Annotated in this window: 53 protein-coding genes (2 of these 53 cut by a window edge); 25 read left to right on the forward strand and 28 right to left on the reverse strand. The window is 71.6% G+C overall.

What is annotated here, in order from left to right:
* The 9 genes from ACFY8O_RS14490 to ACFY8O_RS14530 all read right to left on the reverse strand — a co-directional run.
* On the reverse strand, positions 1 to 759 hold the 5' portion of the coding sequence (locus ACFY8O_RS14490) for a non-ribosomal peptide synthetase (protein ID WP_387901905.1). Its footprint begins 3,075 nt before the window's first position; only the first 759 of its 3,834 coding nucleotides appear in the window; its start codon is at positions 757 to 759; the stop codon falls past the left edge of the window.
* Entirely contained in the window at positions 752 to 1,984 is a 1,233-nt protein-coding gene (locus tag ACFY8O_RS14495) for an alanine racemase (protein ID WP_387901908.1), read from the reverse strand. Before ACFY8O_RS14495 ends, ACFY8O_RS14490 begins: the two co-directional genes overlap by 8 nt.
* The gene (locus ACFY8O_RS14500; RefSeq protein ID WP_387901910.1) at positions 1,974 to 5,054 is read right to left on the reverse strand and encodes an AMP-binding protein; all 3,081 of its coding nucleotides are present in this window, start codon (positions 5,052 to 5,054) and stop codon (positions 1,974 to 1,976) included. The genes ACFY8O_RS14495 and ACFY8O_RS14500 overlap by 11 nt, the downstream gene beginning before the upstream one ends.
* Positions 5,051 to 5,692 (reverse strand): FMN-binding negative transcriptional regulator, encoded by a 642-nt coding sequence (locus ACFY8O_RS14505; protein WP_387901913.1) that lies wholly within the window; start codon positions 5,690 to 5,692, stop codon positions 5,051 to 5,053. The genes ACFY8O_RS14500 and ACFY8O_RS14505 overlap by 4 nt, the downstream gene beginning before the upstream one ends.
* Positions 5,692 to 6,837, reverse strand: coding sequence for a hypothetical protein (locus tag ACFY8O_RS14510; protein WP_387901916.1), 1,146 nt, complete (start codon positions 6,835 to 6,837; stop codon positions 5,692 to 5,694). The genes ACFY8O_RS14505 and ACFY8O_RS14510 overlap by 1 nt, the downstream gene beginning before the upstream one ends.
* A complete protein-coding gene (locus tag ACFY8O_RS14515) occupies positions 6,822 to 8,342 on the reverse strand; it encodes a class I adenylate-forming enzyme family protein (protein ID WP_387901919.1) in 1,521 nt (506 codons plus the stop codon). The genes ACFY8O_RS14510 and ACFY8O_RS14515 overlap by 16 nt, the downstream gene beginning before the upstream one ends.
* An 850-nt stretch (positions 8,343 to 9,192) precedes the next feature.
* Entirely contained in the window at positions 9,193 to 10,821 is a 1,629-nt protein-coding gene (locus tag ACFY8O_RS14520; protein WP_387901922.1) for a LuxR C-terminal-related transcriptional regulator, read from the reverse strand.
* Positions 10,822 to 11,067: 246 nt separating this feature from the next.
* Positions 11,068 to 12,222 (reverse strand): bifunctional glutamate N-acetyltransferase/amino-acid acetyltransferase ArgJ, encoded by a 1,155-nt coding sequence (argJ, locus tag ACFY8O_RS14525; RefSeq protein ID WP_387901924.1) that lies wholly within the window; start codon positions 12,220 to 12,222, stop codon positions 11,068 to 11,070.
* Positions 12,223 to 12,951: 729 nt separating this feature from the next.
* Entirely contained in the window at positions 12,952 to 13,956 is a 1,005-nt protein-coding gene (locus ACFY8O_RS14530) for a DUF6215 domain-containing protein (RefSeq protein WP_387901927.1), read from the reverse strand.
* Positions 13,957 to 14,724: 768 nt separating this feature from the next.
* On the opposite strand from ACFY8O_RS14530, the gene ACFY8O_RS14535 reads away from it, so the two are divergent.
* The 4 genes from ACFY8O_RS14535 (at position 14,725) to ACFY8O_RS14550 (ending at position 18,314) form a co-directional block, all read left to right on the forward strand.
* Positions 14,725 to 16,404: an MFS transporter gene (locus ACFY8O_RS14535; protein ID WP_387901930.1), complete on the forward strand. Its 1,680-nt coding sequence runs from the start codon at positions 14,725 to 14,727 to the stop codon at positions 16,402 to 16,404.
* Positions 16,367 to 16,891 carry an O-acetyl-ADP-ribose deacetylase gene (locus tag ACFY8O_RS14540; protein ID WP_387901933.1) on the forward strand — a complete coding sequence of 175 codons (525 nt, stop codon included), beginning with the start codon at positions 16,367 to 16,369 and terminating at the stop codon, positions 16,889 to 16,891. The genes ACFY8O_RS14535 and ACFY8O_RS14540 overlap by 38 nt, the downstream gene beginning before the upstream one ends.
* A 456-nt stretch (positions 16,892 to 17,347) precedes the next feature.
* Positions 17,348 to 17,617, forward strand: a complete 270-nt coding sequence (locus ACFY8O_RS14545; protein ID WP_145805523.1) for a GlsB/YeaQ/YmgE family stress response membrane protein — start codon at positions 17,348 to 17,350, stop codon at positions 17,615 to 17,617.
* Between the two features lie 358 nt (positions 17,618 to 17,975).
* Entirely contained in the window at positions 17,976 to 18,314 is a 339-nt protein-coding gene (locus tag ACFY8O_RS14550; protein ID WP_145805525.1) for an SCO0607 family lipoprotein, read from the forward strand.
* Positions 18,315 to 18,507: 193 nt separating this feature from the next.
* Here the strand turns inward: ACFY8O_RS14550 and ACFY8O_RS14555 are convergent, their stop codons facing one another.
* The gene (locus ACFY8O_RS14555; protein WP_387901937.1) at positions 18,508 to 19,134 is read right to left on the reverse strand and encodes a class I SAM-dependent methyltransferase; all 627 of its coding nucleotides are present in this window, start codon (positions 19,132 to 19,134) and stop codon (positions 18,508 to 18,510) included.
* A gap of 63 nt (positions 19,135 to 19,197) precedes the next feature.
* Here ACFY8O_RS14555 and ACFY8O_RS14560 point away from each other — a divergent pair, with 63 nt between their 5' ends.
* A complete protein-coding gene (locus ACFY8O_RS14560) occupies positions 19,198 to 19,860 on the forward strand; it encodes a TetR/AcrR family transcriptional regulator (RefSeq protein ID WP_387901940.1) in 663 nt (220 codons plus the stop codon).
* A gap of 190 nt (positions 19,861 to 20,050) precedes the next feature.
* Here ACFY8O_RS14560 and ACFY8O_RS14565 read toward each other — a convergent pair whose 3' ends face one another.
* The 4 genes from ACFY8O_RS14565 to ACFY8O_RS14580 form a co-directional block, all read right to left on the reverse strand.
* Complete coding sequence (locus ACFY8O_RS14565) at positions 20,051 to 20,812, reverse strand: DUF6193 family natural product biosynthesis protein (RefSeq protein WP_387901943.1); 762 nt, start codon at positions 20,810 to 20,812, stop codon at positions 20,051 to 20,053.
* Positions 20,805 to 20,930, reverse strand: coding sequence for a hypothetical protein (locus ACFY8O_RS14570; protein ID WP_387901946.1), 126 nt, complete (start codon positions 20,928 to 20,930; stop codon positions 20,805 to 20,807). Before ACFY8O_RS14570 ends, ACFY8O_RS14565 begins: the two co-directional genes overlap by 8 nt.
* Before the next feature lie 345 nt (positions 20,931 to 21,275).
* Positions 21,276 to 21,668: a DUF6281 family protein gene (locus ACFY8O_RS14575; protein ID WP_387901949.1), complete on the reverse strand. Its 393-nt coding sequence runs from the start codon at positions 21,666 to 21,668 to the stop codon at positions 21,276 to 21,278.
* Between the two features lie 411 nt (positions 21,669 to 22,079).
* Positions 22,080 to 23,003, reverse strand: coding sequence for an SMP-30/gluconolactonase/LRE family protein (locus tag ACFY8O_RS14580; protein ID WP_387901951.1), 924 nt, complete (start codon positions 23,001 to 23,003; stop codon positions 22,080 to 22,082).
* Between the two features lie 122 nt (positions 23,004 to 23,125).
* Here ACFY8O_RS14580 and ACFY8O_RS14585 point away from each other — a divergent pair, with 122 nt between their 5' ends.
* Positions 23,126 to 23,566: an Lrp/AsnC family transcriptional regulator gene (locus tag ACFY8O_RS14585; protein WP_145805534.1), complete on the forward strand. Its 441-nt coding sequence runs from the start codon at positions 23,126 to 23,128 to the stop codon at positions 23,564 to 23,566.
* A gap of 41 nt (positions 23,567 to 23,607) precedes the next feature.
* On the opposite strand, the gene ACFY8O_RS14590 is transcribed toward ACFY8O_RS14585, so the two are convergent.
* Positions 23,608 to 24,357: a MerR family transcriptional regulator gene (locus ACFY8O_RS14590; RefSeq protein ID WP_387901954.1), complete on the reverse strand. Its 750-nt coding sequence runs from the start codon at positions 24,355 to 24,357 to the stop codon at positions 23,608 to 23,610.
* 41 nt (positions 24,358 to 24,398) lie between these two features.
* Between ACFY8O_RS14590 and ACFY8O_RS14595 the strand changes: the two genes are divergently transcribed.
* Entirely contained in the window at positions 24,399 to 24,881 is a 483-nt protein-coding gene (locus ACFY8O_RS14595; RefSeq protein ID WP_387901957.1) for a DUF6194 family protein, read from the forward strand.
* A 109-nt stretch (positions 24,882 to 24,990) separates the two neighbouring features.
* Here ACFY8O_RS14595 and ACFY8O_RS14600 read toward each other — a convergent pair whose 3' ends face one another.
* Complete coding sequence (locus ACFY8O_RS14600) at positions 24,991 to 25,788, reverse strand: SMI1/KNR4 family protein (RefSeq protein WP_387901959.1); 798 nt, start codon at positions 25,786 to 25,788, stop codon at positions 24,991 to 24,993.
* Between the two features lie 150 nt (positions 25,789 to 25,938).
* The gene (gene aztA, locus ACFY8O_RS14605) at positions 25,939 to 26,640 is read right to left on the reverse strand and encodes a zinc ABC transporter ATP-binding protein AztA (protein WP_387901961.1); all 702 of its coding nucleotides are present in this window, start codon (positions 26,638 to 26,640) and stop codon (positions 25,939 to 25,941) included.
* 65 nt (positions 26,641 to 26,705) lie between these two features.
* On the opposite strand from aztA, the gene aztB reads away from it, so the two are divergent.
* Genes aztB through aztD form a run of 4 tightly spaced genes read left to right on the forward strand, consistent with a single transcriptional unit; the run spans position 26,706 to position 30,995 of the window.
* Positions 26,706 to 27,587, forward strand: coding sequence for a zinc ABC transporter permease AztB (aztB, locus tag ACFY8O_RS14610; RefSeq protein ID WP_387901964.1), 882 nt, complete (start codon positions 26,706 to 26,708; stop codon positions 27,585 to 27,587).
* Positions 27,584 to 28,801, forward strand: a complete 1,218-nt coding sequence (locus tag ACFY8O_RS14615; RefSeq protein ID WP_387901966.1) for a hypothetical protein — start codon at positions 27,584 to 27,586, stop codon at positions 28,799 to 28,801. Before aztB ends, ACFY8O_RS14615 begins: the two co-directional genes overlap by 4 nt.
* Positions 28,798 to 29,751 carry a zinc ABC transporter substrate-binding protein AztC gene (aztC, locus tag ACFY8O_RS14620; protein ID WP_387901968.1) on the forward strand — a complete coding sequence of 318 codons (954 nt, stop codon included), beginning with the start codon at positions 28,798 to 28,800 and terminating at the stop codon, positions 29,749 to 29,751. The genes ACFY8O_RS14615 and aztC overlap by 4 nt, the downstream gene beginning before the upstream one ends.
* Positions 29,752 to 29,801: 50 nt before the next feature.
* Positions 29,802 to 30,995, forward strand: a complete 1,194-nt coding sequence (gene aztD, locus ACFY8O_RS14625) for a zinc metallochaperone AztD (RefSeq protein WP_387901971.1) — start codon at positions 29,802 to 29,804, stop codon at positions 30,993 to 30,995.
* 153 nt (positions 30,996 to 31,148) lie between these two features.
* Here aztD and rpsN read toward each other — a convergent pair whose 3' ends face one another.
* Entirely contained in the window at positions 31,149 to 31,454 is a 306-nt protein-coding gene (gene rpsN, locus ACFY8O_RS14630; RefSeq protein ID WP_387901973.1) for a 30S ribosomal protein S14, read from the reverse strand.
* On the reverse strand, positions 31,454 to 31,690 hold the full coding sequence (rpmB, locus tag ACFY8O_RS14635) for a 50S ribosomal protein L28 (RefSeq protein ID WP_387901975.1): 237 nt from the start codon (positions 31,688 to 31,690) through the stop codon (positions 31,454 to 31,456). The genes rpsN and rpmB overlap by 1 nt, the downstream gene beginning before the upstream one ends.
* 68 nt (positions 31,691 to 31,758) lie before the next feature.
* Between rpmB and rpmG the strand changes: the two genes are divergently transcribed.
* From rpmG to ACFY8O_RS14665, 6 genes are all read left to right on the forward strand, one after another.
* Complete coding sequence (gene rpmG / locus ACFY8O_RS14640) at positions 31,759 to 31,923, forward strand: 50S ribosomal protein L33 (RefSeq protein WP_033303001.1); 165 nt, start codon at positions 31,759 to 31,761, stop codon at positions 31,921 to 31,923.
* A gap of 38 nt (positions 31,924 to 31,961) precedes the next feature.
* Complete coding sequence (locus tag ACFY8O_RS14645; RefSeq protein WP_387901978.1) at positions 31,962 to 32,216, forward strand: type B 50S ribosomal protein L31; 255 nt, start codon at positions 31,962 to 31,964, stop codon at positions 32,214 to 32,216.
* Complete coding sequence (locus ACFY8O_RS14650; protein ID WP_387901981.1) at positions 32,216 to 33,370, forward strand: CobW family GTP-binding protein; 1,155 nt, start codon at positions 32,216 to 32,218, stop codon at positions 33,368 to 33,370. Before ACFY8O_RS14645 ends, ACFY8O_RS14650 begins: the two co-directional genes overlap by 1 nt.
* 41 nt (positions 33,371 to 33,411) lie before the next feature.
* Positions 33,412 to 33,654 (forward strand): 30S ribosomal protein S18, encoded by a 243-nt coding sequence (rpsR, locus tag ACFY8O_RS14655; protein ID WP_387901984.1) that lies wholly within the window; start codon positions 33,412 to 33,414, stop codon positions 33,652 to 33,654.
* Positions 33,655 to 33,859: 205 nt separating this feature from the next.
* Positions 33,860 to 34,162, forward strand: a complete 303-nt coding sequence (locus ACFY8O_RS14660) for a hypothetical protein (RefSeq protein ID WP_145805558.1) — start codon at positions 33,860 to 33,862, stop codon at positions 34,160 to 34,162.
* Positions 34,163 to 35,495: 1,333 nt separating this feature from the next.
* A complete protein-coding gene (locus tag ACFY8O_RS14665) occupies positions 35,496 to 36,980 on the forward strand; it encodes a SulP family inorganic anion transporter (protein ID WP_387901987.1) in 1,485 nt (494 codons plus the stop codon).
* Between the two features lie 83 nt (positions 36,981 to 37,063).
* On the opposite strand, the gene ACFY8O_RS14670 is transcribed toward ACFY8O_RS14665, so the two are convergent.
* The 5 genes from ACFY8O_RS14670 to ACFY8O_RS14690 form a co-directional block, all read right to left on the reverse strand.
* A complete protein-coding gene (locus tag ACFY8O_RS14670) occupies positions 37,064 to 38,104 on the reverse strand; it encodes an NAD(P)-dependent alcohol dehydrogenase (RefSeq protein ID WP_387901990.1) in 1,041 nt (346 codons plus the stop codon).
* 64 nt (positions 38,105 to 38,168) lie between these two features.
* Positions 38,169 to 38,945: an SDR family NAD(P)-dependent oxidoreductase gene (locus ACFY8O_RS14675; protein ID WP_387901992.1), complete on the reverse strand. Its 777-nt coding sequence runs from the start codon at positions 38,943 to 38,945 to the stop codon at positions 38,169 to 38,171.
* A complete protein-coding gene (locus tag ACFY8O_RS14680; RefSeq protein WP_387901994.1) occupies positions 38,942 to 39,610 on the reverse strand; it encodes a TetR family transcriptional regulator in 669 nt (222 codons plus the stop codon). The genes ACFY8O_RS14675 and ACFY8O_RS14680 overlap by 4 nt, the downstream gene beginning before the upstream one ends.
* Positions 39,611 to 40,314: 704 nt before the next feature.
* The gene (locus tag ACFY8O_RS14685; RefSeq protein ID WP_387901997.1) at positions 40,315 to 42,444 is read right to left on the reverse strand and encodes an MMPL family transporter; all 2,130 of its coding nucleotides are present in this window, start codon (positions 42,442 to 42,444) and stop codon (positions 40,315 to 40,317) included.
* A 96-nt stretch (positions 42,445 to 42,540) separates the two neighbouring features.
* Positions 42,541 to 43,035: a MarR family winged helix-turn-helix transcriptional regulator gene (locus ACFY8O_RS14690; RefSeq protein ID WP_387902000.1), complete on the reverse strand. Its 495-nt coding sequence runs from the start codon at positions 43,033 to 43,035 to the stop codon at positions 42,541 to 42,543.
* A 155-nt stretch (positions 43,036 to 43,190) separates the two neighbouring features.
* Between ACFY8O_RS14690 and ACFY8O_RS14695 the strand changes: the two genes are divergently transcribed.
* The 4 genes from ACFY8O_RS14695 (at position 43,191) to ACFY8O_RS14710 (ending at position 47,927) form a co-directional block, all read left to right on the forward strand.
* Positions 43,191 to 44,165, forward strand: coding sequence for a sporulation protein (locus ACFY8O_RS14695; RefSeq protein WP_387902001.1), 975 nt, complete (start codon positions 43,191 to 43,193; stop codon positions 44,163 to 44,165).
* Positions 44,166 to 44,288: 123 nt separating this feature from the next.
* Entirely contained in the window at positions 44,289 to 44,657 is a 369-nt protein-coding gene (locus ACFY8O_RS14700; RefSeq protein WP_387902004.1) for a twin-arginine translocase TatA/TatE family subunit, read from the forward strand.
* A gap of 382 nt (positions 44,658 to 45,039) precedes the next feature.
* On the forward strand, positions 45,040 to 46,551 hold the full coding sequence (locus tag ACFY8O_RS14705) for an SDR family oxidoreductase (RefSeq protein WP_387902006.1): 1,512 nt from the start codon (positions 45,040 to 45,042) through the stop codon (positions 46,549 to 46,551).
* The gene (locus ACFY8O_RS14710; protein ID WP_387902009.1) at positions 46,548 to 47,927 is read left to right on the forward strand and encodes a cryptochrome/photolyase family protein; all 1,380 of its coding nucleotides are present in this window, start codon (positions 46,548 to 46,550) and stop codon (positions 47,925 to 47,927) included. The genes ACFY8O_RS14705 and ACFY8O_RS14710 overlap by 4 nt, the downstream gene beginning before the upstream one ends.
* A 37-nt stretch (positions 47,928 to 47,964) precedes the next feature.
* On the opposite strand, the gene ACFY8O_RS14715 is transcribed toward ACFY8O_RS14710, so the two are convergent.
* Both ACFY8O_RS14715 and ACFY8O_RS14720 read right to left on the reverse strand, forming a co-directional pair.
* Complete coding sequence (locus ACFY8O_RS14715) at positions 47,965 to 48,807, reverse strand: DUF1206 domain-containing protein (protein WP_145805580.1); 843 nt, start codon at positions 48,805 to 48,807, stop codon at positions 47,965 to 47,967.
* A gap of 42 nt (positions 48,808 to 48,849) precedes the next feature.
* Positions 48,850 to 49,398 (reverse strand): DoxX family protein, encoded by a 549-nt coding sequence (locus ACFY8O_RS14720; RefSeq protein ID WP_387902012.1) that lies wholly within the window; start codon positions 49,396 to 49,398, stop codon positions 48,850 to 48,852.
* A gap of 510 nt (positions 49,399 to 49,908) precedes the next feature.
* Here ACFY8O_RS14720 and ACFY8O_RS14725 point away from each other — a divergent pair.
* Together ACFY8O_RS14725 and ACFY8O_RS14730 are read left to right on the forward strand one after the other, a co-directional pair.
* Positions 49,909 to 51,924, forward strand: a complete 2,016-nt coding sequence (locus ACFY8O_RS14725) for an oxidoreductase (protein WP_387902015.1) — start codon at positions 49,909 to 49,911, stop codon at positions 51,922 to 51,924.
* Positions 51,925 to 51,957: 33 nt separating this feature from the next.
* Entirely contained in the window at positions 51,958 to 52,533 is a 576-nt protein-coding gene (locus ACFY8O_RS14730; RefSeq protein ID WP_145805586.1) for a PadR family transcriptional regulator, read from the forward strand.
* A gap of 145 nt (positions 52,534 to 52,678) precedes the next feature.
* Here the strand turns inward: ACFY8O_RS14730 and ACFY8O_RS14735 are convergent, their stop codons facing one another.
* Together ACFY8O_RS14735 and ACFY8O_RS14740 are read right to left on the reverse strand one after the other, a co-directional pair.
* Positions 52,679 to 53,779 (reverse strand): hypothetical protein, encoded by a 1,101-nt coding sequence (locus ACFY8O_RS14735; RefSeq protein ID WP_387902017.1) that lies wholly within the window; start codon positions 53,777 to 53,779, stop codon positions 52,679 to 52,681.
* Entirely contained in the window at positions 53,776 to 54,588 is an 813-nt protein-coding gene (locus ACFY8O_RS14740; RefSeq protein WP_387902020.1) for a phosphatase PAP2 family protein, read from the reverse strand. Before ACFY8O_RS14740 ends, ACFY8O_RS14735 begins: the two co-directional genes overlap by 4 nt.
* A gap of 150 nt (positions 54,589 to 54,738) precedes the next feature.
* Here ACFY8O_RS14740 and ACFY8O_RS14745 point away from each other — a divergent pair, with 150 nt between their 5' ends.
* Together ACFY8O_RS14745 and ACFY8O_RS14750 are read left to right on the forward strand one after the other, a co-directional pair.
* Complete coding sequence (locus ACFY8O_RS14745; RefSeq protein WP_387902023.1) at positions 54,739 to 55,389, forward strand: TetR/AcrR family transcriptional regulator; 651 nt, start codon at positions 54,739 to 54,741, stop codon at positions 55,387 to 55,389.
* A 226-nt stretch (positions 55,390 to 55,615) separates the two neighbouring features.
* Positions 55,616 to 55,623, forward strand: partial view of an SPFH domain-containing protein gene (locus ACFY8O_RS14750; RefSeq protein WP_387902026.1) — the beginning only. It continues 1,012 nt past the right edge of the window; the window shows 8 of its 1,020 coding nt (coding positions 1-8); its start codon is at positions 55,616 to 55,618; its stop codon lies off the right edge, out of view.

Consider the following 55,623-nt stretch of genomic DNA (forward strand, 5'->3'; position numbering starts at 1 on the left):
GACGGTGAGGTGGACCATGGCGGGGGTGAGCCCGCGGGCGGTGGCCCGCTCCTCGATCCGCCGTGCGGTGGCAGGGTCCAAGGTGACCATGCGGTGCGACACGCGGGGGCCGGTGTGGCGCCATCCGGGGCGCAGGGGCAGTTCGGCCGGACCGGCGAGGGAGGCCGCCCGCTCCCGCCAGAACCGCTCGTCGCGTGCGGTCCGGCTGCGCCGGGGCGCGGGTGCGGCGCGGAGCGCCGCGGCGTCCGGTACCGGGAGGGGCAAGGCGGCGTCGGTCACCAGGCCGGTGAGGAACACGGCGAGGGACGCGGCGTCCATGAGCCACAGCGCGTACACCAGGTGCAGCCGTGCCCGGTGGGCGGACCGGACGACCGTCACCTCCAGCTGCGGCCATTCGCCGAAGGCGAACCGGTCGTCGGTACAGGAGCGGCGGACCTCCGCGTCGGCGGTCTCGAAGGCCTCGTCCTCCACCCGGCGTACGTCCACGTCCACGGACCCGGCCGCGTCGGGCGGCAGGACGGTGAGCGACAGACCGGCGGAGGCGCGCACGCGCAGGATGTCGTTGGAGCGCACGAGCTCCCTGAGCCGGGCGCCGAGGCCGGCGACCCGGTCCGGGTCCAGGTCGCAGCTCAGGTAGTAGCGTGCGGGGCCGCTGAGTTCGAGGCCGTCCTGCGTGCCGACGAGGTAGGCGCGCTGGATGGGGCCGAGGCCGGGGAGCACCTCCGGCGCGGTTCTCGGCAGGGTCGAGGTGTCAGACATCGCCGTGGACGACCTCTCGTGCGGGGTCGCGGCTGAGGAAGCCGCCGGGACTGAAGGTCGGTCCGTAGGCGCCGACTCCCGCGAACAGGAGCAGGTCGCCCGGCTCCACCTCGGGCAGCAGCACCCCGTCGGCGAGCACGTCGAGCTGGGAGCAGAGGGGGCCCGTCACCCGCACCGGCCCGGTCGGCGCGTCCGGCCGGGCCCCGACGGCGCGGACCCGCACCTCGCCGCGTCCGTTTCCGGCGACGAGGCGGCTGGCGATCATCACGTGGTTCATCCCGGCGTCGACGAGGACGTGGCGCAGGCCGCCGACGGTCTTGGTGTCGAGGACGGTGGTCAGCAGGCTGCCGGCCGGGCCGACGAGGGAACGCCCGTACTCGCACACGAGTGGCAGGGCCGCCGCGCCGTCCGGGAGGGCGGACAGGGGGGTGCCCATGGCCGCCCAGTCGACGTCCGGGTCCGCGTCGCACCAGGGCATCGCTATGCCGCCGCCGACGGACACGAAGTCGACCTCCAGCGCGAACCGGTCCACGCACGCCAGGGCGCGGGCGGTCATGGCCGCGCGGGCGGCGTGCACGACGGCGGGGTCGGCGTACTGCGAGCCCCAGAACATCTGGAGGCCGGAGACGGACAGGCCCCCTGCGCGCAGCGTCTCCACCACACGTGCCTCGTCGTCCGCGTCGACGCCGAACTGGTTCGGGGAGGGCTCGCCGCCGGGGACGCGCGCCGGGTAGGGGGTGTTGAGCCTGATCACAGCGCGCCCCCCGATGCCGAGTTCGGCGGCCGTCCGGGCGAGCAGCGCGGCCTGGCGCAGTGACTCGACGGTCACGGCGACCTCCGCGGCCAGTGCCGCCGCGGCCTCGTCCCGGGACTTGGCGGGGCCGGTGAACAGCACCCGGCCGGGGGGCGTCCCGGAGTCGAGGGCGGTCTCCATCTCGGCGCGCGAGCACACGTCGAACCCGTCGACCAGGGGGGCCAGCGCGTTGACGACACCGGGGTGTGGATTGGCCTTCAGCGAGTAGTACAGGCCGGCGCCCTCGACGGAGGCCGCGCGTACCCGCGCGACGGCGGCCCGCAGCTCACCGCGGTCGTACAGGTACGCGGGCGTGGCGCCCGCCCGCCGGGCCAGCAGCAGGGCCTGGCGGTCGGTGGGGGTGGGCGGGGTGACGGGGGTGTGGGTACCGGTGCCGGTCGTGCCGGTCTCGGTGACGGTGTCAGTGCTCACCAGGGGTCCTTCCTGCTTCGCGCAGTGCGGCGAGTACGTGGGCGTGGACGCGGTCGACGACGTCGGTCCGGTCCGCGGTGATGCCCCGCCGGTAGTAGTAGGTCAGCGCCATCTCGCCGCCGGACATCTGGAGTTCGCCCTGCAGCTGGTAGCGCAGGGCCCGTCCGAGGGGGCGCGGTGCCCAGTCCCCCAGGTCACCGGCGCGGAGCCCGCGCCGGTGGGGGTGCTGGTTGAACAGCACGGTGGAGAGGGGAAAGCAGTCGGTGCCCGCGAGGCCGAGGGCCTCGGCGCGCTGGTCGAACTCCCGTGAACTGTGGGCGAGTCCCGCCTCGACCTGTGCGGCGAACTGCGCCGCGCGCTCGGCGACTGTGGCCGCGCCCTCGCCGCGGACGACGAGCTGGCTGGTGAACATGCCGGCGGTACCCGCTGCGGCGCCGTGGCGGATCTGCACGGGCACGACGACGGTCAGCGGCCCGAGCCCGAAGGTGCGGGCGACGGCGAGTTCGAATGCCGCGAGCACGACGGAGAACACCGAGACCCCGGTCGCGGTGGCGAGCCGGTTGGCCGCCCGTGTCGCGGCGACACCGAAGGGCCTCGACAGCAGCTCCCCCGCGGTGGCCCCCTCCCCGGTGGACTCGGGGAGGACGACCTGCCGGGCGCCCGCCAGGAGTCCGTCCCAGTACGCGGCGTCCGCCGGATCGCCCACGGCGCGGCGCTCGGTCGCGGCGCAGTAGTCCCGGTACCCGCTCGCGGACGGGGCGCCGGGGAGGTCACGGCCGTGCAGCAGGTCTCCGAGTTCCCGGGCGAGCAGGTCGAGACTGAGGCCGTCGACGAAGAGGTGGTGGGCGACGAGGAGCACCGAGGTGGTGTCCTCCCCGGTGACGGTGACCACCCGCAGGGGCGGCGCCGCGCCGGTGTCGATCAGCTCGGAGACGGCGCGTACACGGGCCTCCTGGACGCGTGCCCGGTGTTCCGCGCCGCGGGAGGCGGCCCCGGGGGCCTGACGCACGAGGCACCGGGCGGCGGAGGCCTCCGTGTGCCGCTGGCGTGTCCCGTCGGGGGTCAGCGCGAGCCTGAGCACGTCGTGGCGGGCCACCAGGGTGTCGACGGCGGCCTGTACGGCGGCCGGACGCAGGACGCGGTCGACGGGGATCTCGCGGGAGATGTTGCACCAGTCGGCGTTGCCGTCGGCCATGCACAGTGCCCGGTAGGCCAGTTGGCGCTCCGACAGGGGGTACGTGCCCTCGGGCACCCTTCCGGGCAGGGGCGTGGGGACGGCGGAGGCGTCCTGGGCTGCGGGGGCGTCCTCGGCAGAGGCGCGCGCGGCGCCGACCGCCTCGGCGAGGGCGGCGACGTCGCGGAGGCCGAAGAGGTCCTTCACCGACAGACCGGTCGTGAAGCGCCGGTTGAGCTCGGGGACGAACTCCATCATGTCGAGCGAGGTCAGGCCCGTGTCGACGAACGGGGTCGTGGACGGGGTACCGGTCCCGTACCCCAGCAGAGCCCGCAGCTGTTCCTCGACGCTGCCGCCGGTGTGCGGGGCGGGGCCGGCCGCTTCAGCCGCCGCGTCCTGGCCGGCCGAGGCGGCCAGCGCGGTCCGGTCGACCTTCCCGCTGCGCAGCAGCGGCAGGTCGCCCCGGACGTGGACGGCGGGCCGGGGCAGCCCGAGGCTCCGGGCGGTGTGCGTGACGGTGGCGGCCAGCGTCCGTACCGCCGGTGCGGCGGAGTCGGCGACGGCGACGAACGCGTGCGGCCCGTCCCGGTCGACGACGGCACACTGGCGGACGCCGGGGAGCCCTTCCACCTCGTCGACGAAGCGGTGGTAGGAGACGCGGCGGCCGGAGACCTTCAGGTCGTTGCCGCGTCTGCCCTCGACGACCAGTTCGCCGGCGTCGTCGAGGCGTCCGGTGTCACCGGTGCGCAGCTCGGCGGGGAACGCGGTGACGCGGAACGTCCCCGGCACGGGTCCCGGTTCGCCGGACAGCAGCCCCAGCGCGGGCGCCGAGGACGTGACGACCACCTCGCCGGAGCCGTCGGGGCCGGGTTCGTCGATCCGGACGGACGTACCGGGTCTCGGGCGGCCGACCGGAACACCGTCGGCGGCGAGGCCCGACGTGCCGCGGATGCCCCGACGGTACAGCTGGGCCAGGGTCCCCTCGGTCATGCCGTACAGGTTCACGAACTCGGCTCCCGGCGCCAGGCGGGTCCACTGGTCGACGACCCGGCGGGGCAGGACCTCCCCGGCGAAGAACCCCAGCCGCAGGTGGCCGAGACCGTCCGGTGAGGTGCCGTCGAGCACGTCGCCGATCCGGCGGGCGAGCGAGGGAACCAGGAAGGCGGTGGTGGCCCCGTGGGCCGTCAGGTGACGGGCCAGGGCCTCCGGGTCGAGCTGCGCGTCGACGTCGGGCAGGCTCAGCGTGCCGCCCGCCGTGAGCACCGCGAGGAGTTCACGCAGCGAGGGGTCGAAATTGGTGCGGGTGACGGCCGCGCACACATCGGCCGGTGTGAGCGCGAACTCCTCCGTGAACCAGCGGAGGAACGCGTGCAGACCACGGCGGCTGCCGACGACTGCCTTCGGCTCCCCTGTCGACCCGGACGTCGGGATGAGGTACCCGGCGTCGGGGTCGGTGTGGCGCACCGGGCCGGGGCGCCCGGAGGGACCGGCGGCGTCCGCGACCGCCAGGCCGGTCGCGGCGTCCAGCACCACCTCGTCCGGGTCGCCGACTCCCCGGTAGTGACCGGCCGGGGAGACGTCGCTGGACAGGACGGCCGACGGCCGCGCGACGCGCTCGGTCCACGCGTACCGGCCGGCGGTCAGGCCCGCGTCCACGGGCACCGGTACCGCGCCGCTGCGCAGGGCGGCGAGCAGCCCGACCACGTACGCCGGGCACAACGGGCCCAGCAGCATGACGTGGGTGCCACGCGCACCGGCAGCGAGCAGACGGTCCGTCAGCGTGTCGGCGGCATGCACGAGTGCGGCGTAGCTCGTCCGGCGACCGCGCCACAGGAGGGCGGTGCGGTCGTCGCCGGCGAGGTGAAGCATCCGGGCCAGGTCGTCCTGTGTGCTCATGAGGCCGGACACCCACGCCTCGTGGTCGGCGGGTCGAGGACCATGCCGGCCAGGTCCCGCAGGGCCCCGGCGCCGTCCTCGCCCAGGGCGCGGGCCAGGCTCTCCGTCCCGCCCTTGCGCTGGTTGAGGCGGAAGCACGAGGTGAGTTCGAGGTCGCGCAGGCGGAATCCGACGATGTCCTTCAGGTACACCTCGGACAGATGCGACGGGATCTCCTCGAGCGTCCACGGCGGTCCCTCGACCGTGGCCCGCTGGAGGCGGTCGATGAGCACTTCGATGTCGGCCCGGGTCCGCGCGGGGTCGCTGAGCTCCAGCCGGCCGGACACCTCGACGGCGCAGTAGAGCCAGGTGGGTATGCGGTCGCGGGTGCCGAACCACTCGGCGGGCACGTAGGTGTCGGGGCCGAGGACCGTCACGGTGGCGTGGCCTCCGGCGCCGAAGGTCGCGGACATGGCGTTGGCCCTGGCCACGTGCCCGGCGACGAACAGTTCGCCGTCCTCGGTCTCGCGCAGGTCGATGGGGAGGGGCGAGGTGTGGATCCGGCCCTCGTGGCTCGTGGCGAGCACCCCGAAGGACTTGGCACGGACGAAGTCGCACATGGCGGGCAGAGGCAGGCTGAAATGGTCTCTGGTGTACATCAGTCGCGGTCCTTCACGTCGGCGTCCAGTTCCTCCAGGCCCACACCCTCGCGCGCGCCGCGCTGCGGCGGGTGGAAGGCGATCGCGTTGACGGCGCCGGCGAGGGCCGTCCACAGACCGTCGCGGGCGAACGCGCCGCCGCCCGCGGCGCGCATCAGCGCGGCACCGACTGCCCCGATCTCGTCCTCGACCCGGTCACGGGCGCGCACGGCGAGATTGAGCTGGTCCCGGGCGGGAGCGCCCTCGTCGACGGCGTCGGCGGCCCGCACCAGGACACCCTCCAGTTCCCGCAGGTGCGCCACGGCCTCGCGTCGGCCCCTGGACGAGGCCCGCCGCTCCGGGGGCATCGCGTCGGCCAGGCAGGAGGCGACCCCGAGGTAGGAGGCGCTGATGAGCAGCTGGAACCAGAGGTAGCAGTCGGTCGCGAACCGGCGTCCCGCGTCGCCGACGAGCGGGAAGACCTGGTCGGCGCCGATCCGTACGTCCGTCAGCCGCACGGCGTGGCTCTCGGCGGCGAGGAAGACGGGGCTCTGCCAGAACGGGCTCCGGGTCAGCCCTTGCGCCCGGGCGTCGACGAATGCCTGCGCGTACCCCTCGGGTGACCCGTCGGGCGCACGCAGCTCCACCATCAGGGACATCATGTCCATGCTGGTCGACAGCGAGCAGGGCCGCTTCAGTCCGGTGAGGCGGTATCCCCCGCCGTCGCGGACGGCCTGGCTGCCGAGGCTGCGCAGATCGCGGCCCGGGGTGGACTCGGCGCCGCCGGAGGCGATCAGCAGGGCGTCGCGGGAGATGCCGGACAGGATCGCGCCGGCCCGCTCGTCGCCGGAAGCGGCGACCCGGCCGAGGGCGGCGATCTTGTAGTGGTGCATGGTCGTCGCGATGGCGGCGGACGGTGCGAGCGATCCGAGGGCGACCTGGAAGCGCACCGCCTGCGCGGCGGTCGCCCCGCCTCCGCCGAGGGTGGCGGGAATGAGCATGGCCGTCGCGCGGGAGCGTTTGAGGAGGGCGAACGCGCCCGACGCGTCCTTCTCGTGGTCGGCCGGCGTCGTGGCCGAGAGAGCCTCCCACAGCCCCTCCCCCACGGCGTCGAGCCGGGCCCCGGCATCCGTGACGGCCGTCTCCCCCCTCACTGCGCTGGGCATGCGGTCTCCCCTTCCTGGTCGAGCACCAGCCGCTTCACGGCGGCGTAGTCGGTCTTGCCGAGCGGTGTGCGCGGCAGCGCCGCGGTCACCCGGTACTGCCGCGGCAGCTGGTGCGGATGCAGCCGGCCCCCGAGGTCACGGCGGACGGCCGCGAGGTCGAAGCCGTCCCCGGTCACCACGACGGCGGCGATCCGCTCGGTGGTACGGGCGTCGGGGACACCCACCACGGCGGCGTCGAGCACCCCCGGGCAGTCACGGAGCGCCGCCTCCACCTCCAACGGCCCGACCTTGCTCCCTGCCACGTTGACGAAGGTGGAACGGCGCCCGAGGACGTACCAGCCGTCGGGATCGGCGCTCACCAGGTCGTGGGTGCGCAGCCAGCCGTCCTCGAACATCTCGGCGGTGGCCTCGGGGTCGCTGTAGTACCCGCGGGCGAGCCCCGGCCCGCGGACGTACAGCTCGTACGCCGGGCCCTCCTGACCGTCCTGGGCGGGCACCGGTTCGAGGCGGTGTTCCACGCCCGCGACGGGCAGCCCGATGGAGCCGTGGCCGGTGTACCGGCGGTCGAAGCAGATGACGGCGATCTCCGAGAGGCCGTAGACCTGGCGGAGCGGCAGCCCGAACCGTTCGTGGAACAGGGCCTGGACAGCGGGGTCGAGCGGCGCGCTGCCGGAGATCGCGAGCCGCAGCGACGCCAGGTCCCCCGGGCGGGCACCGCTCACGCCGGTGAGCATGCCGTACATGACGGGCAGTCCGCTCATGACCGTGACGCCGTGCCGTCCGACGATCCGTGCGAGGCCCCTGCCGGTGAGCCGGTCCCCTCGGGCGAAAACAACGGTGGCGCCGCTCAGCAGGGCGGGCAGGGTGAGGACGTCGATGCCGTGGCAGTGCCACAGGGGCAGGGCGCACAGCACGGTGTCCGCGGCGGTCAGTTCCATCTCGCCCGCCCACAGGCGCACCCGGGCCGACACCGCGCTCCCGGTCATCACGATGCCCTTGGGCTCACCGGTCGATCCGGAGGTGCAGTGCACGACGAAGTCGTCCGGCAGATACGCCGGGGCCGGGACGCCGCCGGATGGTGCGCGCCCGGCAAGAGGGCTCAGTGCGAACGACCCCGCGCCGTCGGCGACCGCGAGCACGGTCACGTCGAAGCGCGAGGCTCCCTGTGGCGTCCCGTGCGGCTCGATCCGGCCGTCGAGCAGCACGGTGACCTGGTCCAGTTTCGACGCGGCGAGGTAGACCGTGACGAAGGCGAGCGGGTCGTCCACGGCGAGACCGAGGACGTCGCCGGGGCCGAGGGTGTCGGCCAGCCGACGCGCCGCCGACTCCACCGCGTCGAGGAGACCGCCGTAGGACGTGGTGGCACCGTCGGGAGAGATCACCGCCGGGGTCCGGGGGGCGGCGAGGGCGGTAACGCGGAAGTCCGCGTACACCTCTCCTCCGTCTCCCGGCGCCGGGCCGGCGGCCCGCGTCCCGGCATGCTGCGTCACGGCGTGCTGCGTCACGGCGGGAATTCCTCCAGGGTATTTCTGCCGAACTCTCGGAAAACCGTGGACGACGGCGTCCACGACTCTTGGAACACGCAGGGCAATTCCTCCGCCATTTCCCTCGTTAAGCCCAGGAAGGAAGGCGGGCACAGCGGAATGATTTATTTCGGAAGACCTGTACGGATTGTTCGACGGCTCGCCAGGGACCGGTCACCGGCACGTCACCGGGCCGCACGCACCCAGGGAAGAAGGACACCTGTGGTGACAACGAGAGCCGCGTTCGCATCCTCGACCCGCCTGTACAGCAGTCGAGTTGCACAGAATCAGCTGTTTCGTGAACAGCGTGGCCGTGTCATCCCCCGCAGCGGCCGAAGCCGCCCCATCCCCCGAATACGTGAACAACCGACGCCACAAAGGCGCTTCCCCCACTCACTGCCTTTGAACACACGACCACCGGACCGAACCGGCGACCGAGCAAGTCGAAGAAATCATACGGTCATTCCCCGCGCAAGACGGTTCCATATGACGAGACATTCCCGCACGGTACCTAGGTAGAAATACCGATGCGCTTCCCGCGTCCGGGTGCCGCGCATTCGGCACCCCCTGTTCGGATGCGTGGGAGTCTGAGCGAACGGGCCGACGTCCCTGCGCGATGCCGTGGACGTGCCAGGCCGGGCCGGGGCACGGGAAGGCCTACGAAGGCGCACGGAGGGGCCGGGGAACACCCAGGAGCCCTGTCGGCGTGCGAGAGGGACCGCGACACCGAACGCGCTCCCGCAGGGCAGCATGCTCCCGCCGGGCAGCGACACCCTCTGCGGGGAGCGCAGCGGAAGGAAGCCCGAGGGCGTCGCCCCCGCGGCGCTCCCCCTTACCGGGCCGTGCCCGACCGGTGATACCAGGCGGCGACCTCAGCGCGGTTGCGGACGCCGAGCCGGCCCAGGATCTGCACGACGTGCGCGTTGACGGTGCGGACGCTGAGGCCGAGATCGCCGGCGATCTCCCGGTCGGTGCACCCCCGGGCGAGGAGGGAGACGACCTGCTGCTGCCGGCCTGTCAGCGCCACGGCCGGAGCGGCGTGCGCCGCGGGGGCCGCCCCGGCCCCGCGCAGGGCAGCGATCCGTTCGAGGTGCGGCGCCGCCCGCATGTCGCGGGCGATCTGCTCCGCCTCGTCGAGGAGCAGCCGGGCCCGGGGGGCGGACCCGTACAGCGCGGCCCTGCCCAGCAGGGCGGTGACCAGCCGGGCGCGGGCGTGCGTCCTGCGGAAGACGACGATCGCCTCGTCCCAGTGCCGCGCGGCGTCCTGCGGTCCCGGGGCGCACCGGGCGCGCGCCTGCGCCACGACGCCGTCGGTGAGTTCGTAGGTGGCGGCCACATGGCCGCGGACCTTGAGGTGAACGCGTTCGATGACCTCGAGCAACCGGGGAGGTGAACTGTCGGGGTGCATGAGGGTGTGCCGCCCTTCGCACTGCGACTCGATCGCCGAGGCGAGGGCGTCGACGACGTGCAGACCGCAACCGGGCGGGGTGAGCCTCCCGTCGGCCAGGGTCAGCGCCCTGCCGATCAGCTCCTCCACGCTCGCGTAGTCCTCCAGCCGCACGGCGGCGGCCAGCGCGATGTTCAGCAGGTACGCATGGCGGGGCGGACTGCTCGACTCGACCAGTTCGACGAACGGCGGCACCGTGCGCGGTCGCGGACCCTGACGGCTCATCAGCCAGCAGCGAACCAGGGTCTCCTCCACGGCGTTGATCGAGCCGTGGCGCTCATCGGCGTCCGCGGGCCCGAGCAGCGCGTGGGCCTCCGGCCAGTGGCCCGCCTCGATCAGGTCCTTCACCAGCGCCAGGCGGAGCGTGTCGCCCTCCTCGGTGGCGAGTTCACCGAAGTCCCTGGCGTACCGGAGTCCGACCCTCTTGATCCGCAGGCTGTCCCCGATGCTCCCGGTCCTGAGATAGGTGGCCCTCGCCTCGTTGAGGTAGGAGCGGACCACGATGTGGTGCTGGGCGGACTCCATGCCGAGGCGCCGGGCGCGGCGGGTGCGCTCGATCGACTCCTCCAGCGTGCCGAGGGTGAGCAGGGCCTCGGCCGCCACGGTGTGGACGGTCATCTCCAGCTGGGCGTCCACGACGTCCCGCGCCAGGTCGATCGCTTCGCGTAAAAGGCCCATCCCCTCCTCGGTGCGCCCTCTCTGCACATAGGCGAAACCGACCGAGCACAGCACCTCGACCTTGCTGTGGAACGGTTCGTCGGGGCGCAGTTCGGCGAGCGCCTGCTCGAAGTAGTCGTGCGTCCAGCTGCAACTGGACGCGTCCAGGTAGCGCCCGAGGCGTTCCAGCAGCTCCGCCTTCGAGTGGCCGGCCCCGTCGCCCGCGGCGGCGAGCGCCCGGATGAGGACGGCCTGCGCCTCGTCCGCGTGCCCGAGCCTGAACAGGTGCTCCGCCCTGCGGCGGAGAGCCGCAGCGGTGTCCGGCCGCTCCCCGTCACCGTCCCCCGGCGCCGTCATGGATCTCCCCCCGATCACTGGCGTGCCGCGGCACCGCCCCTGCGGCGTCTGCCCGGCGCTCTTCCCGTTCATCCGTCTTGTGCCCGCCGGGCGGAGCCCTTCCCCCCGGGACCCCGCTGCTTCGCGCGCCCTGGAGCGCCGCGCATTCCCGCACCGGAGCCGGTGCGGCGGACTTCCGGACGCGCGGAGCTGCCCGGTGCACGGGGCACCGGGCAGCGTGGTAGCTCCGCGACGTCGGCGCGGACGTCAGGTGGTGTAGTCGGCGTTGATCTTCACGTAGCCCTCGGTCAGGTCGCATCCGTAGACGGTGAAAGCCCCGTCCCCGATGCCGAGGTCGACCCGGATGACGACCTCGTCCCCGGTCAGGTAGCGGGAGGCCTCGGCCAGGAGGTCGTCGCTCGGCTCCTCGGGGTGCATGACGAGGTCACCGAAGCGGATCGCCACCTTCGGAGGATCGATGTCGGTCTCGTCCTCCAGCTTGCCGACGGCCATCGCGACCCTGCCCCAGTTGGGGTCGGCGCCGTGTACCGCGGCCTTGACCAGCGGGGAGTTGACGACGCTCTTGCCCACCCGCTTGGCCTGGGCGTCGTCACGCGCGCCGGTCACGCGGACCTCGATCAGCTTGGACGCCCCCTCGCCGTCCGATGCGATGTCCCGCACGAGGTGCAGGGCGCACTCGTACAGCGCCTGCTCGAACGCCTCGAGATCGACAGGCCCCGCGAGGCCGTTGGCGAAGATCGCGGCGGTGTCGCTCGTCGAGGTGTCGGTGTCGATGCTCAGCGCATTGAACGTCTTGTCCATGACACGGCGGAACAGTGCGTCGAGCCGGTCGGCGGGGATGTCGGCGTCGGTGAAGAAGAAGGTGAGCAGGGTCGCCATGTTCGGCTCGATCATGCCGACGCCCTTGGCGATGCCGGTCAGCACCGCGTCACCGCAGGGCACGGTGAAGTACTTCGGCCGGGTGTCGGTGGTCATGATGGCCTTCGCAGCGGCGGCGTAGTCCGCCTCGGGGAACGGCCAGGCGAGCGAGGCCAGTCCGGCCCGGATGCCCTCCATCGGATACGGCCGGCCGATCACTCCGGTGGAACCGATGACCAGGTCCTCGGGCTCGACCCCGGCGGCCTCGGCCACCTTCGCCCGCACCTCGGCGGCGTGCGCCGCACCCGCCTTGCCGGTCGCCACGTTGGCGTTGCGCGAGAGCACCACCATGCCTCGGGCGCTCTGGCGGGAGGCGGCCTCACGGCTGATGACGACACTCGGGCCGGCGAAACGCGAACGGGTGAAGACCGCCGCGGAACGGGCCGGCACTTCGGACACGACGGCGGCGAAGTCGTCGTCGACGTCCTTGAGCCCCATGTTCATGGTGACACTGCGAAAACCGCGCGGCGCCATGGATCCCATACCGGCAGACCTCCCGAGTGGTCCGGACCCCTCCGTGCGAGGCGGTCCGGCAATGCATGAAGATTCCGCCCACCGTACACTTTCACGGGCGGATAGAGCAAGCGATCATGACATACAACCGGTTAAATCACCCTGTTTGCCTCGCCGTTCAGCCAGGTATCCGTATCCTGGACAGCTACTGGACACCTGACGACCACATACTTTTGCATTCACGTTGCTGAAACATTCGCTCCGGCGACCCTGCCGCGCACACACCACCACCGGCCGTCGGCCACCCGGCCGGGGTGCGCCGGGCACATGCGGCCGGGGGACGCAGACGGGCCTCGCGCGGCGGTGGCGAGGGGTGGGCCAGGCGGCGGCGTGGCTCGCGGCGGCCCTCACGCCTGCGCGAATGGGCGGGGTTGCACGGACGATCGACCGCGCCCGGGAGGCCCGGCCGCCCAGGGCTCGGTACGGGGTTTCCGGCCGGGGCGGGAGGAGTTCGCCGAGGTCGAGGGCGGGTGCCGGGCCGCACCTCCAGGGGCCCGGACCTGGGGAGCGGACCTCACCGCGGCGCACCCTGTGACGTACGCGAGGATGCGGCTTCGACTCCGCGCCCATGGGACCTTGTCAGCCTGCCGTGGGCACGAGTGATCCTGGTCGACGACTCGCTCACCACGAGCTTCGCCCGAGCATGCGCCCCTCGGCGTCGCCGTCAGGTCGACGATGAGTCAGTGCTTCCCGACCTCGTCACACGGTCCGTTCGGGGATCGCCGGAAGGACGGCCTCGGCGATGCCGAGGAGCACACTGTCGTCGGGAAATCCTCCGGACGTGCTCCACACGGTGATGTCGCAGTAGCCACCCCGGTCCTTCCCGTCGAGGGCCACGGACAGCGTTCTGGCCAGGGGGCCTTGCTCGACCGGTCCGCCGGACGCACTGCTCCCCAGATCGATCTCGAACGCCATCGTGTGGTCCGAGGAGAGGACGGCGGGCCTGCCGAGGACCGAGAGCGTCCTGACGTCCGTCTCCTCCCCGAACTCCATCAGCTTCACGTACTGGGCGATCGACAGCTTGTTGTACGTGACGGAGGCGTGCACGGTGTAGGTCTCGAACTGGACCTCGGCCTCCGGCTGGGCGATCTTCCCGTCGGTCAGCGGAGCGGTGTTGTTGGTGCCGGACGCCACGGTCACGGTCTCCGTGGGCGTCCCGAGGAGCTGCGCCAGGTCCGACCTGTTGAGCGCCTTGCACAACTCGTCGCCGGTGACAGCCTGGGACGTCTCCCCGTAGGCGCTGGGCAGCTCCTCGTCCTCCCCGCTCGAACACGAGGCGGCCTGCGGCACGCCCCCGTCGTCGGACGGCAACAGCTGCGGGCCCAGCCACAAGGCGGCACCGAGCGCCACGAACACGGCCACGGCGGCAGCAGCCTGGCCCCACGCGTTGGGTTCCTTCCTCGGAGCGGCCGGGGCGGGACGCCGCACCGTCGGAGCCTGCGGTTGCGACCGGACGGCAGCACCGGACATCGCCCCTTCCGCAGGGGCCGTCGGGCCCGGGTCCCGGCGCACGCGCAGGGCCCGGACGACCGTGTGGACGCGCGCCGCGGTGGCCAGCAGGAACACCACCCCGATCCCGGCTGCCACCCATACCTCGTCGCGGAGGGCGAGATACATGATGCGTACGCCGAAGACCGACCCGACCACGATGAGCAGGGGCTCACGGACCCAGAAGGGCAGGAGGCGGAAGAGGAAACCGAGCATCCGGCGATCCCACCAGGACAAGATCCCGTTGGCTGTGACGGAAGCCATAGTTCCGGCCCAGGACCGAAACCGTGATCAAACAGGGCCCGCGGCGTCGCCGTCCCGACAGCTCTCGCTGCCCGAACCACCCCTGCCTCGCCCGTGCCACCTCCGCCTTCCCGCCGAACTCGCGGGGCCCTCACGGCGGATGACTCCGTGCACATCCACATCCCCCTTCCCGTACGCGGTCGTCACTCAGCACATGGAATTCCCAGCGACCGAGGGGTTCATTTCCACACCCGATACCGCCCCACAGGGTTGACCGAACACCGAACTCCCCGAATCCGATGAGCGCTCCGAGAGACAATGGGCTGACCACCCACAGCCCCATTCAGAATATGCCGGGAAGGGGAATGCGACTCACTGATTCACCAGCCCGAAAGGGCGGAAAGGGCCGACCGCACGCATGGCCCTGAGGGGGATCCGCCGCTCCCCGCGTCTCCCTGCCCGCGAGGGTCGAGGGCAGGGGCATAAGGCGAGGTGGGGCACGGAAACTGCGAGGGGTCAACCCTCATGTGCGGACATTGACAAAGGAGTGGAGGCATGCCCCCAGAGGCGCGGCACATCATCGCCCGGACACACCTTCGAGAATTGACAGAGCGCGGCCCACATGCCCTCGGGTAGGCCCAAAAATTGTCAGCGATATTCGGCGGCAAGGGAATTGACACCGCCTGATGTTTTGCTTACGGTCTCGTCGTCAGATTTTCCGGACCGCACCCGAAGGTATTCATGACTGCATCCTCGTTACCGAAGTCCAAGCAGCAGTTGATTCTTGCCGTTCTCATGGTGTGTTCCCTGCTGATCTGGCTGGACAACACCGTCCTGAGTACGACGCTGGAGACTCTCGCCGACCCGGACCGCGGGCTCGACGCCGGCCCGGACGAGCTGCAGTGGGCCACCGGCTCGTACACGCTGACCTTCGCCACCTTGATGTTCACCGCGGGCGCGCTGGGCGACCGCTTCGGTCACCGGACCGTGCTCCTGACCGGACTGGTGGTCTTCGCCGCGTCCTCGGTGTGGGCGGCGTTCGCGGGCGACGGGGGGCAGTTGATCGCCGCCCGGGCCGCGATGGGCGTCGGCAGCGCGCTGATCATGCCCGCCAACATGGCCATCCTCATGTGGACGTTCACCGGCCCGGCGCGGTCGACCGCCATCGCGGTCTCCTCGACCTCCGCCGGTGTCGGCATGGCCGTGGGCCCGGTGCTCGCCGGCGTGCTGCTCGACCACTTCTGGTGGGGCTCGGTCTTCCTGGTCAACGTCCCGGTCGTGGTCCTCGCGCTGATCGGCATCACCGTGCTGGTCCCGAACTTCCGCAGCCCCGTCGTGCGACCGCTGGACCCGGCCGGAATGCTGCTGTCGGTCAGCGGCCTCGCGGCGCTCGCGTACGGCCTGATCCGTACGGGGCAGGTGGCCACCTGGAGCCGTACCGACGTCTCGGCGCCGATCGTGGCCGGGCTGGTCCTGCTGGCCCTGTTCGTCCGCGTCGAACTGCGCAGCAGAATGCCGAGTTTCGACCCCCGGCTTCTCGCCCGGCGCGCTTTCGGCGGCGGCAACGTGGCGCTCGGACTGCTGCTGTTCGCCGTATCCGCCGTCACCTTCTACCACGCGTTCTACATGCAGGGCGCCCGCGGCTACTCGCCTGTCGCGGCGGGCCTGGCCGGCCTCCCGACCGCGCTGGGCGCGATCCTGGGGGCGCCCGTGGGCGCGCGCCTGGTGCATCGGTGGTCGCTGCGGCTCGTCGCCGTACCGGCCCTCGCCTTCGCGGCGCTGACCATGGGTGCGTACGGGCTCGTCGGACTGAGTACCCCCCTCGTGTGGATCGAGGCCCTGCTGCTGGTCCAGGGCCTGTCCATCGGCATGGTGCTCGGGCCGGTGACCGCGGCACTGATCAGCACCCTGCCGCTGGACCGCGCCGGTGCCGGGTCCGCCGTCACCAACACCGTGCGCCAGACCGGCAGCGTGCTCGGGATCGCCGTCGGCGGCACGATCATGTCGATCGTGTACCGGCGCGCGATCGAACCCTCGTTGCACGGTGTCCCCGGGCCTGTCGGGGACCAGGCGCGGGTCTCCGCAGAGCAGGCCAGGCACGTCGCCACCACCGCCCGCCTGCCCGAGCTCGGGCGCGCCGCCGATGAGGCCTTCGTCCACGCCATGCACGTCGGCGCGATCTGGATCATGATCGTCACGTTCTTCGGTGCGGCGGTTCTCCTGCTGGCCCTCCGGGAGGACCACGGGCGCGGGTCAGGCATCGCGGTCCGGGACGAGCAGCTCCCGTCGCGGCGAGAGCCTGGCCCAGGATGCGGATCGGCTCGGACATCCCCGGGTCTGGCGGACGGCGGAGAAGCCCCAGGACTGACGGCAGGATGTCCGCATGACGACACATCCGGAGATCACTCTCGTACGCGGTGACATCACCGAGCAGCACGCTGACGTCCTGGTCAACGCCGCCAACTCCTCACTGCTCGGCGGTGGTGGGGTGGACGGTGCGATCCATCGGCGCGGCGGACCCGAGATCCTCGCGGCATGCCGCGATCTGAGGGCATCGCACTACGGCAAGGGCCTCCCGACCGGGCAGGCGGTGGCGACCACGGCCGGCCGGCTGCACGCGAAGCATGTCGTGCACACGGTGGGGCCGGTCTGGTCGCGCACGCAAGACCGCTCCGCGTTGCTGGCCTCCTGCTACCGGGAGTCCTTGCGGCTGGCCTCGGAACTGGGAGCCCGGACGGTCGCCTTCCCGGCGATCTCTACGGGCGTCTACGGATGGCCGCTCGACGACGGGGCCCGGATCGCCGTACGTACGGTCCGCGAGGCCGCGTTCTTGCCGGTCACCGAAGTCCGGTTCGTCCTCTTCGACGAGGAGGCGTACGCCCGCTTCGACGAAGCCCTGACAACCTGAGGGACGTCCGCACGCACCACGTGCCTCAGGCCGGTCGTCCTGAGGTGGCTCCCGGCGGGGCCCGCGCCAACGGTCCCCGCCGCGCGCTCCACAGAACCGGACCGCCGGGCTGCGATGAACGAATGTCCTCAAGGTTTCAGCATCCAGTGACGTGCGCCGCGAATGCGCTCGGACGCCATGAGCCCGGGCGTGCCCACCATGAGGCCGGTGGAGGTCAACCCGCCGAGCCCGGGATCGTCCGGTGCACGCACGATGCCGAACCCGCGACCGGAAGCTACCCCTCCCCCACAGCTGTCTCCGCGGGCAGTGACCCGCCTCTGACGCGGGGCCGTCCACAGCCGGGCGGCGGGCGCACACATCCTGCGCACAAGAAATCCCTGAACGGGGTTTGAAAGCACCGGAACAGTAAACACGGCTGTTGACACCGTCTTTATCTCACCAGGTAGGAGAGGCATCATGGGCATCATTGCTTGGATCATCATCGGGTTGCTCGCAGGCCTCATCGCCAAGGCGATCATGCCGGGCAAGGACCCGGGCGGCATCATCATCACGATGCTCATCGGCATCGCGGGCGGTCTGCTCGGCGGATGGCTCGGCAAGGTCATCTTCGGCGTCGACTCCATCGACGGCTTCTTCGACCTGTCCACCTGGATCGCCGCCGTCATCGGCTCGCTCATCCTTCTGGTGCTGTACCGCGTCATCGCGGGCAACCGCCGCCGCGCCTGACCTTACGCATACCCCACGAAGCGGCTCCGCCCCACCCGGGCGGAGCCGCTTCGCGCTCGTTCACCCTCAGACCGGCCGGTCCGCCGGCACGGCGGGAGCCGCACCCGGACCGCCGTCGACGGCTGAACCGGGCCGGCGGATCACCGTGCGCCGGGCCGGATGCGCCCTGCACACGGTTCGGCCGGAGCTGATCCGCCGGACCCGGCGGACGGCCGGAGGCATCGGCGTCACCCCCACGCACCTCTGCGCACGGGGGATTGGGTACCTGCGCACAGCCACGTGAGTACGCGCACTCAGTGCACGGCAGCCGGCGGCGGCGAGGGTGGTGGCAGACCACATCGCTGAGAGGAACACACTCATGCCCCGCAGAACGAACCGCCCCGCTCCCGCCGTCCGTTCCGGAGGAAGGCGCCTCGTCGCTGCCGCACTCGTCAGCGCGGCAGCGGCCCTCGCACTCACCGGATGTGCGGGAGTCGAGTACCGGGAGAACATCTGTGGTGGCGACGAGTATCCCGTCCTGTCCGTGGGTGGCACGGGCTCCGCCTGTGTCCCGGACGGGGAGGAGCCGCCGGCAGGGTACGTGCGGTACCCGGAGGGCAAGGTGCCGCAGCGTGTCGATGACAAGTGGGACGTGTACTGGGACACGCACACGCTCGACGAGGACGGCGACATCATCAAGGCACCTGACGCCGGCTGATCCTCAGGCCCCGCGCGGACAGCGCCCTCGCCCCCGGGGCAGGTCGACTCCCCCGGCCCGTACCGACCGCCACAGGGCCCCGGTCACCCTGACTGCCCGGGAACCTGGACCGAGCGATTGCGTGCGATGCCGTCACTCCGGGGCTCGCAGGACGGACTCGGCAGGATCCGGCGGTGGCGCGCTCCCTGGCACCTCACTCCGCACCGGAGGAACGGCGCAGTGTGAACCAGAAGGTGGGGACCGGATTCGTGCCCGGGGTCACGTCGATCAGGTCCCACCCGGCGAACCGGTCGCGGAGTTCGTCGGCGGTGACACCGGAGATCGGATCGTCCCACGCCCCGGGTCCGTATCCGAACATCAGCAACAGCGCGCCGGGGGCGGCCCGTTCGGTGAGACCGGCGGCGTAGGCGTCGCGGCGGTGCGGGGGGATCCCGCAGAAACAGCTCAGGTCGAAGAACAGGTCGTACGGTCCGGGCAGGCCCACCTCGTCGAGCCGGGTGGCGTCCGCGCACAGCACGGTGACCTCCGCGTCCGCCGCGAGGACCTTCTCCCGGGCCTGCAGGACCGCGCGTTCGACCAGGTCCACGGCTGCCACGCGCCAGCCGTGCCGGGCGAGGTAGACGGCGTTCGTCCCGGTGCCGCAGCCGAGTTCGAGGGCGCGGCCGGGCGTCAGCGGCTCGGGCCCCTCCACGAGGGCCACGAGTTCGGGCGGGGTGACGCCGCAGTCCCACGGCGGCTTGCCATCACGGTAGAAGTCCTCCAGTTCACGGCGCACGGCCGCCTCCTGGTCGAGTTGCACGGCTGTCCGGGTCTCGTTCATCACTACCCCTCCAGGTGACTAGAGTCGAACTCTAGTGATTGACTCTAGAGATACGCTGTCGCCATGGACGAGGTCAAGGGTTGTGACGAGAAGAGCACCAAACGCCCCGACAAGCGGGCCGAGCGCTCACGGCGCACCCGGGAGAAGATCGTCACGGCGGCGCGGGACCTGTTCGTGTCTCAGGGATACGGGGCGACGAGCCTCCAGGAGGTGGCGGACCGCGCGGGCGTGGCCGTCCAGACCGTGTACTTCGTCTTCGGAAACAAGCGCGCCCTGTTCAAGGACATCGTCGACACGTCCATCGCGGGCGACACCGAGCCGGTCGCCACGATGCAACGCGAGTGGTTCCGCGCCGCGTGCGCCGAGCCCACGGCGGCCGGCCAGGTGCGCGCCCACGTACGTGGCGTGCGCGACATCCTCGGCCGGGTCGCCCCGATCATGCCGCTGATCGCCGCCGCCGCGGCCACCGACCCGGAGATCGCCGCGCAGTGGCCGGCCGGCCCGGACCCTCGGTACACGGTCCAGCGGGCCGCGGCGGAAGCGCTGGTCCCCAAGCCCGACGCCCGCAGCGATCTCGACACCGCCCGTGCCGCCGACCTGCTGTACGCACTGCTCAGCCCCGAGCTGTACCTGGTCTTCGTCCGCGACCGGGGCTGGTCCCCCGAGGCCTGGGAGGAGTGGGCCTGTGCGGCCCTGACCGCCGAACTCTGCCGACGTCCTGACTAACGGCTGTCCCGGACTCGGGCGAAGTCCGGGCGGCGCGGGGGCCTCTCCGCCATGGCCTCGCGCTCACGCTGCTCCACCTCGACGGCGGTCCACCTCCGGAAGCACGCCGACGAGCGCGAGGTGGTTGCGGCCACGCAGGTCGACCAACCGGCGCCCTCACGCCGGAGCGCGGGAAGGCCCGGCGGCACCGTCACATGGTCTCGGGTGCAGCGGCGACGTCTGCCGGGAGCCAGGCCAGGACCGCCACGACGGCCTCATCCGCGCCCTCCGCCTCCAGCGTCCGACCGTCGGTGTGCCGCACCCGGTAGCGGCCGTTCCCGAGCGGCATGACAGCGGGCAGGTCACGACAGAGGGGCGGTGCGGCCTGGCGGCTGAAGGTGAGCCAGTACATGCTCCGGCCCGGCGACAGAGCCCGCAGCTCCGGCCGGCCGAAGGCCGCCTCCACGAGTGCCCGCAGCTCGGTGTTCCGCGTGCCCGCGACGGAGGTGCGCAGCTGGGTCCACCGTGCGGGAATGGCACGGCCTCGCTCATGGGCCTCGGCCAGCGCCCAGGTCCGCATGAAGGGCCACTGGTCGACGAGTTCACCGACGCGTGCCCGCCGCAGCCACGCGTGCAGGGCGCCGGCGACCTCGGACAGATCGTCCGTGCTGCCGTCGGCCATGTGGACCGTGCCGGCCCAGCAGCCGACCGCGAAGCTGCGTACGTCCAGGGCCATCAGCGCGTTCGCGGAACGGCCTCCCGCCGCCACCTTCGCCGCCACGTACCGCCAGCCCGGTGAGGTCGTCAGCTCGACGTCCAAGCCGTAGCCGGCCCGATCGGCCACGTCCTGAAGTGCGTTGCGCAGGGATCCGGCCCGCACGACGTCCGGATAGAGCGGTGTGTACGAGCGCATCGCATCATCCGGCACCGCACCGGGAAGCTGTTCGGGCACGAGAGTGATTCTGTCAGTCACCCGGCGTCTCCGCGCGCGGCGAGAGGGCGTTGTGCGGGCCCGCGAACGCCTCAGCCTCCCGGAAGCCACCGGCCCACGGGCGCAGCCCGTCCGGGTTGTCGCGTACGGACGTCGGCACCTCGACCAGCGGGGCCCAGGGGGTCCGGATGCCTCACCGGACGACCGACTGCCTGCCCGGCGTGATCTGAGCCGGATCGGCCGCGGTCCGCTCACACGCCGGCCGTGCCGCGGCTCGCGACGCCCTGTCCCTCGCCCACGGGAAGGGGGGCCTCGCGGCGGTCATCGCTGCGAAGCCCCCCGTCCGCCCACGTCCGGCAGTCCCGCTCGGCGAGATCACCTCGACGCGTTCACCGAATTCTCCGAGGCGGACGCGCCCCCGCCTGCCCTCGAAGCGACCGGAGCTCCCCCGCTCCCCCGGCGGCCGGCCGCACCCGAGCCCGCCCCGGCACGGCCGTCGCCCGTGTCAGGAGGCCTCGATCAGCTCCCTCACCTCGGGCGGGAGGGTCGCGCCAGAGGAGGAGACGACGAAGACGACGTCGTCCGGTGAACTCCCCACCCCGATCGCCACGTCGGGAGAGACGCCTTCGATCTCGTAGGCGGTCTCCGTGGTCCCGTCCTCGACCACGTCGTCGCTACCGGTGTCGTCGCACGGCGGCGTGGTGGCGGTGCCCAGTCGGCCCGCCACCGTGAACTCCACGTTCGCCACGTCCCGGTAGGTGCGTCCCTGGTAGGTGAACTCCATCGCGCAGGACGCGGCCCCCTCCGTACCGTTGCTGTCGTCGGCGGTGCAACCGGCTGTCGTCACCACCACGGCCACCGCGAGTAGTGCGCCTGCCCCTCGTCCGGACCAGTTCATGAACGTCCCCCTCCAGTAGATGCCGCCTCTGCGCCGGACCGGATGGATCACGCCGGCTGCTCAGGCGGAGACTCGGGCCTGGGACGTGAAAGGTTCCCGCCGGGTTCCATCTCCCCGAAGCGCTGTCACAGCGACGCGGCGGTCCACGGTGTCGAGGGGCCCGGAATCGCCCTGCCAGATCCGTATCGGGCCGTCGTCGCGGTGTCGTCGGGCGGTCCCGCCGGATCCAGGCCCCTGGAGGCCGGGCTCCGCTCCCACCGCCCCGGGCTCCCACCACGCATGACGGCGGTCGCCGCCCCCACTCATGTTGACCACATGCCGGGCCCGGCGACGCCGCCCCCGAGGGGCGAACGGACTGCGGGGTCGGTCAGCGCCTCAGGCGATGCCCCTCTTCCGCGCGGGCGTACGCGGTCACAGCGCCGCGGCCGGCGCCGTGACACCCATGACGAGCGAGTAGAGCGTGTCGTTCCCCGCGATGAAGAGGCGGTTGCGACGCGGGCCGCCGAAGCGGATGTTGGCGACGGTGTTGGGCACCAGGATGCGGCCGAGCAACGTGCCGTCCTGGGCGTAGCAGTGCACTCCGTCGTTCATGGCCGCGACCCAGAGGTGGCCTCGGTCGTCGAAACGGATGTTGTCGAAGCGGGCCTCCTTGCGGGCTCCCGCGTCGGCGAAGACCTTGCCTTCGGACAGCGTGCCGTCGTCGCGCACGTCGAAGACCCGGATGACGCCCGCGCCTGTGTCGGAGACGTACAGCTCGCTCTCGTCGGCAGAGAAGACCAGGCCGTTGGGCGCGTCGAAGCAGTCCGCGACCAACCGCACCTCCCCGGTCACCGGGTCGATGCGGTAGACATTCTTGGCACCGATCTCGCTCTCGCCGCGTAGGCCCTCGTAGTCGCTGGTGATCCCGAAGTCCGGGTCGGAGAACCAGATCGATCCGTCGGACTTCACGGCGGCGTCGTTCGGGCTGTTGAGCCGCTTGCCCTGGTAGCGGTCGGCGAGCACGGTGAGCGAGCCGTCGTACTCGGTGCGGGTGACCCGGCGGTTGCCCTGCTCGCAGGTGATCAGACGGCCCGCGCGGTCCAGCGTGTTGCCGTTGGGGTGGCCCGCGGGCGAGCGGAAGACGCTCACCGCTCCCGTCGCCTCGTCCCAGCGCAGCATCCGGTCGTTGGGGATGTCGCTCCAGATCAGCTGGCGCCAGGCCGGTATGTACAGCGGGCCCTCCGCCCAGCGGGAGCCGACGTGGAGCGTCTCCAGTTGCAGGTCACCGGCTGCGCACTTCTCCGTACGGAACCTGTCGTCGAGCACGTCGTAGGGCGCGGTGCGGCCGGTGGCCATGTTCGTTCTCCTTGGTAGATCCACACACACTGAACCGAACTGAATCCTGCTGAGTAGGAGTATCGCAGGATGGAATATGGTTCGCGCAAGCATTCAACGGAGTCAGTTCGGAGGAGAGTCGCGTGGATGATGTGGACCGGCAGTTGCTCGACCTGTTGCAGGAGGACGCCACCCAGGCGTACGCGGCGCTGGGCAGGGCCGTCGGTCTCTCCGCCGGCGCGGCTCACGAACGCGTGCGCAAGTTGCGTGAGTCGGGGGTGATCCGCCGCACGACGATCGACGTGGACCCCGCCGCCGTGGGCGCCGGTGTCCTCGCGTTCGTCATGGTCGAGTCGTCGGCGTGGATGGGCGACGCCGCCGAGGACTTCGCCGCGATCCCCGAGTTGCAGGAAGCTCACATCATCGCGGGCAGCGCGTCGGTCCTGGTGAAGGTGCGGACCGCGACGACCGAGCAACTGCAGGGCGTGCTGCGGCGCCTGTACGAGATCGAGGGAGTGAGCGGCACGCAGGCGACCGTTGCTTTGGAGACGTTCTTCGAGAGGCCTGTCCCCACCGACGCCTGAAGCGCCGGACCGCACCCCTCGCGGACCTGGGCCGGGCTGCCTCAGCGGGGCGCCTGCCCCTGTGCGGCCGTGACGACGTCGGCCAGGTCCGCGCCCGCCCGGAGCAGCGCGACGGCCCGTGTGGCGATGTGGTCGAGACGTCGGCGCAGGATGAGCTGCGCCTCCTCCAGGCCGTCGATGCGGTGCAGCGACCTCATGATCTCGCGCACCGCCACGATGCCGTACCCGGCGCCGCGCAGGGCCGCGACGATGCGCGCCGCGTCCACGGCGGAGGGACCGTAGCGCCGCACCCGCTGGGAGGTCACGCGCTCGGGGGTGACGAGGCCCTCCTGCTCCCAGAACCGCAGGGTGGAGGGCCGCACGTCCAGTGCCCCGGCGAGCTGCGTGATCGTCATCGCGTCGCTCGCCCGCTCGTACCCGGGTGTGTCCAGTTCGGCCTGGATCGCGCGCAGCGCCCGTCGGGCGGCGAGTGCTTCCTCTCGTTCCCGTGCCAGTTGGACGTGCACGTCGTTGACCGCCGACGCCGCCTCCGCGAGCGGCTGCGTCCGCAGTCCCGCCAGCAACCGCCGGGCCGCCACGGGGCCGGCGGCGACAGCGAGTCCTCGGTAGGCGCGAAGAGCCTTTACGTGGAGCGCTGTGTAGGCACGGTAGCCGTTGTCGGACCGTGCGGCCGGGGGGATGACTCCCAGACGCTCCAGGTCGCGGACCTGCTGCACCGAGTACCCCGACTCCGCGGCCACTTCGGCGGTCCGGAGCGGTACTCCCCGGACCCCGCCCACCGGCTCGTCCATCAGCCAACCCCACACAAGCACATGAACCTGATACTCGAACCATGAGTATGGAACAGATCATCGCGACGGCACACGCCCTCGACGGCGCGCTCGTGTTCACTCCTGAGCCGGGGAGCGACTTCCCCGAGGTCACGTGGGGGGACATGTTCTTCTACTACGCTCCGGACGGGCGCGTGCCCCGGAACGTCCAGCCGTACGCGACGATCATCAGCGGGAAGCACCCGGACGACGCGACCGGCCTCGACGCTCCGGGCCGCCGGCGTGTGAGCATCCGGGCCGGCCGTGAGACGTTCGTCCGACTCACCGGGGAGGAACCGCGCGCCCTCACCCGGCCCCGCGACCATGCCGCTGTGGACCAGGTGATGCCCCACCCTGAGTACGGGGCACTCGGCTGGGTCTCGGTCGTCGATCCCGGCGAGCGCACGACGGACGTGGTCGTGCAGCTTCTGCGAGCCGCCCATGAGGCTGCTCGCGCACGGTTCGTGCGGCGTCAGGACTCCGGCAGGCCGCCGGAGAACAGCTGATCCGTTCACCGGGTCTCCGTGCGCGCCGGGTACGGCTCTGCGCGGTGGTCACGCCCGGGAGGTGTCCGGTCGTCGGAGGCCTTCCGGCCCCGTCGACGGTGCGCCCGCGCTACGCGTCCTGGCGGTAGCTCGAGAACCAGTGGGTGTCGAAGTACCGGGCCATCGTGAACCGGTGGTGCGGATCGACGAGGACACGGCAGACGAACTCCGCTGCCGAACAGTCGAATCCGACGTCCTCGCCGTCGAACGTCTGGACCGTGACGGTCCAGCGGTCGGGGTCCTCGCCGTCGGGGCGCCAGCAGTACCGGTTCTTGTGCTCGGTGCCCGCCCAGGCGAGCAGACCGTCCTCCCACAGGTCGGTCCACGGCTCCTGGTTCAGCGAGAGGAACGCGTCGAAGGCGCCTTCCCCGAACGTCTCCACCATGCGCTTGTAGTCGGCCGGAAGCCGCGTCCCCAGTCGCGTCTCGGTCGCCGCCCAGTCGATGCCGGGCCGCCGTGGGGGCGCGCTCCACCCGGTGATGCCGATGAGCCGCTCGACCCAGTCCACGCACTCTCCGGGCACCACCGCGAGCGGCGCCCGCTCCTGCCTGGGCACGGTCGCCAGAACCGGACGGACCTCGCCCTCCGCGTCCTTGGCCGTCCCCGCGCCGATCCACCGGTCTCCGTGCGCCCAGGCCCGAACCGTCACCCCCCGGCCGTCGAGGAGGGCGAGAAGAGCCGCGCCGCGCTCCTCGTCGGCTGTGGGGTCGGCGAAGCCGTCCAGGACGAGCGTGCGCGGGACGCCGCAACGGCCGGTCAGCGATGTCACGAGCGTGTGCGGGTCGGTGCCCGGAGGCAGGTGCAACCAGCCGTGCGGGACGGCGCGGCCGGACAGCAGGTCGTCGAGCGTCGATGGGGTGAGCGCCATGAACCCCATTGAAGCGTGGGGCACCGACAACGGACGGAACGGCAGGCGTGCCGGCCGGGCCAGGGCAGTCGCCGTCCCGGTCCTCCCTCCCCTGCGCCGCATCCCGTCGGCGCCCGGCCGGGGTGAACACGAGGAGCGCCCCGGCCCGCGTCAGACCCGGTGGGGAAGCTGCCAGATCCGTTCGATCGCGTCGCCCGTCAGCACCTCCCCGGGGTCACCCTCCCCCCACAGCCGGCCCTCCTGGAGTACCAGCAGGTGGCCCGCGGCCCGGGCCGCCCCGAGATCATGGGTCGCCTGTACGACCGTCACCCCCTCCCGCGTGACCTCGGCCAGCACGTCGGCGATCAGACGCTGAGCCGTCGCGTCGAGGCCGGTGGTGGGCTCGTCCAGCAGGAGCAGATCCGCTTCCTGAGCCAGCCCTTGGGCCACGAGCGCACGCTGACGCTGACCACCCGACAGCTCGCCCAACTGCCGACGGGCGAGGGAGCCGATGCCGAGCCTTTCCATGCTCCCCTCCACGACCTCCCGGTCCCGGCGCGACAGCCGGCGGCACAGTCCTCGATGTCCCCATCTCCCCATCGCCACGGCGTCCCGCACCGTCAGCGGCAGCATGTCGGCCGCCCTGCTGCGCTGGGTCACGAATGCGGGGCGCCTGTCGGTCCGGTGCTCCACCTCGCCCGCCGTCGTCCGGATCACACCCGCGATCACGCCGAGCAGCGTGGACTTGCCCGACCCGTTCGGCCCCACGACGGCGGTGGCCGTGAACGCCGGTATGTGCAGGGTGAGTTGATCCAGGACCGCCCGGTTCGCATAACCGGCCGACACGCCGTCGAGCCCTACCTGCCGCTGCATCTCGTGAGCCTCTTCCCGCTACGCAGATTGTAGTGATAATCATTTTCATTGTAGTGTCCCGCCCCATGGAATGGTTGACGGGCCCCTTCGAGGTGACCTTTGTCCTGCGGGCCCTGTGGGGCGGCGTACTCGTGTCGCTGATCTGCGCTCTGGCCGGCACATGGGTCGTCCTGCGCGGTATGGCGTTCTTCGGGGACGCGATGTCGCACGGCATGCTTCCCGGCATCGCGCTCGCCTCGTTGCTGGGGGGCAATCTGCTCGTCGGCGCCGCTGCGAGCGCTGCGGTCATGGCGCTCGGCGTCAGCGTCGTGGGACGGTCGCCCCGCCTGTCGCAGGACACCAGCATCGGTCTGCTCTTCGTGGGGATGCTCTCGCTCGGCGTGATCATCGTGTCGCGTTCCCAGTCGTTCGCGGTCGACCTGACCGGCTTCCTCTTCGGTGACGTGCTCGCCGTACGCTCCGCGGACCTGGCCTACCTCGGGGGCGCCCTCGCCATCGCGCTGGTGATCTCCGTCGTCGGCTACCGGCCGTTCGTGGCCCTGGCGTTCGACGAGCGCAAGGCCCACACCCTGGGACTCCGCCCGCGCCTCGCGCACGCGGCCCTGCTGGCCCTGCTGACGCTGGCGATCGTCGCGTCGTTCCACGTCGTGGGGACGCTGCTGGTCTTCGGCCTGCTGATCGCTCCCCCTGCGGCCATGCTGCCGTGGGCCCGGCGCATACCGGTGATCATGGTCGGCGCCGCCTGCCTCGGAGCCTGTGCGACGTTCGTCGGGCTGCTGCTCTCGTGGCACCTCCACACCGCCGCCGGGGCGAGCATCGCGGCGGCCGCGGTGGCCCAGTTCCTGATCTCGACCGCCGCCTCAGGCCTCCGCGGCCGTTGGGCACGGTCCGCTCACCCCACCTCCACGACCGACCTCCCGCACATGGAATACGGACAACCCTCATGACCCCCAGGAAGATACGAACCACCACCACGCTCTCCCTCGCCGCTCTCGCCGGCTTCGCGCTCCTCACCGGCTGCCGCGACGGCACCGAGGCGAAGGCCCCGCCGGCCTCCGCCGAACCCCACGGATACGTGGAGGGAGCGGAAGAGGCCTCCGAGCAGCAGTCGCGACTCGTACTGGCCGACGCGACCACGGGCACGGTCGAGGTCCTGGACCTGATCACCGGGGACACCAGCCCGATGAAGCGCGCCGATGCCGTAGAAGGGCTGAGCACCGACGGCCGGTTCGCGTATGTGACCACCGCCGACGGCACCCAGGTGGTCGACTCCGGCGCCTGGACGGTGGACCACGGCGACCACGTCCACTACTACCGCGCCGCGATCCGCGACCTGGGCTCCCTCACGGGGAAGGGCACCGTCCGGGTCCACAGCGATCAGGCCGTCACCGCGGTCTCCTCCGAGGCAGGCACCCGACTGCTGGACCGCCAGGAGCTCGAGGACGGCACCGTCCCGGACGGCCGCGCGCTGACCGGCGCGGGAAGCGGACCGGTCGTCCCCTACGAGGAACATCTGCTCGTCACCGCGGTGGGCCCGGGGAAGTCCGCCGTCGAGGTCCGCGACCGGGAGGGCGCACGCGTCACCTCGTTCGAGGAGCCGTGTGCCCAGGCGGAGGGTGCGGCCGTCACCCGCCGGGGTGTGGTGTTCGGCTGTGCCGACGGCGCCCTCCTGGTCAGCGAGGACAAGGGCGCGTTCGACGCCGAGAAGATCCCGTACGGCACAGCGGTGAAGCCGTCGGAGCGGGCCACCGGCTTCCACCACCGGGCGGGCAGCACCACGCTCGCGGCGCTGTCCGGCGAGGACGCCGTCTGGGTCCTCGATGTCACCGACCGGGCCTGGACACGCGTCGAGACGGGCCCGGTCCTGTCCGCCAACACCGCCGGGGAGGGGTCCCCCCTCCTCGCGCTCGGCACGGACGGCGTGCTCAGCGCCTACGACATCGCCACCGGCGGGAGCGTCGCCCGTGCCCGGCTCCTGCCGGAGGGGGCCGAGTCCGAGGGGCCCGGGTCCGCGGCCATCGAGGTCGACACCACCCGCGCGTACGTCAACGACGCCGCCTCGCGGAAGGTCTACGAGATCGACTACAACGACCAGCTCCGGCTGGCCCGCACCTTCACCCTCGACTTCGCTCCGACGTACATGGTGGAGACCGGCCGATGAACCTCCTCCCCATCCGCGCGCACAGGCCCCGGACGCCCGCGCGACTCCTGCTCGCCTCCCTGGCCGGCGTACTGCTGCTGGGGGTGAGCGGGTGCGCGGGGAGCGGAGAGGAGCGGCCTTCCGTGGTCGTCACCACGAACATCCTCGGCGACATCACCCGCAACGTCGTCGGCGACGAGGCCGAGGTGACCGTGCTGATGCAGGCAGACGCGGATCCGCACTCCTTCGGAATATCGGCACCCCAGGCGGCCTCGCTGGAACAGGCCGATCTGGTCGTCTACAACGGCCTGGGCCTGGAGGAGAACGTCCTGCGCCATGTGCGGGCCGCACAGGAGGCCGGCGTCTCCACCCTGGCCGTCGGGGAGGCGGTGGACCCGATCACCTACACGGCGGGCGAATCCGCGGACGAGCCCGACCCCCACTTCTGGACCGACCCCGAGCGGGTGCGCAAGGCGGTGGGGCTCATCGCGGACGAGGTCACCGCACACGTGCGGGGCGTCGACACCTCCACTGTCCGGAGGAACGCTTCCGCCTACGAGGCGCAGGTCACGGAACTCACCGCGTGGATGCGGGCGCGGTTCGACGAGATCCCGCCCGGCAGGCGCCAGTTGGTGACCAACCACCACGTCTTCGGTTATCTCGCGCAGCGCTTCCGGTTCCACATCGTGGGCGCGGTGATCCCGAGCGGCACCACGCTCGCCTCGCCGAGCGCCTCGGACCTCAAGTCCCTCGCCGACGCCGTCCGGACGGCAGGCGTCAAAGCGATCTTCGCGGACTCCTCGCAGCCCGCCCGGCTCGCCCAGGTGATCGAGCGGGAGAGCGGGATCGACGTGGACGTCGTACCGCTGTTCTCCGAGTCCCTCACCACGAAGGGGAAAGGGGCGGCCACCTACCTGGAAATGATGCGCGCCAACACCACGTCCATAGCCATCGGCCTGGGCACCGCATAGCCACGTCGTCGCCGCTCACAGGCGACGGCAACGGAGAGGAAACACCGATCATGAAGCACGTAGTACGCCCGAGGACGGCAGTCGCCGTCAGCACCCTCCTCGCGGCTTCCGTCGCACTCACCGCCTGCGGGGGCGACACCGCGGAACCCGCCGCCAAGGCGGCTGACACGTCGTCGGGGTCCTCGGCGCCCCTGGTCGCGGAGCCGATCGTCACGACGTACGACGGAGGCCTGTACGTCCTGGACGGGAAGACGCTGAAGCTCGCCGAGGACATATCGCTGGAGGGGTTCAACCGGGTCAATCCGGCGGGAAGCGACCGCCATGTGATGGTCTCGACGGCGACCGGTTTCCGGGTGCTGGACGCGGCGGGAGGCAAGCTCACCGACGTCGAGTTCGAGGGCAGCAAGCCGGGCCATGTCGTACGCCACGCGGGCAGGACCGTCCTCTTCGCCGACGGCACCGGCGTGGTCACGGTCCTCGACCCCGAGGATCTCGGTGACGGCCGGCCGAAGACCGAGACGTACACCTCCGCCGCTCCGCATCACGGTGTCGCCATCCAGCTCGCCGACGGCACGCTGGTGACCACCCTGGGCACGGAGGAGAAGCGCGTCGGCATCACCGTACTGGACAAGGACCGCAAGGAGATCACCCGCAGCGAGGAGTGCCCCGGCGTCCACGGGGAGGCGACCGCGCAGGGCGAGGCGGTGGTCATCGGCTGCGAGGACGGCGTCCTGATCTACAAGGACGGCGCGGTCGAGAAGGTGAAGAGCCCCACGGAGTACGGCCGGATCGGGAACCAGGCCGGGTCCGAGGAGTCGCCCGTCGTCCTCGGTGACTACAAGAAGGACAAGGACGCCGAGCTGGAGCGCCCGGAGCAGGTGTCACTCATCGACACCGAGGCGGGCACGATGCGGCTCGTCGACATCGGCACGAGCTACACCTTCCGCTCGCTGGCGCGAGGACCGCACGGTGAGGCGCTCGTCCTGGGCACCGACGGCAAGATCCACGTCATCGACCCCGCGACGGGCAAGGTGACCAGGAAGATCTCCGCCCTCGGCGCGTGGCAGGAGCCCTTGGACTGGCAGCAGCCTCGTCCGGCGCTCTTCGTCCGCGACCACACGGCGTACGTCTCGGACCCCTCGAACAGGAAGCTGCTGGCCATCGACGTCGAGTCGGGCGAGCGGCTGGCCTCGGCGCAGCTGCCCGAAGCCCCCAACGAGCTGAGCGGTGTCGTGCAGCACTGACCTGCCGAATGACGAGGAGCGCGTTCCCACCGGACGGGGGCGCGCTCCTCGCGCTGTGCGTACAGCCCTTTCGTCGCAGTGACCCGTACAACGGCGACGGGTGGCGGCGCGGGCCCGCAGGCCGCACCACCACCCGTCATGGGCGCAGGGACATCACCAGGACGACTTGGTCACTCCGGGGAGGAATCCGGCGTGGGCCTGCTCACGCATCCGCACCCGGGACAGCCCGAACTTCCGCAGATGGCCGCGCGGGCGGCCGTCCACGCCGTCACGGTTACGCACGCGCGTCGCGCTGGCGTCGCGCGGCTGGCGGCGCAACTCCCCCACCGCGGCGGCCCGTTCGACCTCGGGGGTGCTTGGACGACGGATGAGGTCCTTCAGTTCGCCACGCCGCGCGGCGTAGCGCTCGACGATCGCCTTGCGCTTCTCGTTCCGGGCGATCTTGCTCTTCTTGGCCATCAGACCTTCCCTCCCCGGGAGCGGATGCGGGCGACCGCCGCCTCGATGCCGATGGCGTCGATCGTCTTGATCGCCTTCGCACTCAGCACGAGACGCACATGGCGCCCCTCGCTGGGCAGCCAGTAGCGCTTGCGCTGGATGTTCGGGTCGAACCGGCGCGAGGTGCGCCGGTGCGAGTGGGAGATGGCGTTGCCGAAGCCCGGCTGGGCGCCGGTCAGTTGGCAGTGGGCGGACACGGAGTTACCTGCCTCTCATCGAGCGGTATCCATATTGAAAATGGCAACCATTGCCATATAGTAGCCGCATGGCCCGCAACGAACTACGCCCGATCATCAAGCTCCGCTCCACCGCAGGAACGGGCTACACCTACGTCACCCGCAAGAACCGCCGGAACGACCCCGACCGGCTGGTGCTGCGCAAGTTCGACCCGCTCGTCCGCCGTCACGTCGACTTCCGCGAAGAGCGCTGACCCCCGCCCCGTTCGGCCAACGACCCGAGGACACCGCCATGCAGCCCGGAATCCACCCCACCTACCGCCCCGTCGTCTTCCGCGACAAGGCCGCGGACTTCGCCTTCCTGACCCGCTCCACACTGACCAGCGACCGGACCGTCGAATGGGAGGACGGCAGCACCTATCCGGTCGTCGACGTGGAGATCTCCTCCGCCAGTCACCCCTTCTACACAGGGACGGCCCGCGTCCTGGACACCGCGGGGCGCGTCGAACGCTTCGAGCGGCGCTACGGCCGCGGTCAGGACCGGTGATGGGGGACACGCACCGGCTTCCCGTCGCCCTCGTCAACGGGCTGCACGCGGACGCGCGCCACGAGGTCGTGGAGGGCCTGCTGAGGGAGGTCCCCCACAGCGTCGCGCTGCACCACGACCTCTCGACGGCCGGCACCGGTTCGGTGCACCGGACCGTACGCGACGCCTCCGGCGTCCTCACCGAGGGAGACGCCCCGCTGGTGAACGACTGTGCCTGCTGCGCGCTGCGCGAGGACCTGATGCCGGAGCTCGAGCGCCTGGCGGCGGACGGCGTGACCAGGATGGCCGTCGTCGAACTCTGGGACTCCGTCGAGCCGAAGGCGATGGCAGAGGTCATCGCCGCCCACGGCCGGGGCCTGGTCGAGGTGAGCAGCGTGATCACCGCCGTGGACCCCGCACTCGTACTGCCCTGCCTCGTCAACGGCGACGACCTCGCCGAGGCGGGCCTGGCCGCAGCCGCGACCGATCGGCGGACCGTGGGCGACACCTGGGCCAGGCAGGTGGAGTACGCGTCGGCCGTCGCCCTTGTGGACGGCGGCGAGGCGGACGACGAGGACAGGGCGATGCTACGGCAGTTGCACCCGACGGCACCGCACGCCGCCTCCGGCTCCCGGGAGTTGGCCGAGCTTGCTCTGGCGGGCTTCGACGTGGAGGCGGCAGGCGCCCGCCAGGATCCGGCCTGCGCCCTGCTGCCGCAGGAGGCCGAGGAGGCGGGCGTCGGCACACTCGTCTGGCGCAGGCACCGTCCGTTCCACCCCGAGCGGCTGTACGACGCGCTGGAGGACCTGAGTTGCGCGGCCGCCCGCAGCCGGGGCCGGTTCTGGCTCGCGGACCGCCCCGACACCCTGTTGTCCTGGGACGCGGCGGGCGGTGCGCTCTGCGTGGAGGACCGCGGCCCGTGGCTCGCGTCCCTGCCCGGCGCCGCCTGGGAGATGGTCCCCCCGCTGCGCCGGGCGGCGGCGGCCCTGGACTGGCACCCCGAGCACGGCGACTGCTGCCAGCACCTGGTCTTCGTCTCCCCCGGCCTCGACCGGGACGGCCTGACCGCTCTGCTCGACTCCTGCCTGCTGACGGACGACGAGTACCACGCGGGCCGGGATGGCTGGAAGAGCTTGCCGGCCGCCTTCGACGCACTGCTCGACCCGGTGCACTGACCGGATCACCCACCGCACACCCACCACCGTGAGGAAATCCGATGGCCCGACCCCAGGAACCCCGTACGCCCGCGAAGAACCGGCCGAACCCGCTCGACGCGGCCGGGATCACCTCCATCGACTACAAGGACACCGATCTGCTGCGCACGTTCGTCTCCGACCGGGGCAAGATCCGCAGCAGGCGGGTGACCCGCGTCAGTGCGCAGCAGCAACGGCAGGTCGCCGCCGCGATCAAGAACGCGCGCGAGATGGCGCTCCTGCCCTACCCCGGCTCCAGCAGGTGACGCAAGACCCGGTACAGCCGCCTGGGCGCGACACAGGGTGACACCCGAGAGCCCTGGGTGATACGCGCGGACATCCACTGCGCGCCGGAGGTGTCGGCGCCCGGACGGGCTTACGCTGCCAGATATGCCGGAATTGTTCGCCCTTCCCCCGGGCGGGCCCACCCGGCGCCTCCCAGGCAGCGCACACCGCGAAGGAGTCAGCGAGATGCCCACGACCACGGCGCACCACCCCCACCCCGAGCACGCTCACCAGCACGCCCCGGGGTGCGGCCACGTGGCGATCCCGCACAACGACCATGTCGACTACGCGCACGACAGCCACCTGCACCGCGCACACGAAGGCCACGTGGACGAGTGTGTGAACACGGCACACTCCGTGCACGAGGGGCACGATCATCAGCACGGACCGGACTGCGGCCATGTCGCCGTGCCACACGAGGACCACGTCGACTACGCCCATGACGGCCACCGGCACGCCCTGCACGACGGCCACTGGGACGACCACTGACACACCCCCGCCTCCCGTACGCCTGTCCCCCGTGGCTGCCGGAGGCCAACACACCGCGGGATGAAGAAGGCGCCGGTGCGGCCCCCAGGCACCGGCGCCTCCCTGCCCGACGCGAGGCCGTCCCCGGTGCGGACAATCCCCTTTCCCCAAGCGGGAGTTCGACGTCCCGCCCGGCCCTCTGCACCCACTGCCGCGCCGGGGACGTACCGATCGGAGAGGCCTCCTCACCCGCCTCGGACATCGCGCGCGTGCGTCACCGTCGGGGCTCGTCTCCGGCAATGCGGGAACTCGTCCGTCACGCCGTGGCCGCTCGCCGTCCGAATCGCCGCATTCCCCCGTCCACATGGCGGCCGACGCAGGATCCGTGAGACTCTCACCGATCTCCGCCGGTTTCCGGGGTTGCCCTATCACTCCCCCTGTGAACCGAACCGCCGTACGAATGCCACCGTTTCCAGCCGTCCGGCATATGCAGAGGCCACCCATGCGGGGCGATTCCGCCCCAAAGAAATCGAACAAAGGCTCATCCGCAGGCCACAGCCGGTATCGGGCCTCGTTCGCTCGTTTCCGCAGCGACTTTCGGACTCTTCACACACGGTTAACTTCATAAGCTCTTCGGCCTGTTAGCGTCCCGAAGGAAGGGTGAAGTCCGGGAGGAGGCGAATATGCGCGCGACGGCGGTCCGGTTGGTCACCGCGCTCCTGGCGGGCCTCCTCATGGCTTCGCTGTTCCCGCCGTCCGGCACCCTCTTCCCCGATGCTCACGCGCGCACTCCGGAAATCCGGACCGGCGCCCCTCCCGGCGCGGTTCCCGAGGGAATGCGCGGGGAATACGGCACATGCGGCACCTCCGATCGCGGCAGCGAATCGAAGGGCCTCCTGCGGCATCGCGACCGCCATCGCCCGACCGTCGTTCCCGCCCCCGACGCTCCGTCACGTTCCGCTCTGGCCACAGGGGATCGGGGTCTGCTCGCGCCGGCTGCCGTGGCGGCGATGGGCAGAGCGCACCACAGCTCCAGATCCTCGACGACGCACTCCTCCCCCGTGCTCCAGGTGTTCCGCTGCTGAGCTGACCCGAGGCACCGGAAGCGCTCCCGTGTCCCCGGCACCGCCGGGCACAACGACACGGGGTGATGCTGCCCTGCCCTCCCGCACCCCCTCGGTTCACGCACCCGTACCTACGCGCCGGTGTCCGGCGCGCCAGGAGGAACAACTGGCATGCAGAAATTCGCCGACCACCCCGTGGTCCACGCTCTACAGATCAGCGACAGCGCCGTGTGGGCACCCCCGCCCGGCGACGTGCGCTCGGCCCCCTTCCGCACGGGATGAGGGCCGCCATGAACCGCGTCGTTACGTTCCCTCACCTGCGGCAGGACTTCGCCGCGTCACTCGTCGTCTTCCTCGTGGCCCTGCCTCTGTGCGTGGGCGTCGCCGTGGCATCCGGCGTCCCGGCCGAACTGGGTCTCATCACCGGCATCGTGGGCGGTCTCGTCACCGGTTGCATGCGCGGCAGCAGTCTGCAGGTGTCCGGCCCGGCCGCCGGTCTGACCGTGCTCGTCTTCGAGGCCGTCCAGTCCTTCGGGCTGCCCGCGCTCGGGGTGATCGTGGTCACCGCGGGTCTGCTCCAGCTCGCCATGGGCGCTCTCAGGCTGGGCCGCTGGTTCAGGGCGATCTCGGTCTCCGTCGTGGAGGGCATGCTCGCGGGTATCGGGCTGGTCCTCATCGCCGGGCAGCTCTACGCGGCCGCGGGCATCGAAGCTCCACTCACCGGACTGGGCAAGCTCACCGGGATCCCGGGACTGCTGGCCGACGCCGCGTCCAGCACGACCGCCCTCATCTCACTGGCCGTCGGCGTCGCGACCATCGTCCTGGTCGCGCTGTGGAACAGGATGCCCAGGCGGGTCCGTGCCGTTCCGGGCGCGCTCGCGGCGGTCCTGCTCGCCACCCTCGCCACGCTCGCGTTCGGCCTGCCGGTCGCCACCGTCCAGGTCCAGGGGCTGTTCGACGCCGTACAGGTTCCCGCCCTCTCCGAGTTCGGTGGGCTCGCGACCATGAGCCTGCTCGGAACCGTGGCCGCCTTCACGCTGATCGCCTCCGCCGAGAGCCTCTTCAGCGCGGCGGCGGTGGACCGGCTGCACGACGGGCCACGCACCGAGTACGACAAGGAGCTGATGGCTCAGGGTGCCGGGAACACCGTGAGCGGGCTCCTGGGCGCCCTGCCGATGACGGCGGTGATCGTGCGCAGTTCCGCCAACGTACAGGCCGGTGCGCGCACCAAGGCGTCCCGGGTGCTCCACGGGGTGTGGCTGCTGCTGTTCGCAGCCCTGCTGCCGTCCGCCCTGGGGCTGATCCCGCTGCCCGCCCTGGCGGGCATCCTCATCCACGCCGGCTGGAAGCTGATCCCGTTGCGCGCGCTCGTGACACTGTGGCGTGAGCACCGCGGGGAGGCGCTGATCCTGGTCGTGACCGCCGTGGCGATCGTCACGGTGAACATGTTCGAGGGTGTGCTGACGGGCCTTGCCCTGTCGGTGGCCAAGGCGGCGTGGGACGCCTCGCACATCAAGCTGGAGATCGTCGACAGCAACGCGCAGGGTGTCCGGGCCCGCCTGTCGGGCAACGCCACCTTCCTGCGGCTGCCGAAGATACTGGACAGCCTGGAGGCGCTGCCCACGGACCGGCCCATCGCCCTGGACCTGTCGGGCCTCCATCATCTGGACCACGCCTGCCGTACGGCGCTGGAGAACTGGGCGGAGCGGCACAGTTCGTCCGGCACCGATCCCGTTCGGCTGACCAGGACGGAAGCGGTGACCACGGCTTCCTGACCCTGATGGGCACGGGAACGACGCGCCGGGGTGGGCAGGCACCCGGGCGCGTCGTTTCGTACCGTGCTCAGCGCGGGCGGCGGTCAGCCGTTCGGCAGGATGACCGCGCGGCCGTTGATCTTGCCCGCGTGGAGACGCTCGTAGGCGAGGGGGGCCTCGTCGATGGAGTACGTCTCGACGTGCACGTCGACGGCGCCGGCGTGGGCCAGCTCGATGACTTCGGCGAGTTCCTTGCGCGAACCCCAGTACGGTGCGGTGACCGAGGTGGAGAACGGCAGGACCCCGAACCCGACCGGCAGCAGACCGCCGCCGATACCCACGATGGTGACGTCGCTGTCGATGGAGGCAACCGCTCCGGCCGTCTTCACGGTCGGCTCCACCCCGACGAAGTCCAGGACCACCTTGGCTCCGATGCCGCCGGTGAGTTCGCGGACCTTGGCGGCGGCGTTCTCGTCGGAGAGCACGGTCTCGTGCGCTCCGACGGTGCGGGCGAGCGCGAGCTTCTCCTCGGTGACGTCGAGGGCGATGACACGCACCGCCGTCATGGCGCGCAGGAGCTGGATGGCGACGTGCCCCAGTCCGCCGGTGCCGATGACGACCGCGGTGGCTCCGGGCAGCAGCTTCGGCAGGGAACGCTTGATCGCGTGGTACGGGGTGAGACCCGCGTCGGTCAGCGAGACCGTCTTGACGGGGTCCAGGTCGCCGATCGGCGTCAGGTGGCGGGCGTCGTCGACGACCATGTACTCGGCCATGGCGCCCGGCCGGCCCAGCCCGGGCGGATTGATGCCGAGGTCGGCGGCGCGCAGGCAGTAGTTCTCCCGGCCCTCCGCGCAGTTCACGCACGTTCCGCAGCCCCAGGGACCGTAGACGGCGACCGAGTCCCCCACGGAGACGCCCTCGGCGCCGTCCCCGAGGGCGGCGACGGTGCCCACGCCCTCGTGGCCGAGCGTGAGCGGCAGCTCATACGGAAACCCTTCGGCGGGCCAGCTCATCACGGCGATGTCCGAGTGGCAAACACCTGCGGCGCTGACCTTCAGCAGGATCTGGCCGGGCCCCACGACGGGCTCGGGGATGTCGACGACCTCGGGCGCGGCGCCGATGGTGCGGTACTGGACGGCTTTCATGGCACTCCTTCGTTTCTCCGTACTCCCTTTGTGACCCTCGTGGTGGCGTTGCGCCACTCGGGGATCAGGCGGCGGAGTAGCCGCCGTCGACCAGGTGGTAGCTGCCGTGGATGAAGGAGGCGCGGTCGGAGAGCAGGAACGCGGCGAGCTCGGCGACCTCCTCGGAGGTTCCGAGGCGGCCCGCGGGGTGGAGTGAGATCAGGTGCTCGCGGGCCGGTCCGTCGGTGTCACGGAGCAGCGGTGTGTCGATGAAGCCGGGACCGACCGCGTTGACGCGGATGTTCTGTGCCGCGTACTCGAGGGCGGCGGTCTTGGTGAGACCGACGACGCCGTGCTTGGCCGCGACGTAGGCCGGCGAGTTCGCGAAGCCGTTGGTGCCGAGGATCGACGAGATGTTGACGATCGCGCCGCCACCAGCGGCGAGGATCGCCGGGATCTCGTGGCGCATCGAGTAGAAGACGCCGCTGAGGTTGGTGGCGACGACCTTGTTCCAGTCCTCGATCCCGTACTCCCCGGTGGTCTGCGCGGGACCGCCGATGCCGGCGTTGTTCACACCGAGGTGCAGTGCGCCGAACGTGTCGACGGCGAAGCGGACACCGGCCTCGACGGAGGCGGGGTCGGTGACGTCGAGGGCGACGGCGGCGGCGCGGGCGCCGGTGGTCTTCAGTTCGTCGGCGGCCTTGCGGGCGCTCTCCTCGTTGTGGTCGGCGACCACGACGGTCGCGCCGCCCGCGGCGAGACGGCGGGAGAGGGCGAGACCGATGCCGGACGCGCCACCGGTGACGAGGGCGACCTTGCCGGCGAATTCGGCCTCGTAGGAGGTGGGGAGGTTGGTGCTCATGCTGTGCTTCCTTGCGTGGTGCTGTGGGGCGCCGGCCCGGCCTGCGGGGATTCGAGCAGGTGTGCGGAGAGGGCGTCGAAGGCGTGTACGACGAACTCGGGCAAGGCGGCCGGACGGCCGCCTCGTACCCATGCCGCCTGAGCCGCGAGGAGCGCTCCGGCTCCGGCGGCGACGGTTACTGCGGGGCGGAGGTCCTGCTGCGGGTCGACACCGAGGCGCTCCGCCACGATCCGCACCGACTCCTCCTGGGCGTCCACACGGATGTGGTGGTACGCCGCGTACAGAGTGGGTTCCTCCTCGGCCATGACCAGCAGGTCGAAGATGCGCGGCCGCAGATGCCAGGGCTCGGCCTCCGGGTCGCCGAGCCAGTCGAGAACGGCACGGCGATAGGCGGTGAGCGGTGGTTCGGCCACGGGGCGCTCGCGGAGAGCTCGGTTGATCCGGTCGCCGTCGCCTCGCACTGCGTCGAGGACGGCGGCCTCCTTGCTGGGGAAGTACCGGCTGAAGGTGCGCCGGTCGACGTCGGCCGCCTGCGCGATCTCCTCGACCGTCACGCTCTTCAGACCGCGATCGAGTACCAGATCGAACGCGTGCTGCGCCAGCGTGTCCCGGGTCCTGCGTGCCTTGCGGCCGCGCCGGTCCGGGCCCTTCCCCTTGGGATTCATAAATGCATCGTACACCTTTAAATGTCCCGGTGGGACTTTTGTCTCAAGGAGACATTTGGCCGCTCACCCCGTATCGGCCGGGCCGCCACGCTCGCCGCCCCTGACATGCGCGAGCGCCCGGCCGTCGAAGCCGGGCGCGAAGAGGGTGCGGGGCGTATGGGCGGAGGGGGCGCCGATGTGCCGGGTTCGGCGCACGGGATGGCACCCGCGGCGGCTCGTCCGTGGGACGGTCGCCCGAGGAGCTGAGCCGCCCACGTGGTCCGGTCGGTCGCCGCGGGAAGGAAGGCCGGGGTCCTGCGGACCGCGTGAGCGTCGTTCGCCCGGTCCCGTTGGTCAGCGGTGAGACCCGAGGGACGCGGACCGCATACAGGGGCAGGCCATCGGGCCCGGCACGTCACCCGAGGCCCGGGACCCGGCGGGTCTCCCTCCTCCGAGGGAGCCGGATCCCACCGGCGAGGGAGGTCTGACGCATCGCCGACTGCCACGGTGGACCCATGACGGACAGCTCACGCACCAGTCGCCACCCGAACACGACCGCTCCTGACCGCGCCGCCGAGGCGGCACGGTCAGGACGCGGACGCCGCCCCGCCCAGCACCCACTTCCCGAGAGCCGCCGTGGACGGCGCCCCGGCGGAGCCGGCAGCAGGGGCGCCGTCCACGGTGCCCGCAGGCCACCTCAGGCGCACGGCGGACGTGGAGGCGACCTACGAACGGGGTTCGCTCGCCTCGGGTGCTTCCTTGCCTGCCCGGCTGAGCACGCCCGGCCACCATGCGGTGGGACCGATGTCGCGGACGAGTGCGGGCACCAGGAGCGAGCGCACGACGAGCGTGTCGAGCAGGACACCGAACGCCACGATGAACGCGATCTGCACCAGGAAGGCGAGAGGGATGACGCCCAGTGCCGCGAAGGTGGCCGCCAGCACGACACCCGCCGAGGTGATCACCCCGCCCGTGGTGGTCAGCCCGCGCAGCACGCCGTGGCGAGTGCCGTGGATCAAGGACTCCTCACGGACCCGCGACATCAGGAAGATGTTGTAGTCGACGCCCAGGGCGACCAGGAAGACGAATCCGTACAGCGGCACGGACGAGTCCGTCCCGCTGAAGCCGAAGACGTGCTCGAAGACCAGCGAGGCGATTCCGAGGGTGGCGAGGAAGTTGAGTGCCACCGTCGCGACGAGCAGCAACGGCATCAGGAGGGACCGGAGCAGGCCGATCAGGATGACAAGGATGATGACCAGCACGACGGGCACGATGATGTTGCGGTCGTGCTCGGCGGTCTTCTGGGTGTCGTACTGCTGGGCGGTGTAGCCACCGACGAGCGCGTCGGCATCGGGGACGTCGTGGACCGCGTCGCGGAGCCGGGTGACGGTCGCCTTGGCGGCGTCACTGTCGGCCGCGTCCTCGAGTGTGGCGTCGATCCGGACCCGGCCGTCCACGACGAGCGGTTCCCCGACTCCCGGCCGGCCCGAGGCCGTCACCACGGAGGCGCTCGCGACACCCGGAACGTCTTCCGCCGCACTGACGATCTTCTGCGCGGCGGCGGCGTCGGCGATCACGATGGCAGGGTTGCCCGACCCACCGGGGAAGTGCCGGCCGAGCGTCTCCTGGGCGGCGACGGAGGGAGCGTCGTTGACGAAGATCTCCTTGAGCGGCACTCCCTTGGAGTTGAGGGTCGGCATGAAGGCGGCGCAGGCGACGAGGCCGACGAGCGTGATGGCCCACACCTTGCGCGGAGAGCGGTCGACCAGTCCGGCGATCCGCGACCAGATGCCCTTCGAACCGGCCTCGGGCTCCTCGTCGCCCATCTTCGGCTTGGCCGGCCAGTACGCGGCCCTGCCGAGCAGGACCAGGACGGCGGGCAGGAAGGTGAGGGCGCTCAGGACGGAGCACACGATGCCGATGGCGCCCACCGGGCCCAGGGCGCGGTTGTTGGTCAGATCGCTGAGCAGAAGGGCGAGCAGCCCCAGGGCGACGGTCGCGGCGCTGGCCGTGATGGGCCCTGCGGACTCGCGGAGCGCGGCTCGCATCGCGGTCCACCGGTCGGCATGGCGGCCCAGCTCCTCCCTGAACCGCGCGGTGAGCAGCAGGGCGTAGTCGGTGGCCGCGCCGATGACCAGGATCGACAGGATGCCCTGGACCTGCCCGTCGACCCGGACGATGTCGTGTTCCGCCAGTACGTACACGATCGCGCAGGCGACACCGAGGGCGAAGACCGCGCCGATGATGATGATCAGGGGCAGCAGGACGCTCCGGTACACCAGGAGCAGGATGACGAGCACGGTCACGAGGGCCACGCCCAGGAGGAGTCCGTCGATGCCTGCGAACGCTTCGGACAGGTCGGCCTGGGAGGCCGCGGGACCGGCAAGACCGACCACCGTCCCGGGGACGCCTTCGGCAGCACTGCGGATGTGCTCGATCGCGTCGGGGAGTTCGTCGCCGAGGTCCGGCCGCAACTGGACGACGCCCTCCAGCGCCTGGCGGTCCTTCGACGGCAGGGCGGGACTCACCTGGCCGGTCACGCCCGGCCCGTCCTTGAGCGAGGCGAGCGCGGCGGTCGCCGCCTTCTGCTGCCCCGCGTCGAGCTTCCCGCCGTCCTCCTCGGACGTCCACACCACGATGGCGGGGACGGTCTGCTGACGGCTGAACGCCTTCTGGGCCTCGACGACCTGGGTGGACTCCGCGCTCTGCGGCAGGAACGACGCCTGGTCGTTGGTGGCTACTTCACCGAGCTTCCCGGCGTACGAGCCGAACGCGCCGCCGACGACGAGCCAGGCGAGGACAAGGAATACAGGGACAAGGAACAGCCGGCGAACCGGCTTCGATGCGGTGGACATGGCGCTCCTGGGTCGGCCGCGATCTCTCAATCATGATGTATCTCAATGATTGAGATTACATGCTTGCCACCACTCCCTTACCCCCGGCATGGCGATTCAGCGTCGAGGAACTTGCATTCGAGCGAGTTCACCGTTCATCCGTGCGAGGAAGCGGAGCGCCGCCTCCATCTCCTGCGGCTCGGAAGCGGCGCGCGCACCTGCCGCGGCCTCGGCCAGCGGCATGAAGAAGGACCGGGCAGCCGCCCTGGCTCCGGCCTCGTAGTAGAGATGCACGACCCGCCGGTCGGCACTCTCCCTCGCCCGGCGGATGTGACCGGCACGCTCCAGCCGGTCCAGACACGCGGTGACCGCACCGGAGGTGAGGCCGAGGTGCTCACGCAGCCTGCCAGGCGTCAGCGGAACGTCCGCGTCCAGGATGGCGCCGAGCGCCTGCACGTCCGTGGCGTGCAGACCCTGCGCATGAGCGAAGGCATGAACCAGACGATTGATCTCGCCGTTCATCCGGCGCAGTTCGACGGCGAGGGCTTGCAACTCGGCCACCCCCGTCGCGCCGGGGCCTGATCCGTCACGAGGGTCGTCCGCACTGTTCACCCGCCCCATAGTAGGGCGCGGCCACCCCGGGCGACCGCGCCTCCTCGCCAGGGACGACGGCCGCGCGACAGCCCGTCCCACCGCTATGCTTCTACAGTTGTGTAGAAGACCGTGGAGCGCGTTCCCCGCGTTCCGAAGAAGGAGTGGACAGCACGATGGTGTTAAAGAAGCTGCTCGGCTCACTCGGCGTGGGCGGTCCCACCGTGGATACGGTCCTGGCGCCGGACGCGGCCGTCCCTGGGGGCAGCCTCGCCGGCCAGGTCCGGCTGAGGGGCGGCAACGCCGACTGCACGATCGAACAGATCACCCTGGAGCTCGTCGCCCGCGTCGAGGCGGAGGGGGACGCGGGCGAGCACGAAGGCGCCGTCGCCTTCGCCCGCTTCGCCGTCGCCGGTGGGTTCGTGCTGACGGAGGGTGCGGACCACGACGTCCCGTTCACCGTGACGCTCCCTTGGGAAACCCCTGTCACCGAGCTCTACGGCCAGGACCTGGGCGTCGTTCTCGGCCTCCGCACGGAACTCGCGGTAGCAGGTGCCAGGGACAAGGGAGACCTCGACCGGCTCACGGTCAAGCCCCTGCCCGCCCAGGAAGCCGTCCTCGAAGCACTCGGCCGGCTCGGCTTCGGCTTCAGGTCGGCGGACCTGGAGCTCGGGCACATCCGGGGCAGCGGGCAGCAACTGCCCTTCTACCAGGAGATCGAGCTCTCGCCCGCACCGCAGTACGCGGACCGGATCAGCGAGATCGAGGTGACGTTCCTCGCCGGAGCCGACGCCCTGGAGGTCGTGCTGGAGGCCGACAAGCGGGCGGGTCTCTCCCCCGGCGGCGACACCCTCAGCCGTTTCACCGTCGGCCACGAGGCGCGGGGGCGCGACTGGGTCACCGAGGTCGACGGGTGGATCAGAACGCTGGCCGCAGGCGTGCCGCCGCGCGACGCGTACGGAACGTACGGCACACCCGACGCGTACGGACACGGCGAGGGCCAGGCGCCCTCAGGGCACGGCGCGGGAGCTGCGGTGGCCGCCGGGGCGGCAGGTGTCGCCGTCGGTGTCGTGGGCGGCATGGTGGCGGCCGAGGTCGTCGACGAGGTGGGCGACTTCTTCGAGGACGAGGAGGAGGAAGAGGAGGGCTGAGGCTCCGGGCAGGGGCGCGGCCCTGCCCCGCCCCTGCCGAGTTGCAGCGCGCCCCGGCGACCCCAGGGCGTCCTCGGGGCCGCCACGACGGCGTCCCACACACCATCAGGGAGAGACATCGGCATGTTCGGAATCAGCGAGATCGCCATTTTCGTCATCCTCGCCGTCCTGGTATTCGGCGCCAGGAAGCTCCCCGAACTCGCCCGCAACCTGGGCAGGTCGGCGCGCATCCTGAAGAGCGAGGTGCGGACCCTGAAGTCGGACGGTACGCCCGCCGACGGTCCGCCGATCCACCACGGCGGGCAGACAGGGCCGCGCGACGGCCGGGCGGCGCCGCCCCCCGCCCGCCAGTCGGGTCCACAACACGCCGGGGAGGGAGACGTGCGCGAGGGACAGGGACACGTGCGCCGCGGACAGGAGGGCGGGCACGGCGGTCCGGCGGCGCCACGTGTCATCAGGGGCACCTTCACCGAGAAGACCGGTCAGGGCTGAGCCACCAGGCCTCACTGCCGAGTCATCGGACCTCCGGGCTCACGGCTCTGGCCTCCGGGCTGAGGACGCCGGGCTCCGGGCTCCGGGCTCCGGGCTCAAGGCTCACGGGCTCTGGCCTCCGGCCTCCGGGCTCAGGGCTGAGGGCTCCGGGCTCGGCCGCCAGTTCTTCCACCCCTGGGGCTGAGCCTCCGGCCCTCCCCGCGACCCACAGTGCTGAGCGGCCGCCCCTGCCCCGACGCCCCCTGAACGGACTGGCCACCGCTATCGAGCTGAGGTTCGAGCCCCGCACCACACGGTGGGGTGGGGCTCGGCGTGTCACGGTCCCCTCGGCAAGCGGAAGGGACACGGTGGACGAGGGACACACGAGCTGGAGTGAGGGGTCATGGAGAGCAAGGACGACGGCAGCGGACTGCGGTGCCTGGTGACGGGTGCGACGGGATACATCGGGGGCCGCCTCGTACCCGAACTGCTGGAGGCCGGGCACCGGGTGCGCTGCGTGGCCCGCACCCCCGACAAGCTGCGGGACTACCCCTGGGCGGCCGAGGCCGAGATCGTCAAGGGGGACGTGACCGACGCGGAGTCGGTGCGGGCGGCGATGCGCGACATCGACGTGGCGTACTACCTGGTGCACGCCCTCACGAGCGGATCAGGCTTCGAGCGGACCGACCGCGAGGCGGCCCGCATCTTCGGCGAACAGGCGCGGGCGTCGGGTGTCCGGCGCATCGTGTATCTGGGCGGCCTCACCCCCGCCGACGTACCCGAGCGTGATCTCTCCCCGCATCTGCGTTCGCGTGCGGAGGTGGGGCGCATCCTGCTCGAATCCGGGGTGCCGACCACCGCGCTGCGCGCCGCGGTAATCATCGGCTCGGGCTCGGCCTCCTTCGAGATGCTGCGTTACCTCACCGAGCGGCTGCCGGTCATGGTCACCCCCAGCTGGGTGTCGACCCGGATCCAGCCGATCGCGGTCCGGGACGTCCTGCGCTACCTCGTGGGCAGTGCGCACATGCCACCGGAGGTGAACCGCGCCTTCGACATCGGCGGACCCGACGTGATGACGTACCGCGACATGATGCAGAAGTACGCGGAGGTCGCCAATCTCCGCCACCGGCTGATCCTGCCGGTGCCCATGCTGTCGCCCGGTCTCTCCAGCCATTGGGTCGGGCTGGTGACCCCGGTGCCCGCCTCCATCGCCCGCCCGCTCGCGGAATCCCTGCGCTACGAGGTCGTGTGCCACGAGCACGACATCGCCCACCACGTCCCCGACGGGCCCGGGCAGCCCTTCTCCTTCGCCACCGCCCTCTCGCTCGCCCTGCAGAGGATTCGCGAGGCCAGGGTGACGACCCGATGGTCCTCGGCCTCCACCCCGGGCATTCCCAGCGATCCGCTGCCCACCGACCCCGACTGGGCGGGCGGGAGCCTGTACACGGATGTCAGGGAACTCGACGTCGACGCGTCGCCCGACGACCTGTGGCAGGTCATCGAGGGGATCGGCGGTGACAACGGCTGGTATTCGTTCCCCCTGGCCTGGGCGGTCCGGGGCTGGATGGACCGGCTGATCGGCGGGGTCGGTCTGCGCCGGGGCAGAAGGGACGCCCAGCATCTGCGGGTCGGCGACTCCCTGGACTTCTGGCGGGTCGAGGAGATCGAACCAGGGCGGCTGCTCCGGCTCCGCGCGGAGATGCGGCTGCCCGGCCTTGCCTGGCTGGAGATGCATGCCGAGCAGCGCGAGGACGGCCGCTCCCACTACCGTCAGCGGGCTGTGTTCCACCCCTACGGACTGCTCGGCCACGCGTACTGGTGGAGTGTGTCTCCCTTCCACGCCGTCGTCTTCGGCGGGATGGCTCGTAACATCGCGCAGGCCGCGACCAGGAAGACGGCGGGTGCTGGCGCGTGAGCGTATCCGTGGTCCTCTTCACCTCCGACCTGAGGCTGCACGACCATCCGCCGCTGCACGCGGCGCTCGCGTCCACGGACGAGGTCCTTCCGCTCTTCGTCCTGGACGACGCGGTCGAGGCCGCGGGCTTCGGCGCGCCCAACCGGCGGGCGTTCCTCGCCGACTGTCTTCGGGATCTGGACGCGGGTCTGCGGGAGCGCGGCGGGCGCCTGGTCGTCCGCGAGGGAGACGTCGTCGAGGAGGTCGGCCGCATCGTGGCGGAGACCGGTGCGGACGCGGTCCACATCGCGGCCGATGTCAGCGCGTTCGCGCACCGCCGCGAGGAGCGGCTGCGCGAGGCGCTCACCTCGACGGGCTGCGAGCTGCGGGTGCACGACGCCGTGGTGACGGCCGTGGCCCCCGGTGTGGTGGTGCCCTCAGGGGTGGGCAGGGATCACTTCTCCGTCTTCACCCCGTACTTCCGGCGCTGGTCCGGGGAGGGGATCCGTACCCCGTTCCAGGCGCCTCGGGCCGTACGGGTGCCGGAGGGTCCCGGATCTGCGCCCCTGCCCTCGCGTTCCGGAGTCCAGGGCATCTCCCCCGGGCTGGCCGAGGGCGGGGAGACCGAGGGACGCAGGCTGTTCACCGCGTGGCGCAGCCAAGGAGTCTCGGCCTACGAGGACCGCCACGACGATCTGGCGGGCGACGCCACCTCGCGGCTCTCGCCGCACATCCACTTCGGCACCCTGTCACCCGCCGAGCTGGTCGGCCGGTCGCGCGCCGTGGGCGGTCCGGGCGCGGAGGCCTTCGTCCGGCAGCTGTGCTGGCGGGACTTCCACCATCAGGTCCTGGCCGCACGCCCGGCCGCCGCCCGTTCCGACTACCGCCCGCGGCACGACCGCTGGCGCACCGGGCGGTCCGCCTCGGACGACACGGCGGCATGGAAGGAGGGCCGCACCGGCTATCCGGTGGTCGACGCGGCGATGCGCCAGCTGCTGTACGAGGGCTGGATGCACAACCGGGGCCGGCTCCTGACGGCGAGCTTCCTCACCAAGACGCTGTACGTGGACTGGCGCACCGGCGCACGCCACTTCCTCGACCTCCTGGTCGACGGGGACATCGCCAACAACCAGCTCAACTGGCAGTGGGTCGCCGGCACGGGCACGGACACCCGGCCCAACAGGGTGCTGAATCCGGTGATCCAGGCCAAGCGGTACGACCCGGAGGGGGCCTACGTACGCCGCTGGGTGCCCGAGCTGGCGGGGATCTCCGGCTCCGCCGTCCACGAGCCGTGGAAGCTGCCGAAGGCGGAGCGCTCACGCTACGACTACCCGGAGCCCCTCGTCGGGCTGTCCGAGGGCCTGGCGCGCTTCAAGAAGGCGCGTGAGCTCGACTGAAGCGCGCTCCGCTCGGGCGGGCCGGCCTGCGTCGGGCTCAGACCCTGCGCCAGCGCGCGTTGGCCCAGGAGAAGAGACCGAAGGCGGCGAGGCCGAGCGCGATCAGCACCAGCAGCCACGGCCCTGCCGGCGTCTCGGTGAAGGAACGCAGGGTGTCGTCCATGCCCTTGGCGCGCCCCGGCTCGTGCTGGACGGCAGCTGCCACGGCGAAGCCGCCGGCCGTGGCGAAGACCGCGCCCCGGACCGTTCCGCCGAAGACACCTGTGACGTCGACGGCCTGACGGACCTTCTTGGTCATCTCGGCCATCTTCAGATGCTTGTGGTACTTGCGTGTGACCGCGCGGAAGGCCATCCACAGCCCCGCGCAGATCACGGCGACACCGGCGATCCCCACGATCCACTGCCCGCCGGTCCACTGCAGGACGCGCGCCGTCACGTCGTCGGTCTGCTGGTCGCTGGATCCGCTGCCGCTGCTCCGGTCACCGGCGGCGTACGAGAGCACGGAGTACGACACGAAGGTGTAGAAGAGGAAGCGTCCCGCGGCCATGGCCCGCTTGCTGGGCTTGTGCCCGTCGGGGCCCACCTGCCCGAAGAGGGCTTCGGAGAGCCTCCACAGGGCCATTCCGGCCAGAGCCACACCGAGCACCCACAGCAGCACGTTGCCGAAGGGCTTCTCGGCTATCTCCGCGATGGCGCCTCCACGGTCGGCCTGTTTTCCGCCCCCGTCGGAGAAGGCGATCCGCAGGGCCAGCACGCCGACCAGAAGGTAGATCACCCCACGGGCCACGAACCCGGCGCGGGCTCCGGCGTCCATCGCTCGGCTGTTGGCCGCCCGTCTGGCCTGACCACGTGCGTTCATCGACATCGCGTTCGTATTCATGCACTGCCGGATGCCCCTGAAACGGCGATCAATGCGAAAGCGTCAGGCGCTGCCGTCCGCGTGCTCCCCCTCGGCCGGGCTCTCGTCCTCCTGCCCCTTGGCGCGGCGGCCGACGACGGCCGCCGCGGCGAGCGCGCTTCCCGCGAACGCGAGGGCGACCACCCACGGCCGGTCCAGGACATGCCCCGTCGCGTGGTCCAGGGAGTAGCGCCCGGCTCCCGTCAGCCCGATCGCCGCGGCGGTGAAGCCGAGGAAGGCCGGGTATTCGTAGCCACCGCCCGTCGCGAAGAAGCCTGCGGGCGCGTGCACGGCGACGGCTCCCGCCATCGTGCCCGCCGCCGCGGCTCCGGCCGCGGGGGTGGCGAGGCCGAGGGCCAGGAGAACCCCGCCGCCCGCTTCGCCGAGCCCCGCGGCCATCGCGCTGTGCTTCGGCGGATGGAAGCCCATGGCCTCCATCGCCGCGGTCGTCCCCTCGATACCGCCTCCACCGAACCATCCGGCCAGCTTCTGCGTGCCGTGGGCCGCGAGGACCGCTCCGGTACCGACCCTGAGCACGAGGAGGCCGAGGTCACGTCGGTTGATGCAGGTCATGGGTGACTCCTGTCGACAAGGAGGGTGCGCACGGAGGAAGCCGTACGGATCCACTGTCGTCCCGGCCCGGCAGCGGTACCGGATGGTGTTGGACCATTCGTGGTCCGGCCTTGCGGGAACAGGGATGCGGCCCTGTGGAGGGGATGCGGGCGGGCGAACGGGAGGCGGACCCGCGCCGGAGGGCGAGCAGGACGCGGACACGGACCTGCGCCGGGGCCGCGGGCGAGCGAGCAGGTCGCGGGTCTGAGCGGGGGGCCGGGCGGTCGAGCGGCCACGAGACGTCGAGACACCCTGGCCCCGCCTCGTCGGCGGACGGTGCCAGCCCAGGGGGGAAGAACTTATAGCCCCCGCCCGGCAGCGCCCGCAGGTGCCGCCGAGACCGGGGCGGGGGCCAGGGCCAGGGCGTGGAACCACGGCCCGGCAGTGCGACGTACGTCATTGTGCAACTTGTTGCATAAAGTCTTCCCGATGGTCTAGAACTGGCTCGACGCCACCTGCGAGGAGACCCCGATGAGCCCGTATCCCACCCTGCTGAGCCCGCTGGACCTCGGGTTCACCACGCTCCCCAACCGGGTGCTGATGGGCTCGATGCACATCGGCCTGGAGGAGGTCGAGCGCGGTTTCGAGCGGATGGCGGCCTTCTACGCCGCCAGGGCGCGCGGTGGTGTGGGCCTCATGGTCACCGGGGGCATCGCACCCAGCGAGCGGGCCTGCTCCTTCCCCGGCGGCGCCAAGATGACCACCGAGGCGGAAGCCGAGCAGCACGCCGAGGTCACCGCCGCCGTCCACGCGGCCGGCGGCCGGATCGCGATGCAGATCCTGCACTTCGGGCGCTACGCCCACCACCCCGATCTGGTGGCCCCCAGCGCCCTCAAGGCTCCGATCAGCGGTTTCACTCCGCACGCGCTGACGGACGACGAGGTCGAGGAGACCGTCGAGGACTTCGTGCGGGCGGCGGAACTCGCCCGCCGCGCGGGGTACGACGGCGTCGAGATCATGGGCTCGGAGGGCTATCTGATCAACGAGTTCATCGTCGCCGCGACCAACCGTCGCGAGGACCGGTGGGGTGGCTCGTACGAGAACCGCATCCGCTTCCCCGTCGAGATCGTGCGGCGGGTCCGCGAGCGGGTCGGGCCGGACTTCATCCTGATCTACCGGTTGTCCATGCTGGACCTGGTGCCGGGCGGCTCTACGCTGGAGGAGGTCGTGCACCTCGCCCGCGAGATCGAGGCGGCGGGCGCGACCATCATCAACACCGGTATCGGGTGGCACGAGGCCCGCATCCCGACCATCGCCACCTCCGTGCCGCGCGGCGCCTTCACCTGGGTCACGGAGAAGGTCCGGGGCGCGGTCTCCGTGCCGCTCGTGACCAGCAACCGCATCAACACCCCCGAGCTGGCCGAGGAGATCCTCGCCTCGGGCCGCGCCGACATGGTGTCGATGGCGAGGCCCTTCCTCGCCGACCCCGACTTCGTCGCCAAGGCCGCCGAGGGCCGAGCCGACGCGATCAACACCTGCATCGGCTGCAACCAGGCCTGCCTGGACCACATCTTCAGCCTGCAGATCACCTCCTGCCTGGTGAATCCGCGCGCCTGCCACGAGACCGAACTGGTGCTGTCGCCGACCCGCACGCGTAAGCGCGTCGCCGTCGTCGGCGCCGGGCCCGCCGGGCTGGCCTGCGCGGTCACGGCCGCCGAGCGCGGCCACGCGGTGACGCTGTTCGACTCCTCCGACGAGATAGGAGGCCAGCTGAACGTGGCGCGCCGGGTCCCGGGCAAGGAGGAGTTCGCCGAGACGCTGCGCTACTTCCGTACGCGCATCGCCGAGGAGAGGATCGAGCTCCGGCTCGGCACCCCGGCCACCGCCTCCTCGTTCGAAGGCTTCGACGAGGTCGTCCTCGCCACCGGAGTGGAGCCGCGCTCCCCCGCGATCCCCGGCGTCGGCCATCCCAGCGTCGTCAGCTATCTGGACGTCCTGCGCGACGGCGTGCGGGTCGGCGACCGGGTGGCGGTCGTCGGTGCGGGCGGTATCGGCTTCGACGTCGCCGAGTTCCTGACCGACGGGGGCGAGGAGGCGAGCCGCGACCCCGAGGTCTTCTTCCGGCAGTGGGGCGTGGACACCGGTTACGCGGACCGCGGTGGTCTCCGGGCCCCGGAGCGCCCAAAGTCGCCCCGCACCGTCCACCTCGTCCAGCGCAAGGCCACCAAGGTCGGAGCCGGGCTGGGCAAGACCACCGGCTGGATCCACCGGACCGAGCTGCGCCACCGAGGCGTGACGATGATCGCGGGCGCCACGTACGACCGGATCGACGACGAGGGCCTGCACCTCACCGTGGACGGCGAGCAGCATCTGCTGCCGGTCGACACGGTGGTGCTGTGCGCGGGTCAGGAACCGCGCCGGGAGCTGTACGAGGAGCTGCGGGCGGCAGGCCGTCCCGTGCACCTGATCGGCGGCGCCGACGTGGCTGCCGAGCTTGACGCCAAGCGCGCGATCCGTCAGGGAACGGAGCTCGCGGCGGAGCTGTGACCTGCCCGGACCCGTCGCCCTAGGATGCACCGCATGTCACTGCCGCACGCGATCCTCACCGCCCTGCTCGAGAAGCCGTCGTCGGGTCTCGAACTGACGCGCAGGTTCGACCGGTCCATCGGGTACTTCTGGCCGTCCACGCATCAGCAGATCTACCGGGAGCTGGGCAAGCTGGAACAGGCCGGGCACATCCGTGTCCTGCCCGCCGCGGTGCCGGCCCGAGGCCAGAAGAAGGAGTACGAGGTGCTGCCCGCCGGCCGCGAGGAGCTGAGCTCCTGGGTGTCGCTCGCCGAGGACCCCCGGCCGGTCCGCGACCCCCTGCTGCTCCGTATGCGGGCGGCGGCGGTGGTGGGGGCGCCGGGTCTCGCCGGGGAGCTGCGCAGGCACCTCGCGCTGCACCAGGGTCAGCTCGCGGAGTATCTGGAGATCGAGGAGCGGGACTTTCCTCCGGAGCGGGACGCCGACGAGGACCGGCTGCGTCATCTGGTCCTGCGCGGCGGCATCGACCTGGAGACCTTCTGGAGCGGGTGGCTGACCAGGGCGATCGACGAGCTCGAGGCGTCCGGGCCGGACGCCGCCCCGGACGGCGACACGGCGGCAGGTTCCTGACCGGCCCTGCCCCGCATGACCGCAGGTTCCCGACAGGGCTCGCGCCGGTCGGAAACCGCCGGCGGGTCCCAGGGCCCGGCCGGCTCCCGTCCCTCCCGGACCCGCGTGCCGCCGGACTCCCCTGCCCGGCCTGACCCGCCCGCTCCTAACCGGGGCGGCGGCCAGGGGTGGTGCCGACCGGTTCCGGCCGCAGCGTGAGCTGTTCGGAACCGCGCGCCGCGGTGAGGGGTGTGGCGGCGGGAAAGGCAGGGGCGGCGATGAGAACGCGCGGCGAGGGGCCGGAGCCACCGTCCGAAGTGAGGGCGTCTCCCGGAGCGGCGCCGCCGCCCTGACCGACGCGGCCGGAACCGCCGGCGGGGGCGCCGTACGCACGGGCCGGGTCCTGACCCCCCGGGGCCGTCGCGGCCCCGGTCTCAGGGGCGCTGCCGGCCTGCGCCCGGCTCAGCAGGAACACCCCTCGCACGGCGGCGGCGCCGCCGACGAGCGCGGGGATCAGGCCGAGCAGCCCGCCCTGGAGGCGCTCGCCGAGCAGGACCAGGCCGATGGCAGCGGCGGCGACGGGGTTGGCGAGGGTGACCACGGCGAGGGGAGCACCGAGGCCGCCCCGGTAGGCGGTCTGGGAGAGCAGCAGGCCGCCCAGTGCGAAGAAGGACACGAGCAGCGCCACGGTCACCAGCCGCCAGCTGAGCAGGGGCGCCGAGTGATCGGTGGCGGCGACGGTCAGCGTCTGGGTGAGGGCGGAGGCCACACCGGAGGTGATGCCCGAGGCCGCGGCGTGCCGCAGGCCCGGCCGGGCGCCCGGCCGGCTGAGCGCCGCGACGAACGCCGTGGTCACGGCCCCGACACCCACCGCCTCCGGCAGGGTCAGTGTGTCGTGCGGTGCGGCGCCTCCGGCCGCCAGGAGCAGTGCGGCGAGGCCGACGAGGGTCAGAAGCGTTCCGCGCCATTCCGTGCGGCTGACCTTGCGGCCCGCGGCGCGGGCCCCGAGGGGGACGGCGGCGACGAGGGTGAGCGCGCCGAGGGGCTGGACCAGGGTGAGTGGTCCGTACTTCAGCGCCGCCACGTGCAGCAGCGCCCCGGCGGCGTTCAGGCCGACCGCCGACCACCAGGCGCCGCGCCCCATCAGGCGCAGGGCGCCGGTGGAGGGCCCGGTGCGGCCGGCGAGCCTGGCCTGGGCCACCGCGGCCGAGGCGTAGGCGCAGGCGGACACGAGCGAGAGGGCGACGGCTATGAGCGTGGCGTTCATCGGCGTACCCCCGCGCGTGCGTAGGCGGGCGAGGCGTAGCCCTGCGCCGGCACGGTGGACGGCCACGCCAGAGGCGGAAGGACCGGTGTACGGGGCAGCCTGAGCGCGGCGTAGGCGACGGCGAGCAGCGCGGAGACCACGATCGAGTCGAGCCAGTAGTGGTTGGCGGTGCCCACGATGACGAACAGCGTGAGCAGCGGGTGCAGCAGCCACAGCAGGCTCCACCGGGAGCGGGTGGCGACGATCAGGCCGACGGCGACCACGAGGGCCCAGCCGAAGTGGAGGGAGGGCATGGCCGCGAACTGGTTGGCCATCGAGTCGGTCGCTGGGCTGTCCCCGTAGACCGTCGGGCCGTACACCTGACCGGTGTCGACGAGGCCGGCGGCGTGCAGCATGCGCGGCGGCGCGAGGGGGAAGAGCAGGTGCAGGGCGAGCGCCGCCCCCGTGATCGCGGTGAGGATGCGGCGCGACCAGACGTAGTGGAGCGGCCTGCGCCAGTAGAGCCAGACCAGGAACGCAAGTGTGGCCGGGAAGTGCACGGTCGCGTAGTAGGTGTTCGCCGCCTGCACGAGGGTGTGACTGTGCAGCAGGACCCCTTGCACGGTCCCTTCACCGGGGAGCCCGGCTGCCCGTTCGAAGTTCCACAGGTGGCCGGCGTTGTGGAAGGCCTCGTCGACATGGCCGGTCGCGGCCTGCCGGCCGAGTTTGTAGACGAGGAAGAGTCCGGCTACCAGTAGCAGCTCGCGGACGAGGGGCGGTCGGGCTGAGGTGTCCGGCTCCCGCTCCGCAGGCTCACTGCGGGTGTGCATCACCCGTGCCCCTTTGCTGACGGTGCGCTGTTGCGAGGTCGACGTGGCCAGTCCACGCCGTATCGATACGCCAGTGTACCGATACGGCGGCGTATCGGTACACTGGCGTATCGAGGGCCCCCAGCCGCACAGCCGCAGAGAGGGATGCACATGCCGTCGCCCGGTTCAGCACAGGAGTCCGCACCCCTTTCGCGCCGGTCGAAGATCACACCGGAGCGGGCACAGGAGCTCTACACCGCCGTGCTGGACCTGCTCAGGGAGAGTGGCTACGAATCGCTGACCATGGAGGGCGTCGCCTCCCGCACCCGGTGCGGTAAGTCCACGCTCTACCGGCAGTGGGGATCGAAGCCGGAGCTGGTCGTCGCCGCACTGCACGGCACCCGCAGGACACTCCTCTCCGACATCGACACCGGAAGCCTGAGCGGCGATCTGTACGAGGCCGCACGGGCGGTGGACACGGCGTCGGGCCAGGACACCGCACTGATGCACGCACTCAGCCACGCGGCGCTCCAGAACCCCGACCTGCTCTGCGCACTGCGCTCGACGCTGATCGCCCCGTCGATCGCCGCGATCGACGCGATGGTGGAGCGCGCCGTCCGGCGTGGCGAGATCGACGCGGGCAACCCGGCGGCGGAGTACGTGGCCGCCCAGGTGCTCGGCATCATGCGGGCCAGGCCTCTCCTGGAGGGCCGGTACGCCGACGACGCCTTCCTCACCCGCTTCATCGAGTGCGCGGTACTTCCCGCACTCGGACTCACCCCGCCGCCCCCACCCGCACCCGAGGGCAGCGGGTCCTCATGAACGTGGGCCGTCGCCCCGAGCGGATGACGACGGTCCACGTGCGCCGCACCGTGGGGACGGGGACGGCGCACACCTGACCGGCCGGTGGTTTCCCGGAAACCACCGGCCGGTCGCGTGTCCGGGCACGCCTTCCCCCGCCGGGCCTCGGCGCCTCCTTTTCGTCCTCTTGACGATATAACGGCCGGACCGTTATCGTCTCCATGACGAGAAAGAGGGGGGTCCTGACATGGCCGA

The sequence above is a fragment of the Streptomyces argenteolus genome (assembly GCF_042902585.1).
Lineage (GTDB): Bacteria > Actinomycetota > Actinomycetes > Streptomycetales > Streptomycetaceae > Streptomyces > Streptomyces argenteolus.

Bases quoted from the DNA above. Each gene is read 5' to 3' on its own strand.
- ACFY8O_RS14500 (WP_387901910.1), bottom strand. From the start codon at position 5,054: ATGAGCACACAGGACGACCTGGCCCGGATGCTTCACCTCGCCGGCGAC.
- ACFY8O_RS14505 (WP_387901913.1), bottom strand. From the start codon at position 5,692: ATGTACACCAGAGACCATTTCAGCCTGCCTCTGCCCGCCATGTGCGAC.
- ACFY8O_RS14510 (WP_387901916.1), bottom strand. From the start codon at position 6,837: ATGCCCAGCGCAGTGAGGGGGGAGACGGCCGTCACGGATGCCGGGGCC.
- ACFY8O_RS14520 (WP_387901922.1), bottom strand. From the start codon at position 10,821: ATGACGGCGCCGGGGGACGGTGACGGGGAGCGGCCGGACACCGCTGCG.
- argJ (WP_387901924.1), bottom strand. From the start codon at position 12,222: ATGGGATCCATGGCGCCGCGCGGTTTTCGCAGTGTCACCATGAACATG.
- ACFY8O_RS14530 (WP_387901927.1), bottom strand. From the start codon at position 13,956: ATGCTCGGTTTCCTCTTCCGCCTCCTGCCCTTCTGGGTCCGTGAGCCC.
- ACFY8O_RS14535 (WP_387901930.1), top strand. From the start codon at position 14,725: ATGACTGCATCCTCGTTACCGAAGTCCAAGCAGCAGTTGATTCTTGCC.
- ACFY8O_RS14540 (WP_387901933.1), top strand. From the start codon at position 16,367: ATGACGACACATCCGGAGATCACTCTCGTACGCGGTGACATCACCGAG.
- ACFY8O_RS14545 (WP_145805523.1), top strand. From the start codon at position 17,348: ATGGGCATCATTGCTTGGATCATCATCGGGTTGCTCGCAGGCCTCATC.
- ACFY8O_RS14550 (WP_145805525.1), top strand. From the start codon at position 17,976: ATGCCCCGCAGAACGAACCGCCCCGCTCCCGCCGTCCGTTCCGGAGGA.
- ACFY8O_RS14555 (WP_387901937.1), bottom strand. From the start codon at position 19,134: ATGAACGAGACCCGGACAGCCGTGCAACTCGACCAGGAGGCGGCCGTG.
- ACFY8O_RS14560 (WP_387901940.1), top strand. From the start codon at position 19,198: ATGGACGAGGTCAAGGGTTGTGACGAGAAGAGCACCAAACGCCCCGAC.
- ACFY8O_RS14575 (WP_387901949.1), bottom strand. From the start codon at position 21,668: ATGAACTGGTCCGGACGAGGGGCAGGCGCACTACTCGCGGTGGCCGTG.
- ACFY8O_RS14580 (WP_387901951.1), bottom strand. From the start codon at position 23,003: ATGGCCACCGGCCGCACCGCGCCCTACGACGTGCTCGACGACAGGTTC.
- ACFY8O_RS14590 (WP_387901954.1), bottom strand. From the start codon at position 24,357: ATGGACGAGCCGGTGGGCGGGGTCCGGGGAGTACCGCTCCGGACCGCC.
- ACFY8O_RS14595 (WP_387901957.1), top strand. From the start codon at position 24,399: ATGAGTATGGAACAGATCATCGCGACGGCACACGCCCTCGACGGCGCG.
- ACFY8O_RS14600 (WP_387901959.1), bottom strand. From the start codon at position 25,788: ATGGCGCTCACCCCATCGACGCTCGACGACCTGCTGTCCGGCCGCGCC.
- aztA (WP_387901961.1), bottom strand. From the start codon at position 26,640: ATGCAGCGGCAGGTAGGGCTCGACGGCGTGTCGGCCGGTTATGCGAAC.
- aztB (WP_387901964.1), top strand. From the start codon at position 26,706: ATGGAATGGTTGACGGGCCCCTTCGAGGTGACCTTTGTCCTGCGGGCC.
- ACFY8O_RS14615 (WP_387901966.1), top strand. From the start codon at position 27,584: ATGACCCCCAGGAAGATACGAACCACCACCACGCTCTCCCTCGCCGCT.
- aztC (WP_387901968.1), top strand. From the start codon at position 28,798: ATGAACCTCCTCCCCATCCGCGCGCACAGGCCCCGGACGCCCGCGCGA.
- aztD (WP_387901971.1), top strand. From the start codon at position 29,802: ATGAAGCACGTAGTACGCCCGAGGACGGCAGTCGCCGTCAGCACCCTC.
- rpsN (WP_387901973.1), bottom strand. From the start codon at position 31,454: ATGGCCAAGAAGAGCAAGATCGCCCGGAACGAGAAGCGCAAGGCGATC.
- rpmG (WP_033303001.1), top strand. From the start codon at position 31,759: ATGGCCCGCAACGAACTACGCCCGATCATCAAGCTCCGCTCCACCGCA.
- ACFY8O_RS14645 (WP_387901978.1), top strand. From the start codon at position 31,962: ATGCAGCCCGGAATCCACCCCACCTACCGCCCCGTCGTCTTCCGCGAC.
- ACFY8O_RS14650 (WP_387901981.1), top strand. From the start codon at position 32,216: ATGGGGGACACGCACCGGCTTCCCGTCGCCCTCGTCAACGGGCTGCAC.
- rpsR (WP_387901984.1), top strand. From the start codon at position 33,412: ATGGCCCGACCCCAGGAACCCCGTACGCCCGCGAAGAACCGGCCGAAC.
- ACFY8O_RS14660 (WP_145805558.1), top strand. From the start codon at position 33,860: ATGCCCACGACCACGGCGCACCACCCCCACCCCGAGCACGCTCACCAG.
- ACFY8O_RS14665 (WP_387901987.1), top strand. From the start codon at position 35,496: ATGAACCGCGTCGTTACGTTCCCTCACCTGCGGCAGGACTTCGCCGCG.
- ACFY8O_RS14670 (WP_387901990.1), bottom strand. From the start codon at position 38,104: ATGAAAGCCGTCCAGTACCGCACCATCGGCGCCGCGCCCGAGGTCGTC.
- ACFY8O_RS14675 (WP_387901992.1), bottom strand. From the start codon at position 38,945: ATGAGCACCAACCTCCCCACCTCCTACGAGGCCGAATTCGCCGGCAAG.
- ACFY8O_RS14680 (WP_387901994.1), bottom strand. From the start codon at position 39,610: ATGAATCCCAAGGGGAAGGGCCCGGACCGGCGCGGCCGCAAGGCACGC.
- ACFY8O_RS14685 (WP_387901997.1), bottom strand. From the start codon at position 42,444: ATGTCCACCGCATCGAAGCCGGTTCGCCGGCTGTTCCTTGTCCCTGTA.
- ACFY8O_RS14695 (WP_387902001.1), top strand. From the start codon at position 43,191: ATGGTGTTAAAGAAGCTGCTCGGCTCACTCGGCGTGGGCGGTCCCACC.
- ACFY8O_RS14700 (WP_387902004.1), top strand. From the start codon at position 44,289: ATGTTCGGAATCAGCGAGATCGCCATTTTCGTCATCCTCGCCGTCCTG.
- ACFY8O_RS14705 (WP_387902006.1), top strand. From the start codon at position 45,040: ATGGAGAGCAAGGACGACGGCAGCGGACTGCGGTGCCTGGTGACGGGT.
- ACFY8O_RS14715 (WP_145805580.1), bottom strand. From the start codon at position 48,807: ATGAATACGAACGCGATGTCGATGAACGCACGTGGTCAGGCCAGACGG.
- ACFY8O_RS14720 (WP_387902012.1), bottom strand. From the start codon at position 49,398: ATGACCTGCATCAACCGACGTGACCTCGGCCTCCTCGTGCTCAGGGTC.
- ACFY8O_RS14725 (WP_387902015.1), top strand. From the start codon at position 49,909: ATGAGCCCGTATCCCACCCTGCTGAGCCCGCTGGACCTCGGGTTCACC.
- ACFY8O_RS14730 (WP_145805586.1), top strand. From the start codon at position 51,958: ATGTCACTGCCGCACGCGATCCTCACCGCCCTGCTCGAGAAGCCGTCG.
- ACFY8O_RS14735 (WP_387902017.1), bottom strand. From the start codon at position 53,779: ATGAACGCCACGCTCATAGCCGTCGCCCTCTCGCTCGTGTCCGCCTGC.
- ACFY8O_RS14740 (WP_387902020.1), bottom strand. From the start codon at position 54,588: ATGCACACCCGCAGTGAGCCTGCGGAGCGGGAGCCGGACACCTCAGCC.
- ACFY8O_RS14745 (WP_387902023.1), top strand. From the start codon at position 54,739: ATGCCGTCGCCCGGTTCAGCACAGGAGTCCGCACCCCTTTCGCGCCGG.